Annotated in this window: 48 protein-coding genes and 1 tRNA gene; 28 read left to right on the top strand and 21 right to left on the bottom strand. The window is 72.0% G+C overall.

Translation table 11 applies throughout. The annotated features are described in order from the left end of the window. The first annotated feature begins 362 nt into the window (after positions 1 to 362). Both MSA03_RS12935 and MSA03_RS12930 read left to right on the top strand, forming a co-directional pair. Entirely contained in the window at positions 363 to 4,079 is a 3,717-nt protein-coding gene (locus MSA03_RS12935) for an AAA family ATPase (protein WP_147051313.1), read from the top strand. Continuing rightward, the gene (locus MSA03_RS12930; protein WP_147051312.1) at positions 4,069 to 4,272 is read left to right on the top strand and encodes a hypothetical protein; all 204 of its coding nucleotides are present in this window, start codon (positions 4,069 to 4,071) and stop codon (positions 4,270 to 4,272) included. Before MSA03_RS12935 ends, MSA03_RS12930 begins: the two co-directional genes overlap by 11 nt. 7 nt (positions 4,273 to 4,279) lie before the next feature. Here the strand turns inward: MSA03_RS12930 and mscL are convergent, their stop codons facing one another. The 3 genes from mscL to MSA03_RS12915 are packed head-to-tail and all read right to left on the bottom strand — an operon-like array spanning position 4,280 to position 5,643. Next, a complete protein-coding gene (gene mscL, locus MSA03_RS12925) occupies positions 4,280 to 4,726 on the bottom strand; it encodes a large conductance mechanosensitive channel protein MscL (protein WP_147051311.1) in 447 nt (148 codons plus the stop codon). A 33-nt stretch (positions 4,727 to 4,759) separates the two neighbouring features. Further along, positions 4,760 to 5,041, bottom strand: coding sequence for an FmdB family zinc ribbon protein (locus tag MSA03_RS12920; RefSeq protein WP_147051310.1), 282 nt, complete (start codon positions 5,039 to 5,041; stop codon positions 4,760 to 4,762). A 14-nt stretch (positions 5,042 to 5,055) separates the two neighbouring features. After that, positions 5,056 to 5,643: a 5-formyltetrahydrofolate cyclo-ligase gene (locus MSA03_RS12915; protein WP_147051309.1), complete on the bottom strand. Its 588-nt coding sequence runs from the start codon at positions 5,641 to 5,643 to the stop codon at positions 5,056 to 5,058. Positions 5,644 to 5,725: 82 nt separating this feature from the next. On the opposite strand from MSA03_RS12915, the gene galU reads away from it, so the two are divergent. From galU to MSA03_RS12870, 9 genes are all read left to right on the top strand, one after another. After that, positions 5,726 to 6,604 carry a UTP--glucose-1-phosphate uridylyltransferase GalU gene (galU, locus tag MSA03_RS12910; RefSeq protein ID WP_147051308.1) on the top strand — a complete coding sequence of 293 codons (879 nt, stop codon included), beginning with the start codon at positions 5,726 to 5,728 and terminating at the stop codon, positions 6,602 to 6,604. A 25-nt stretch (positions 6,605 to 6,629) separates the two neighbouring features. Further along, on the top strand, positions 6,630 to 7,262 hold the full coding sequence (locus MSA03_RS12905; RefSeq protein ID WP_147051307.1) for a GNAT family N-acetyltransferase: 633 nt from the start codon (positions 6,630 to 6,632) through the stop codon (positions 7,260 to 7,262). A gap of 85 nt (positions 7,263 to 7,347) precedes the next feature. After that, positions 7,348 to 8,361 carry a large exoprotein gene (locus MSA03_RS12900; protein WP_147051306.1) on the top strand — a complete coding sequence of 338 codons (1,014 nt, stop codon included), beginning with the start codon at positions 7,348 to 7,350 and terminating at the stop codon, positions 8,359 to 8,361. Between the two features lie 66 nt (positions 8,362 to 8,427). Beyond that, positions 8,428 to 8,500 (top strand) — tRNA-Ala (locus MSA03_RS12895). A 191-nt stretch (positions 8,501 to 8,691) separates the two neighbouring features. Then, a complete protein-coding gene (nirB, locus tag MSA03_RS12890; protein ID WP_261798690.1) occupies positions 8,692 to 11,277 on the top strand; it encodes a nitrite reductase large subunit NirB in 2,586 nt (861 codons plus the stop codon). After that, positions 11,274 to 11,630, top strand: coding sequence for a nitrite reductase small subunit NirD (gene nirD, locus MSA03_RS12885; protein ID WP_147051305.1), 357 nt, complete (start codon positions 11,274 to 11,276; stop codon positions 11,628 to 11,630). The genes nirB and nirD overlap by 4 nt, the downstream gene beginning before the upstream one ends. Position 11,631: 1 nt before the next feature. Further along, positions 11,632 to 12,867: a uroporphyrinogen-III C-methyltransferase gene (cobA, locus tag MSA03_RS12880; RefSeq protein WP_147051304.1), complete on the top strand. Its 1,236-nt coding sequence runs from the start codon at positions 11,632 to 11,634 to the stop codon at positions 12,865 to 12,867. Continuing rightward, on the top strand, positions 12,864 to 13,994 hold the full coding sequence (locus MSA03_RS12875; protein ID WP_147051303.1) for a uroporphyrinogen-III synthase: 1,131 nt from the start codon (positions 12,864 to 12,866) through the stop codon (positions 13,992 to 13,994). The genes cobA and MSA03_RS12875 overlap by 4 nt, the downstream gene beginning before the upstream one ends. Beyond that, a complete protein-coding gene (locus MSA03_RS12870) occupies positions 13,991 to 14,686 on the top strand; it encodes a sirohydrochlorin chelatase (protein WP_147051302.1) in 696 nt (231 codons plus the stop codon). The genes MSA03_RS12875 and MSA03_RS12870 overlap by 4 nt, the downstream gene beginning before the upstream one ends. Before the next feature lie 82 nt (positions 14,687 to 14,768). Here MSA03_RS12870 and MSA03_RS12865 read toward each other — a convergent pair whose 3' ends face one another. Further along, complete coding sequence (locus tag MSA03_RS12865; protein ID WP_147051301.1) at positions 14,769 to 15,656, bottom strand: formate/nitrite transporter family protein; 888 nt, start codon at positions 15,654 to 15,656, stop codon at positions 14,769 to 14,771. 478 nt (positions 15,657 to 16,134) lie between these two features. Beyond that, positions 16,135 to 17,211, bottom strand: coding sequence for a Glu/Leu/Phe/Val dehydrogenase family protein (locus MSA03_RS12860; protein WP_147051300.1), 1,077 nt, complete (start codon positions 17,209 to 17,211; stop codon positions 16,135 to 16,137). Positions 17,212 to 17,327: 116 nt separating this feature from the next. On the opposite strand from MSA03_RS12860, the gene MSA03_RS12855 reads away from it, so the two are divergent. After that, a complete protein-coding gene (locus tag MSA03_RS12855) occupies positions 17,328 to 17,807 on the top strand; it encodes a YbaK/EbsC family protein (protein WP_147051299.1) in 480 nt (159 codons plus the stop codon). 6 nt (positions 17,808 to 17,813) lie between these two features. Here MSA03_RS12855 and MSA03_RS12850 read toward each other — a convergent pair whose 3' ends face one another. The 7 genes from MSA03_RS12850 to MSA03_RS12820 form a co-directional block, all read right to left on the bottom strand. Next, positions 17,814 to 18,161 (bottom strand): UBP-type zinc finger domain-containing protein, encoded by a 348-nt coding sequence (locus MSA03_RS12850; RefSeq protein WP_147051298.1) that lies wholly within the window; start codon positions 18,159 to 18,161, stop codon positions 17,814 to 17,816. Between the two features lie 25 nt (positions 18,162 to 18,186). Further along, on the bottom strand, positions 18,187 to 19,818 hold the full coding sequence (locus MSA03_RS12845) for an FAD-dependent oxidoreductase (protein ID WP_147051297.1): 1,632 nt from the start codon (positions 19,816 to 19,818) through the stop codon (positions 18,187 to 18,189). A 10-nt stretch (positions 19,819 to 19,828) separates the two neighbouring features. Beyond that, positions 19,829 to 21,619, bottom strand: coding sequence for a Na+/H+ antiporter NhaA (gene nhaA, locus MSA03_RS12840; protein WP_371863107.1), 1,791 nt, complete (start codon positions 21,617 to 21,619; stop codon positions 19,829 to 19,831). 179 nt (positions 21,620 to 21,798) lie between these two features. Further along, the gene (locus MSA03_RS12835) at positions 21,799 to 23,700 is read right to left on the bottom strand and encodes a glycogen debranching N-terminal domain-containing protein (protein WP_147051295.1); all 1,902 of its coding nucleotides are present in this window, start codon (positions 23,698 to 23,700) and stop codon (positions 21,799 to 21,801) included. Then, positions 23,697 to 24,488: a carbohydrate ABC transporter permease gene (locus MSA03_RS12830; protein ID WP_231478601.1), complete on the bottom strand. Its 792-nt coding sequence runs from the start codon at positions 24,486 to 24,488 to the stop codon at positions 23,697 to 23,699. Before MSA03_RS12830 ends, MSA03_RS12835 begins: the two co-directional genes overlap by 4 nt. Positions 24,489 to 24,604: 116 nt before the next feature. Beyond that, complete coding sequence (locus MSA03_RS12825; RefSeq protein WP_147051293.1) at positions 24,605 to 25,720, bottom strand: carbohydrate ABC transporter permease; 1,116 nt, start codon at positions 25,718 to 25,720, stop codon at positions 24,605 to 24,607. A 5-nt stretch (positions 25,721 to 25,725) separates the two neighbouring features. Next, positions 25,726 to 26,988 carry a sugar ABC transporter substrate-binding protein gene (locus tag MSA03_RS12820; RefSeq protein ID WP_147051292.1) on the bottom strand — a complete coding sequence of 421 codons (1,263 nt, stop codon included), beginning with the start codon at positions 26,986 to 26,988 and terminating at the stop codon, positions 25,726 to 25,728. A gap of 168 nt (positions 26,989 to 27,156) precedes the next feature. Here MSA03_RS12820 and MSA03_RS12815 point away from each other — a divergent pair, with 168 nt between their 5' ends. Beyond that, the gene (locus MSA03_RS12815; RefSeq protein ID WP_147051291.1) at positions 27,157 to 28,182 is read left to right on the top strand and encodes a LacI family DNA-binding transcriptional regulator; all 1,026 of its coding nucleotides are present in this window, start codon (positions 27,157 to 27,159) and stop codon (positions 28,180 to 28,182) included. A 115-nt stretch (positions 28,183 to 28,297) separates the two neighbouring features. Here MSA03_RS12815 and MSA03_RS12810 read toward each other — a convergent pair whose 3' ends face one another. Continuing rightward, complete coding sequence (locus MSA03_RS12810; protein ID WP_244946426.1) at positions 28,298 to 29,041, bottom strand: IclR family transcriptional regulator; 744 nt, start codon at positions 29,039 to 29,041, stop codon at positions 28,298 to 28,300. Between the two features lie 124 nt (positions 29,042 to 29,165). Here MSA03_RS12810 and hutH point away from each other — a divergent pair, with 124 nt between their 5' ends. The 3 genes from hutH to hutI are packed head-to-tail and all read left to right on the top strand — an operon-like array spanning position 29,166 to position 33,618. Next, positions 29,166 to 30,752, top strand: a complete 1,587-nt coding sequence (gene hutH / locus MSA03_RS12805) for a histidine ammonia-lyase (protein ID WP_147051289.1) — start codon at positions 29,166 to 29,168, stop codon at positions 30,750 to 30,752. A 17-nt stretch (positions 30,753 to 30,769) separates the two neighbouring features. Further along, positions 30,770 to 32,428 carry a urocanate hydratase gene (gene hutU, locus MSA03_RS12800; RefSeq protein WP_371863105.1) on the top strand — a complete coding sequence of 553 codons (1,659 nt, stop codon included), beginning with the start codon at positions 30,770 to 30,772 and terminating at the stop codon, positions 32,426 to 32,428. After that, the gene (hutI, locus tag MSA03_RS12795) at positions 32,425 to 33,618 is read left to right on the top strand and encodes an imidazolonepropionase (RefSeq protein WP_147051287.1); all 1,194 of its coding nucleotides are present in this window, start codon (positions 32,425 to 32,427) and stop codon (positions 33,616 to 33,618) included. The genes hutU and hutI overlap by 4 nt, the downstream gene beginning before the upstream one ends. A 23-nt stretch (positions 33,619 to 33,641) precedes the next feature. Here hutI and MSA03_RS12790 read toward each other — a convergent pair whose 3' ends face one another. The 4 genes from MSA03_RS12790 to MSA03_RS12775 are packed head-to-tail and all read right to left on the bottom strand — an operon-like array spanning position 33,642 to position 36,674. Then, positions 33,642 to 34,112, bottom strand: coding sequence for a SixA phosphatase family protein (locus MSA03_RS12790; RefSeq protein ID WP_147051286.1), 471 nt, complete (start codon positions 34,110 to 34,112; stop codon positions 33,642 to 33,644). Continuing rightward, positions 34,109 to 35,026, bottom strand: a complete 918-nt coding sequence (locus tag MSA03_RS12785; RefSeq protein WP_170245506.1) for an agmatinase family protein — start codon at positions 35,024 to 35,026, stop codon at positions 34,109 to 34,111. Before MSA03_RS12785 ends, MSA03_RS12790 begins: the two co-directional genes overlap by 4 nt. Then, the gene (locus MSA03_RS12780) at positions 35,023 to 35,370 is read right to left on the bottom strand and encodes a gamma-glutamylcyclotransferase (RefSeq protein ID WP_147051285.1); all 348 of its coding nucleotides are present in this window, start codon (positions 35,368 to 35,370) and stop codon (positions 35,023 to 35,025) included. Before MSA03_RS12780 ends, MSA03_RS12785 begins: the two co-directional genes overlap by 4 nt. Before the next feature lie 32 nt (positions 35,371 to 35,402). Further along, positions 35,403 to 36,674: a DUF445 domain-containing protein gene (locus MSA03_RS12775; RefSeq protein ID WP_147051284.1), complete on the bottom strand. Its 1,272-nt coding sequence runs from the start codon at positions 36,672 to 36,674 to the stop codon at positions 35,403 to 35,405. Between the two features lie 34 nt (positions 36,675 to 36,708). On the opposite strand from MSA03_RS12775, the gene MSA03_RS12770 reads away from it, so the two are divergent. Beyond that, positions 36,709 to 36,981: a metal-sensitive transcriptional regulator gene (locus MSA03_RS12770; protein WP_028495098.1), complete on the top strand. Its 273-nt coding sequence runs from the start codon at positions 36,709 to 36,711 to the stop codon at positions 36,979 to 36,981. A gap of 1 nt (position 36,982) precedes the next feature. Here the strand turns inward: MSA03_RS12770 and MSA03_RS12765 are convergent, their stop codons facing one another. Beyond that, complete coding sequence (locus tag MSA03_RS12765) at positions 36,983 to 38,161, bottom strand: acyl-CoA dehydrogenase family protein (protein ID WP_147051283.1); 1,179 nt, start codon at positions 38,159 to 38,161, stop codon at positions 36,983 to 36,985. A gap of 54 nt (positions 38,162 to 38,215) precedes the next feature. Between MSA03_RS12765 and MSA03_RS12760 the strand changes: the two genes are divergently transcribed. Continuing rightward, positions 38,216 to 38,620, top strand: coding sequence for a pilus assembly protein CpaE (locus MSA03_RS12760; protein ID WP_147051282.1), 405 nt, complete (start codon positions 38,216 to 38,218; stop codon positions 38,618 to 38,620). A 21-nt stretch (positions 38,621 to 38,641) separates the two neighbouring features. Here MSA03_RS12760 and MSA03_RS12755 read toward each other — a convergent pair whose 3' ends face one another. Beyond that, entirely contained in the window at positions 38,642 to 39,847 is a 1,206-nt protein-coding gene (locus MSA03_RS12755) for an MFS transporter (protein ID WP_147051281.1), read from the bottom strand. A 347-nt stretch (positions 39,848 to 40,194) separates the two neighbouring features. Here MSA03_RS12755 and nrdH point away from each other — a divergent pair, with 347 nt between their 5' ends. Genes nrdH through nrdF form a run of 4 tightly spaced genes read left to right on the top strand, consistent with a single transcriptional unit; the run spans position 40,195 to position 44,005 of the window. After that, positions 40,195 to 40,428 carry a glutaredoxin-like protein NrdH gene (gene nrdH / locus MSA03_RS12750; RefSeq protein WP_028495102.1) on the top strand — a complete coding sequence of 78 codons (234 nt, stop codon included), beginning with the start codon at positions 40,195 to 40,197 and terminating at the stop codon, positions 40,426 to 40,428. A gap of 4 nt (positions 40,429 to 40,432) precedes the next feature. Next, on the top strand, positions 40,433 to 40,870 hold the full coding sequence (gene nrdI / locus MSA03_RS12745; RefSeq protein ID WP_028495103.1) for a class Ib ribonucleoside-diphosphate reductase assembly flavoprotein NrdI: 438 nt from the start codon (positions 40,433 to 40,435) through the stop codon (positions 40,868 to 40,870). Then, on the top strand, positions 40,852 to 43,008 hold the full coding sequence (gene nrdE / locus MSA03_RS12740; RefSeq protein ID WP_147051280.1) for a class 1b ribonucleoside-diphosphate reductase subunit alpha: 2,157 nt from the start codon (positions 40,852 to 40,854) through the stop codon (positions 43,006 to 43,008). The genes nrdI and nrdE overlap by 19 nt, the downstream gene beginning before the upstream one ends. A gap of 19 nt (positions 43,009 to 43,027) precedes the next feature. Continuing rightward, complete coding sequence (nrdF, locus tag MSA03_RS12735; RefSeq protein ID WP_147051279.1) at positions 43,028 to 44,005, top strand: class 1b ribonucleoside-diphosphate reductase subunit beta; 978 nt, start codon at positions 43,028 to 43,030, stop codon at positions 44,003 to 44,005. A 175-nt stretch (positions 44,006 to 44,180) separates the two neighbouring features. On the opposite strand, the gene MSA03_RS12730 is transcribed toward nrdF, so the two are convergent. Beyond that, positions 44,181 to 45,035, bottom strand: coding sequence for an SDR family oxidoreductase (locus MSA03_RS12730; protein WP_147051278.1), 855 nt, complete (start codon positions 45,033 to 45,035; stop codon positions 44,181 to 44,183). A 133-nt stretch (positions 45,036 to 45,168) separates the two neighbouring features. Here MSA03_RS12730 and MSA03_RS12725 point away from each other — a divergent pair, with 133 nt between their 5' ends. The 6 genes from MSA03_RS12725 to MSA03_RS12700 all read left to right on the top strand — a co-directional run bounded on the left by MSA03_RS12725 (position 45,169) and on the right by MSA03_RS12700 (position 49,621). Continuing rightward, positions 45,169 to 45,765, top strand: coding sequence for a TetR family transcriptional regulator (locus MSA03_RS12725; protein ID WP_218028821.1), 597 nt, complete (start codon positions 45,169 to 45,171; stop codon positions 45,763 to 45,765). Further along, the gene (locus MSA03_RS12720; RefSeq protein ID WP_147051277.1) at positions 45,762 to 46,955 is read left to right on the top strand and encodes an NADH:flavin oxidoreductase; all 1,194 of its coding nucleotides are present in this window, start codon (positions 45,762 to 45,764) and stop codon (positions 46,953 to 46,955) included. The genes MSA03_RS12725 and MSA03_RS12720 overlap by 4 nt, the downstream gene beginning before the upstream one ends. A gap of 152 nt (positions 46,956 to 47,107) precedes the next feature. Next, positions 47,108 to 47,518, top strand: coding sequence for a MarR family winged helix-turn-helix transcriptional regulator (locus tag MSA03_RS12715; protein WP_147051276.1), 411 nt, complete (start codon positions 47,108 to 47,110; stop codon positions 47,516 to 47,518). Positions 47,519 to 47,539: 21 nt separating this feature from the next. Then, the gene (locus tag MSA03_RS12710; RefSeq protein WP_147051275.1) at positions 47,540 to 48,007 is read left to right on the top strand and encodes a DUF3817 domain-containing protein; all 468 of its coding nucleotides are present in this window, start codon (positions 47,540 to 47,542) and stop codon (positions 48,005 to 48,007) included. Between the two features lie 67 nt (positions 48,008 to 48,074). After that, the gene (locus tag MSA03_RS12705) at positions 48,075 to 49,088 is read left to right on the top strand and encodes a patatin-like phospholipase family protein (protein ID WP_218028820.1); all 1,014 of its coding nucleotides are present in this window, start codon (positions 48,075 to 48,077) and stop codon (positions 49,086 to 49,088) included. 113 nt (positions 49,089 to 49,201) lie between these two features. Further along, entirely contained in the window at positions 49,202 to 49,621 is a 420-nt protein-coding gene (locus MSA03_RS12700; protein ID WP_147051273.1) for a DoxX family protein, read from the top strand. On the opposite strand, the gene MSA03_RS12695 is transcribed toward MSA03_RS12700, so the two are convergent. Next, positions 49,599 to 49,809: methyltransferase (locus tag MSA03_RS12695; protein WP_147051272.1), on the bottom strand; the 211-nt coding region annotated here is incomplete at its 5' end. The genes MSA03_RS12700 and MSA03_RS12695 overlap by 23 nt on opposite strands.

Genomic DNA, 49,809 nt, shown 5'->3' with positions numbered 1-49,809 from the left:
CCCGCCGTCGCCGCCGCGTCCTCCGCGGGGACGGCGTGCAGGCGGGCGGACAGGCCGCTCAGGACCGCATCGACGGGCGCGTCGAGGATGTCGAGGGTGACGAGGCCCTCATCGGTGACGACGATGAGGGCCTCGCCGATCGGTGTCGGGTGCACCGAGTACGCGGGGGAGGTCATGCCTCCATGATGGCGTTGCGGGGATGCCGTCGACCGCCCGTCGAGGCGGGTCTGTGGATCGCGGGCCTCGGACGGGCGCGGGGGAGGAACCGCTGATCGGACCGGCGCGTCGCGCAGGGGCGGCAATCCCGCGAAACTCGGGGGTGCTGCACGCAACGCGCAGGTACGCCGCCTAAGGTTTCTCGTGTGTGGCGACCAGAGGGCAATGCCGCGGCCGGCGTCAGCGACGCCGAGCGCGAGGTGCCGGTGACCCCATCCGACCTCGAGCTGTCAGAACCGGGAGTCGTCGTGGGGCATGTCGCCGAGCCCGAGCGGCGCCGACTCCGGGAGGAGGCCGCCCAGCTGGGCGGGACCTCCACCCTCCTGCACTACACGGACGCCGGCGACGCGGGCATCGAGATCACCAACGCCCACCCCGGGAGCCTGCCGCAGTTCATCACCGGCCGCTCCACCCTCCTGTCGAACCTCTTCCGCGACGAGGTCGCCCTCCGCACCGCGCGCCTGGCCGCCGAGCGCATCGCCGCGAAGGACGTCGAGCTGCGCACGGCGCGGGGGCTGGACACCGTCCACCTCGCCGTCGGGATGGCATCCTGGCGGATCGGCGGCGTCAACTACACCGCCCCCGTGCTCCTGCGCCCCCTCGCGATCCGCCGGCACCACTCCGACTTCGACCTGAAGCTGCACGGCGCGTTCACGGTGAACCCCGAACTCGTCCACGCCGCCCGCACGCACTTCGGCCTCGACCTCGACGGCCGCGCGCTCGCCGGGCTCGCTCACGATGCGGGCGTCTTCAAGCCGCAGCCGGTCATCGACCACCTCCGCGCCCTCACGGCGCACGTCGACACGTTCACGGTGCAGCCGCGCCTCATCGTGTCCACCTTCGCCGACGTCGCCTCGCACATGGAGCGCGACAGCGGGTACCTCGACCACCCCGTGCTCAACGCGCTCGCCGGCCACGAGGCCGACCGCGAGGACCTCGCGCTCGTCCGCGGCGTGCCGGAGTACGTCAGCGCCGACGACCGGCCACCGGCATCCGATCGTCTTCTCCTCGACGCGGATGCCGAGCAGGAGGCCCTCCTCGCCCGGATCGTCGCCGGGCAGCTGCTCGCCGTGCACACCCTGCCGGGGACCGGCGGCACGCAGACGGTCATCAACGCAGTCGGCGAGCTCGTCCGCGCCGGCAAGCGCGTGCTCGTCGTGAGCGCCCGCCGGTCCACGCTCGAGGGCGTGCGGCACCGGCTCGGCAAGATCGGGCTCCCCGGCCTCGCCGTCTCCCCGAGCCGGCTGCACCGCGACCTCATCCGCGCCATCGCCCGCAACGAGAAGGCCGAGCAGCCCAAGGTCGCCGAGGTCGACGACGCGCTCGTCCGCCTGCGCACCGTGCTCCGCGACTACCGCGGCTCGCTGACCGGACGGCATCCGCAGGTCGGCGTCTCGCCGCTGGAGGCGCTGCGCACCCTCGCGACGATCGCGAAGACCACGCCGCAGCCGAGCGCGCAGACCCGGTTCGACCTGTCGACCCTGCAGACGCTCTCCACCCGCCGCGCGGAGGCCGCGACGGCGCTCGCGACCGCCGCCCGCCTCGGCGAGTTCCGCTTCGGCCCGGACGACTCGCCCTGGTACGGCGTCGCGTTCGCGACCACCGAGCAGGCGCGCTCCGCGCACGCCCTCGCCGGGCGCCTGCACCGTCACGAGGTGCCCGCGATCCTCGAGCGCGGCTACGAGCTCATCGGCCAGACCCGCATGCGTCCGTTCTCGACGGTCGCCGAAATGGGCCAGTACATCCGGCTGCTGCAGGGCATCCGCGCCTCGCTCGACCGGTTCAGCCTCACGGTCTTCGAGCGGCCCCTCGACGAGCTCATCCAGGCGCACGGCCCCCGCCGCGACACGGCCACGATGTCCGCGAGCAACCGCCGCCGCCTCAAGCGCCTCTCCCGGGAGTACGTCCGCCCGGGGATGCACATCACCGACATGCACGAGTCGCTCCTGCGCGTGCAGCAGCAGCGTGCGCAGTGGCAGCGGCTCGTCGAGGCCGGTGTCACGCCGGAGATCCCGCTGGGCCTCGACGACGTCGCGACCGCCTGGCAGCGCGTGGATGCCGACCTCGCCGACCTCGACCGTGCGCTCGGGCGCACGGAGGCCCTCGCGGGCCTCCCGGTCCCGCAGCTCGTGCGGACGCTCGCGGGCCTGGCCGCCGACTCCGACGTCTTCGACAACCTCGTCGAGCGCGCGACGCTCCGCGGAGAGCTCGCCGAGCTCGGCCTCGAGCGGCTGCTCACCGAACTGTCCGTGCGGCACGTGCCGGAGAGCCGAGTGGCGGCGGAGTTCGAATTCGCCTGGTGGCAGTCGGCCCTGGAGGCCATGCTCCGCACCGACCGCGCCCTGCTCGGCGCGAACACGTCCGTCGTCGACCGCCTCGAGCGCGACTTCCGCCTCGTCGACGAGGCGCACGCCGCCTCGGCCGGTCCGCTCCTGGCCGCCGAGCTCGCCACGCGCTGGAAGATCGCGATCGTCGACGAGGCCGCCGAGGCCGCGGCGCTGAAGACCGCCCTCCGCGGCGGGACCGCGACGGCGGCCGAGCTGATCGCGACGGCGCCGACGCTGCTGCGCACCCTCGCCCCGGTCTGGCTCGCCTCGCCCTACGAGGTGCCCGCGATCCCCGACTACCCCGACTTCGACGTCGTGATCATCGCGGATGCCGCGGCGATCTGCCTCGCCGAGGCCGCCCCCGCCGTGCGGCGGGCGCGCCAGGTCGTCGTGTTCGGCGACCCCGTGACCCAGAAGCCGACCCCGTTCCGCGTCGGCGCGGGCCTCGTGGCGCAGGAGGACGAGCCCGAGGTGCCGTTCGACGATACGAGCCTGTTCGAGCGGCTCGCCGACCTCATCCCCACCGCGAAGCTCACCCGCAGCTACCGGGCCGGCGGCGAGGACCTCGCCGAGCTCGTCAACGACGCCTTCTACGACGGCGAGCTGGTCTCCCTGCCCTGGGCCGGGTCGTACCTGGGACGCGGCAGCCTCAGCGTCGACTACATCGAGGGCGGCTCGGGCACCCCCGACCCCGTCACCGGCGCGGTCGAGAGCCCGGACGCGGAGGTCGCGCGCGTCGTGACGCTCGTCGTCGAGCACGCCGTGAACCGTCCCACCGAGTCGCTCATGGTCGTCACGGCCTCGACGCGCCACGTCGAGCGCGTCCGCGCCGCCGTCGCGGCCGCGTTCGCGGGCCGTTCGGACGTCGCCGACTTCGTCGGCCGCGACACCGCCGAGCCGTTCGCCGTCCTGGGCCTCGAGGAGTCGGTCGCGGAGAGCCGCGACCGCGTCATCTTCTCGCTCGGCTTCGGCCTCACCAAGCACGGCCGCGTCCTCAGCGACTTCGGCGACCTGTCCGGCCCGGACGGGGAGCGCCTCCTCACCGTCGGGATGACCCGCGCGCGCCGTTCGATGGTCGTCGTGTCCTCCATCCGTCCCTCCTCGTTCGACGACGGCCGGCTCGAGTACGGCGCCGCGACCCTGATGTCGATCCTCGGCGGCGTCGCGGCCCGTGCCCGCGAGTCGCGCCTGGAGGACCTCGCCGACCCGCTGACCCTCGCGCTCGCGCAGCAGCTGCGGGCCCTCGGCGTGTCGGTCGACGTCGACTACCGCGGCCGCCTGCCGCTCGTCGCGCAGTACGGGGGCAAGGCCGTCGTCGCGGAGAGCGACCCCGAGTCGACGGGGGAGTCGCTCCGCGAGGCCCTGCGCCTGCGCCCGCAGGTGCTGCGCCGCCTCGGCTGGCACTACATCCGCGTGCACGCGTTCGACCTCTACAGCGACCCCGCCGGCGTCGCATCGCGGGTCGCCGCGATCCTCGGGGTGCTGCCGCAGACGCCCACCGCCGAAGCCGAGACGCAGCCGATCGATGTCCCGTGACGAGCGTCAGCGGATCGTGCGGGTCCCCGGGGCTCGTCGCGCGCGCCTGACCCCTGCGCCCGGAACGATCGCGGAGCCGCTCGCCGTCGACGAGGCCGAGACGACGGATGCCCCGGCCGGCGCATCACGCGCGGCCGGGGCATCCGGACCCAATGACGAGCGCCTGCGGAACGACGTCCCGCCGCACTACTGAGGTTCGATCAGGGCAGGCGGGTCGTTCCCGGGGCGGGGGTTCCCGCCGCAGTGCCGTTCTGCTCGAGCAGGTCGCGGATCTGGATGAGCAGCTCCGCCTCGGTGGGCATCGGCTCCGCCTCCTCGACCACGCCGGCCTTCGCGGCCTGACGCTCCTTGAAGCGGTTCATCGGCACGACGAACACGAAGTACACGACGAGCGCGACGGCCAGGAAGCTGATGATCGCGGTGATCAGGTCGCCCAGCGGGAAGGCGACCTCCTGCCCGTAGATGCCGGTGAGCGTCGGACCGATGTTGCCGTTCTCATCGGGCTGGTAGAACAGCGCGACGATCGGATTGATGACGCTCGCCACGATCGCGTTCACGACCGCCGTGAAGGCACCGCCGATGACGACGGCGACGGCGAGGTCGATGACATTGCCGCGCATGATGAAGTCTTTGAAGCCCTTGAGCATGTCAGCTCCTTTCGTCAGCCGACTTCCGCCGGGCTACGATCCCGACGGTGCCGGCGAGGCCTTTGCCTCGGACTTCGATGATGACGCAGAAGACGAGGAGCCGCCAGCGCTTGACCCGCTCGTGCCCGAACCGGTACTCGCGCGGGAATCGGTGCGGTAGAACCCGGAGCCGTTGAACGTCACGCCGATCGAGCCGTACTCCTTGCGCAGGGGCCCGGCGCACACGGGGCACTCGGTGAGGGTGGGTTCGGAGAAGGACTGGGTCGCGTCGAAGCGGTGTCCGCACTCCTTGCAGGCATAGGCGTAGGTGGGCATGGGTCCTCGGGTGATCAGTGGGTGAGCGAGACGGTGCGCGTCGGGGTGACGACGCCGTCGACGGGCTGGTCGTGCAGGTCGCGGGGGACCTCGTCGACGAGTTCGGAGTCGAAGATGACGGCGTAGACGGGCGGGCACTGCTCCATCGAGCCGATGGTCTTGTCGAAGTAGCCGCGTCCCCAGCCCAGGCGCATGCCCGTGCGGTCGACGGCGGCAGCGGGGATGACGAGCAGGTCGACGTCGTTGACGGCGAGCGGGCTCAGCACATCGGCGACGGGCTCCGGCATCCCGAAGATGCCCTCCGTCACGTCGGCATCCGCCTCGGCGACCGCCCAGTCGAGCAGGCCGTCCGCGCGCGTGATCGGCAGCAGCACCCGGATGCCGCGCTGCACGGCATCCCGGATGAACTCGCGCGTGCCGGGCTCGGTCGTCGTCGAGAGAAAGCACGACATGGAGCGCACCCCGAGGTCGTCGACGAGCCGGTCCAGCTGCGCCTTCACGCCCTCCTCGGCGGCATCCAGCGCGGCGGCGGAGCGCTGCTGTCGCCGCTCCCGGAGATCGGCGCGCATCGCTCGCTTCGCGTTGTCGATGCCGTCGGTCATGGGTCCGATTGTAAGCGGCGCCGTGCGCCGGTCGGCGTCACGCATCAGAACGCGGCGGCGCGGCGTGGATAGAGTGAGGGGCATGCCTCACTCGCGCATCAAAGCCGTCATCCCCGCAGCAGGCCTGGGCACCCGGTTCCTGCCGGCCACGAAAGCCATGCCGAAGGAGATGCTGCCGGTCGTGGACAAGCCGGCCATCCAGTACGTCGTGGAAGAGGCGGTGCAGGCCGGGATCGAGGACATCCTGATCATCCTCGGCCGCAACAAGAACAACATCTCCAACCACTTCGACTCGGTGCCGGAGCTGGAATCCCGCCTCACCGACAAGGGCGACCTCGACCGGCTGCGGAAGGTGCAGGAGTCCAGCGACCTCGCCGACATCCACTTCGTGCGCCAGGGCGAGCCCAAGGGGCTCGGTCACGCGGTGCTCCGCGCCCGCGCACACGTCGGCGAATCGACGTTCGCCGTCCTGCTGGGCGATGACCTCATGGACGAGCGCGACCCGCTCCTGACGACGATGATCGCGGAGAACGAGCGCACCGGCCTCACCGTCATCGCACTCATGGAGGTCGACCCCGACCAGATCCACATGTACGGCGCGGCGGCCGTCGAGGCCACCGACGACCCGGATGTCGTGAAGGTCACGGGGCTCGTCGAGAAGCCGAGCAAGGAGGACGCGCCGTCGAACTACGCCGTCATCGGCCGGTACGTCCTGACGCCCGACGTCTTCGACATCCTGGAGCGCACCGAGCCCGGCAAGGGCGGGGAGATCCAGCTCACCGACGCCCTGCAGGAGCTCGCCGTGACGACCGGCGTGCTCGGTGTCATCTTCCGGGGACGTCGCTACGACACCGGCGATAGAGTGGATTACATCAAGGCCATCGTGCAGCTGGCAGCGGACCGGGAGGATCTCGGACCCGACCTGCGCCCGTGGCTGAAGGACTTCGCGTCGCGGCTGTGACGGCGCTTCGCCGAAGGGGACGTGCATGGATCTGACGGTTCCCCGCCGGCACGGGCCGATCTCCATCCGGCTCGTCCGGCAGCGCGACGCGCGGCCCCTGCAGGACGAGCTCCTCGGCAACCGTTCCTGGCTGCGCCCGTGGGAGGCCACGAGCCCCGACGGGCCGGTCTCGTTCGACATGAAGGTCGGCATCCGCCGGCTGCTGCAGCAGTACCGCGACGGCGGCGGCGTGCCGCTCGTCATGGAGTACGACGGCGAGATCGCCGGGCAGCTCAACGTGTGGGGGATCGCGCGCGGCTCGCTCGCGTCGGCGACGATCGGCTACTGGGTCAGCGAGCGCTTCGCCGGCCGCGGCATCACGCCGACGGCCGTCGCCCTCGCGACCGACCTGTGCTTCAGCGAGCTGCGCATCCACCGCATGGAGATCTGCATCCGCCCGGAGAACCAGGCGAGCCTCCGGGTCGTGGAGAAGCTCGGCTTCCGCTACGAGGGGCTGCGCCGGCGCTACATCCACATCGACGGCGACTGGCGCGACCACTACGCCTTCGCCCTCGTCCGCGAAGAGGTGCCCGAGGGCGTGCTCGAGCGCTGGGTGTCCGGGCGGGCGCCGATCGATGCGGCGGCCATCCCGCCGGCCGACCGGCCCAGCGCGAGGTAGCGCCGAACCTTCGAGTTCGACTCGAACTTCAGACACGCGGGCGGGTGCGGGGTTCGCGGGGCCTCGGGGACATACCGTGGACCGCATGGGTGGGCAGGTTCTGGGTGGCGGCGTGGTGGTGCTCGTCGCCGTCGTGCTGTGGATGGTCTATCTGCTGCCGTCCTGGCACTCCCGGCACCAGTACAACGCCGCCGAGCGCAACGCCGTCCGCCTCAACCAGGCGCTGCGCGTGCTCGCCGAGACGAGCCAGACGCCCGACGAGGTCCGGCTGGAACTCAACGCCCGCACCGCCCTCGCCCAGCAGAAGCTCGCGCGTCGCGCGCAGGCCGAGCGGGAGAGCGCCGAGCTCGAGGGCGCCCGCGCCGAGCTGGAGACCGCCCGCGCCGAAGCCGAGGTCGTGCGCGCCGAAGCCGAGATCGCCCGCGCCCAGGCGCGCGCCGAGGCCGAGATCGCGCGCGCCCGCGCGGCCGCCGGGGCCGCCGCGGCGCGCGAGCGCGCCGCCGCCGAGGCCGCGGCCGCCGCATCCGCACCCGCCGTGCGCCGCGCCCGCGCCCGGCGCCGGGCCCGCCTGATCTGCACGCTCGTGGGCATCGCCGCCATCGGTTTCGCCGGATGGGGCGCCGTCATCGTCGTCACCACCGGGTCGCAGCTGCTGCTATGGGCCGGCGCCGCGGTCGCCGTCGCCTGCGGGGGGATGCTGCAGCGGATGTCGACCGTGCAGCGCCGCGCCGCCGGACGCGTCGTGGCCGTCGCCGACGGCGCGCAGCGGTCCGCCGCCGCGGTGCAGGACGTCGCGCTCGGGTCGGAGCGCGAAGCCTGGACGCCCCGCGAACTGCCCCGGCCCCTCACCGCCTCCGCCGGCTCCCGCGCCGCCGCCGTGCTCGATGCCGCCGCCGCCCGCGAAGACCTCCGCCGCGCCGCCCTCGACGAGGCCATGCGCGAGCGCGCCGAGGCGGCCGCCCCGCCGTCGCTCGACGAGGCCCGCCGCACCCGCGCGGCCGCCGCCGAGCCCGACTTCGCGGCCATGGGCCGCGTCGACGACGCCGAGATCGAGGCGCACGTGCGCCGCCTGCTCGAGCGCCGCGCCTCCGGCCAGTAGGCCGCCGCAGACGGCATCCGGCGTGAAGTCGAGGGCTGCAATCGTGATAGTGTTTTCGAGGTTCACGGGCCTGTGGCGCAGTTGGTAGCGCGCTTCGTTCGCAATGAAGAGGTCAGGGGTTCGAATCCCCTCAGGTCCACCGGAGAAAGCCCCCGCTCGTCGGGGGCTTTCGCGTTTCCCGGGCCGGAACTCACATTCGGTCACAGCGGACTGTGAGGAAGACGTTCGACCGGGGTAACCCAATGCGCGCCCCCGCCGAAACACCCTGCTCGTAGCGTCGCCTGCACGACTTCATCGCTCGACCCCGGTCGACGATCGGCAGGAGGCCCCGTGTCAGACATCCTCTCCCCTCTTCGGGAACGCATCGTGGTGGTGGGCGCCGGCATGGTGGCGCACCGCTTCCTTGAGAGCCTCCTCACCCGCACGGACGCCGATCTCGACGTCACCCTCATCGGCGAAGAGGGCCGCCACCCGTATGACCGGGTCGGGCTGACCGGCTTCTTCGGCGGGCGCGGCGACGACGAGCTGACCCTGGACCCCGTCCACATCGACACCGACCCGCGCGTGCGGTTCCTTCCGGGCGACCCGGTGCGGCGCATCGACCGTGCCGAGCGCCAGGTCGTCACCCAGTCCGGCGAGGTCGTCGGGTACGACCGGCTGGTACTTGCGACGGGGTCGTACGCGGCCCGCCTCGCCGTCGACGGGTTCTCCCTTCCCGGGTGCTTCGTCTACCGCACCCTGGGCGACGTCGCGGGGCTGCAGGCGTTCGTCGAGACCCGCTCGCGCGAGCTCGGCCGGCCGCTCACCGGGCACGTCATCGGCGGCGGCCTGCTCGGCCTCGAAGCGGCCGGCGCGCTGCAGCAGCTGGGCGTCGAGGCCACCGTCGTGCAATCCAGCGACCGCCTCATGTCGGCGCAGCTCGACCTGCCGGCCGGCACGGCGCTCGCACGCCTCATCGAAGCCCGCGGCATCCGCGTGCGCACCGGCGCCCTGACGACCCTCCTGACCCCCGACCGCAGCGGCAGCGTCGCGGCGCTGGAGTTCCGCGACGGCAGCCACGCCGCAGCCGACGTCGTCGTCTTCACGGTCGGAGTGCGTCCGCGCGACGAGCTCGCGCGCAGCGCGGGGCTGACCTGCGACCCGCGCGGCGGCGTCGTCATCGACGAGCGCTGCGACACCGACGACCCCGCCGTCATGGCGATCGGCGAGGTCGCGAGCTTCGGCGGCATGGCGGTCGGGCTCGTCGCCCCCGGCTACGCGATGGCCGAGGTCGCGGCCACCCGCATCCTGGGCGGCGAGGCGACCTTCGACGGCTACGACCTGTCGACGAAGCTCAAGCTCACCGGCGTCGACGTCGCGAGCTTCGGCGACGCGTTCGCCGAGACCCCCGGTGCCCTCGACGTCGTCTACGCCGACCCCGCGGCCGGCGTCTACAAGAAGCTCGTCCTCTCCGACGATGCGAAGACCCTGCTGGGCGGCATCCTCGTCGGCGACGCGTCGGCGTACGGGTCTCTCCGGCCGCTGCTCGGCACCGCGCTCGGGGCCGACCCCGCGGCGTTCCTCCTGCCCGAGGGCGGCGTCGAGCTGCCCGGCGGCGACCTGCCCGACGAGGCGATCGTGTGCTCCTGCTCCGCCGTGACCGCGGGACGCATCCGGCATGCCGTGCACGAGGAGGGCTGCACGGATGCCGGCGGCGTCAAGGCGTGCACGAAGGCCGGCGCGACGTGCGGCTCGTGCGTCGTCGCGGTGGGCAAGATCGTCGGGCGCGAGCTCGGCAAGATGGGCAAGACCGTCTCGCACGCGCTCTGCGAGCACTTCGACCTGTCGCGGCGGCAGCTCTTCGACGCCGTCCGCGTCTCGGGTCTCACCACGTTCAGCGCCGTCATCGAGCGGTTCGGCCGCGGGCGCGGGTGCGATGTGTGCAAGCCCGCGCTCGCCAGCATCCTCGCCGTCCTCACCGGCACCCACGTGCTCGACGGGGAGAACGCGACGCTGCAGGACACCAACGATCACGTCATGGCGAACATGCAGAAGGACGGCACCTACTCCGTCGTGCCGCGGATGCCGGGCGGCGAGGTGACCCCCGACGGACTCATCACGATCGGCGAGATCGCCCGCGACTTCGCGCTCTACACGAAGATCACCGGCGGCCAGCGGGTGGACATGTTCGGGGCGAGGCTCGAGCAGCTGCCCGACATCTGGCGACGACTCGTGGATGCCGGCTTCGAGTCGGGCCACGCGTACGGCAAGTCCCTCCGCACCGTGAAGTCGTGCGTCGGCTCGACGTGGTGCCGCTACGGTGTGCTCGACTCGGTCGGGATGGCCGTGCGCCTCGAGCTGCGGTACCGCGGCCTCCGGGCACCGCACAAGCTCAAGCTCGGGGTCTCCGGGTGCGCGCGCGAGTGCGCCGAGGCGCGGTCGAAGGATGTCGGGGTCATCGCGACGGAGAAGGGCTGGAACATGTACGTCGGCGGCAACGGCGGGTACTCGCCGCGGCACGCGGAGCTCCTCGCCGAAGGTCTCGACGACGACGGGCTCATCACGGCCATCGATCGCTACTTCATGTACTACATCCGCACCGCCGACCGCCTGCAGCGCACCGCCCCCTGGATCCAGGAGCTCGAGGGCGGGCTCGACGAGCTGCGCGCCGTGATCTTCGACGACAGTCTCGGCATCTGCGCCGACTTGGATGCCGCGATGGCCGGGCACGTCGAAGGCTACGAGGACGAGTGGGCCGCGACCCTCGCCGATCCGGAGAAGCTCCGGAGGTTCGAGTCGTTCGTCAACGCACCGACGACACCGGACCCCTCTTTGGCGTACGTCGCCGAGCGCGGGCAGGTGCGCCCGGCGACCGAGGACGAGCGGCGGTCCGAGGCCGTGCTCATCGCGAGCACGACCCTGGCGGTCCGGCGATGAGCGCGGTGACGGCCACCCGGACCTGGGTGCGGATCTGCGCGATCGGCGACCTCGAGGTCGAGCGGGGGCGCGCCGCGCTGCACGGGGATGTGCAGGTCGCGCTCTTCCTGCTCCGCGACGGGACGGTGCACGCCGTGTCGAACCGTGACCCCTACAGCTCAGCCCAGGTCATCTCACGCGGTATCGTCGGCACGAAAGGCGACGCGCCCACGGTCGCGTCGCCCATGTACAAGCAGGTCTTCGACCTGCGGACCGGCAGCTGCCTCGAGGCGCACGGCAAGGACCCGCGACCCCTGCAGGTCTGGCCCGTGGCCCGGCGCGGCGATGACATCTACCTGCGGTGGGAGGAGTGAGATGACCACGATGCTCGGAGTCTCCCTCGCCGGCCGCGACGTCCTCATGGTCGGCGGCGGTCCCGTCACGGCCCGCCGTCTGCCGCGCTTCCTCGCCGACGGGGCGCGGGTGCGCATCGTCGCGCCCGAGCTCGCGCCGGAGACGCGCGCTCTCGTCGAGGCGCACGGCCTCGTCTGGTCGGCCCGCCGGTTCCGGCGCGCCGACCTCGCCGGCGCGTGGCTCGTGCACACCGCGACCGGTGATCTGCGGGTCGACGTGGCCGTCGCCGCGGCCGCCGAGCGCCGCCGCGTGCTGTGCGTCAACGCGTCCGACGGCGCGCACGGCAGTGCGCGGCTCACTGCCCAGACCACCTCGGGCGACGTCATCGTCGGCGTCGTCTCCGACGCCGGCGTCGACCCGCGACGCTCCGCCTCGGTCCGCGACGCCATCGCGCTGCTGTTCGCGGGCGGAGCCCTGCCGCTGCGGCGGCGCCGCAGCGGCGCGCCCGGCCGCGTCGACCTCGTCGGCGGCGGCCCCGGCCCCGTCGACCTCCTGACGGTGCGAGCCCGGCGCCTCATCGCCGAGGCCGACGTCATCGTCGCCGACCGCCTCGGTCCCGCCGCCGAGCTGCTCGCCGAGCTCCCGGCGGACGTGCTCCGCATCGACGTCGGCAAGGAGCCGGGCTCGCACCCCGTGCCGCAGGAGGAGATCAACGAGCTCCTCATCGCGCACGCCCGGGCGGGCAAACGCGTCGTCCGGCTCAAGGGCGGCGACCCGTTCGTCTTCGGCCGGGGCGGCGAGGAGGTCCTCGCGTGCGTCGCCGCCGGCATCCCCGTCGACGTCGTCCCCGGCACGAGCAGCGCGATCTCGGTGCCGCAGGCCGCCGGCATCCCGGTCACCCATCGCGGGACCGCGATGGCGTTCCACGTCGTCAACGGCCAGGCCGAGGTCACGCCCGCGACCCTCGCCGCCCTCGCCGACGACGCCGTGACCACCGTCATCCTGATGGGCGTCCGCGCGCTCCCGCGGATCGCGGAGGCCGCGCGGCGAGCGGGCGTCGCGGAGGACCGGCCCGTCGCGATCGTCGAGAACGGGCACACGCCGAGTCAGCGGACGACCCACACGACCCTCGGGCGCGCCGCCGACGAGGCCCGCGCCGTCGGGGTGTGCAACCCCGCCGTGATCGTCGTGGGCGACGTCGCGCGGGCCGGGTTCCTGCTCCCCGCCCCTGCGTGGATCGGAGAAGCCACCCGGTGACCGAACGCGAGCCGCTGTCGGCGGCGCTGCAGGGCTGCACGATCGTCATCGCCGTGGATCGGCGTTCGGGCGAACTCGCTGCCGCTCTGGAGCGACACGGCGCGCAGGTGCGCGCGGCGCCCGCGCTCACGATCGTGCCGCACATCGACGACGCGGCACTCCTCGAACGGACCCGCGAGCTCATCGCCGACCCGCCGGACATCGTGGTCGTGTCGACGGGCATCGGGTTCCGCGGGTGGATCGAGGCGGCCATCGAGGCCGACCTCGTGACCGGCCTGACCGAGGCGCTCGAGGGCGCGCAGATCGTCGCACGCGGACCGAAGGCGCGCGGCGCGATCCAGCAGGCCGGGCTCACGGCGGACTGGGTCGCCGAGTCGGAGACCTCCGCCGAGCTCGGCGAGTATCTCGTCGCGCAGGGCATCGCGGGTCGGCGCATCGCCGTGCAGCACCACGGCTCGGGCGCGGACGGCCTCGACGAGCTCTTCGCCGGCCACGGCGCCGACGTCGTCAGCATGACGGTCTACCGGTGGGGCCCGCCCGCCGACCCGGATGCCGTGCGCCGCTCGGTCGCCCAGACCGCGTCCGGCGAGGTCGACGCGGTCCTGTTCACCTCGGCCCCCGGAGCGTCGCAGTGGCTCGCGGAGGCCGAGCGCGACGGCGCGCTCGACGCCATCGCGCGGCGCTCGCAGACCGGCCGGCTGCTCGTCGCGGCCGTCGGACCGATCACGGCCGGCCCGCTGCAGGATGCCGGGCTGCGCACGACGATCGCCGAGCGCGGCCGCCTCGGCTCGCTCGTCCGCTGCGTCGTCGGATACTTCGGCGGCGGCGGCGCCCCCATCCAGGAGACCGTCGGCGGCCGGCTCGAACTGCGCAGCGGGGGAGCGGTGCTCGACGAGCGCTTCGTGCCGCTGTCGCGGTCGGGCGTCGAGCTGCTCGGGATGCTGTTCGACGCGGCCGGCAGCGTCGTGCCCCGCGAGCGGCTGCAGAGCTCGCTCTCGCGCTCGGCGCCCAGCACGCACGCCGTCGAGATGGCGGTCGCGCGGGTGCGCGAGGCGCTCGGCGCCCCGGACGTCATCAAGACCGTCGTCAAGCGCGGCTACCGCCTCAACGTGCGGGGCGACGGATGACGACGCTCGTGGCCTGTTCGCACGGCACCCGCTCGCCCGTGGGGCGCCAGGTCGTCGCCGCGATCGTCGAGGCCGTCCGCGCCGAGCTGCCCGACGTCGACGTGCGCCCCGCGTTCGTGGACGTCGAGGAGCCGGAGGTCGGCGGCGTCGTCGCCGGCGTCACGGGCCCGCTGGTCGTCGTGCCGCTCCTCCTCTCCCGCGGGTACCACACGGGGGTCGACATCGCGCGGGCCGTGGGTACGCGTGCGGATGCCGTGCAGACGGCGCCGCTCGGCCCGCATCCGCTCATGTCGGAGGTGCTGCTCGCGCGCCTCGCCGAGACCCTCGGACAGGACGGCCTGCGGCCCGGCGACCACCTCGTGCTCGCCGCCGCCGGGTCGTCCGAGGCCGTCGCCGCCGTCGACGTCGAGGCGACCGCCGCCGACCTGCGGCGGCACGTCTCGGTGCCGGTGTCGGTCGGCTTCGCCGCCGGCGCGACGCCCCGGATCGGCGACGCCGTCGCGCAGGCCCGATCGGACGGTGCCGCGCGGGTCGTGTGCCTGAGTTACGTCCTGGCGCCCGGGCACTTCGCGGACGTCGTGCGCGCCGCGGGCGCCGACCTCACGACCGCGCCGCTCGGCGCCGATCCGCGCATCGCGCGCATCGTGGTGGACCGCTTCGCGGCGGCGCTGCGGGAGTTCGGCCGGGTCTGAGACCCGTGCTCGGCAGCGGCACCTCGGCGCACGGGAACGCCCCCGCCGACGAGTCGGCGGGGGCGCGTTTCCGGGGGGGGGGTCAGGGCTGCGAGACGAGCTCCGGGGCCACGGGCGCGACGGCCGGAGCGTCCGCGGCCTTCGGACGCCGGACCCGCACCGTCGGGATCCGCGCCGGGGCCGTGCGCCCGTGCGTGGCGTACATCGTCGCGGCGACGAACGTGATGCCGCCCACGAGGTTGCCGATGACGGTCGGGATCTCGTTCCACAGGAGGTAGTCCCAGAGCGTGAAGTCGGCGCCCAGGAGCAGCCCCGACGGGAACAGGAACATGTTGACGATCGAGTGCTCGAAGCCCATGTAGAAGAAGAGCATGATCGGCAGCCACATGCCGATGACCTTGCCCGCAACGCTGTCGGACATCATCGCGGCCACGACGCCGGTGGACACCATCCAGTTGCAGAGGACGCCGCGGATGAACAGGGTCAGCATGCCGGCCGCGCCGTGGTCGGCGTACCCGATCGTGCGGCCGTGGCCGATGTCGCCGATCGCCTGGCCGACGGGGCTGGGCTCGGTGGAGAAGCCGTAGGTGAAGTAGATCGCCATCAGGATGGCGACGAGGAACGCGCCGCCGAAGTTGCCGAGGAACACGAGGCCCCAGTTGCGGAGCACGCCGCCGATCGTGACGCCGGGGCGCTTGTCCACCCACGCGAGCGGCGCGAGGGTGAAGACGCCGGTCAGCAGATCGAAGCCGAGCAGGTAGAGCAGGACGAATCCGACCGGGAACAGCACGGCCCCGAGCAGCGGCTGGCCGGTCTGCACCGAGACCGTGACCGCGAACGCGGCGGCCAGTGCGAGGATCGCGCCGCCCATGATGGAGCGGATGAGGGTGTCGCGGGTGGACATGAAGATCTTGGACTCGCCGGCATCCACCATGCGGGTCACAAGTTGAGCGGGCTTGACGTAGGACATCTGGGCCTCCAGATCGGTGACGCATCCGAGTGAGTGGGCTTCAGCATCCCTCGCGTGCGTTTCCGGCGGCCGTTCGCGGTGTTGCACCGCGCGAACACTCCGCTCACATCCGACAGGACGCGCCGGTGAGAAGAGCGCGCCCGGCCGCCGCGCAAACCGCAGGACCGAGTGTGACGGACGGGGCGCATGAGCCTCTGGCGTCACAGGGGTCACACCCGGTCCTGCCGTTTGCACCGCGAGGCCGCGGGATGACCGGCCGCGGCTGAATCGGCCTGCGACGTAGCCGAGGGCGCGGGCTGGCGAGGGCGGCGCCGGCCGCCGCGCAAACCGCAGGACCGAGTGTGACGGACGGGGCGCATGAGCCTCTGGCGCCCCAGGTGTCACACTCGGTCCTGCCGCTCGCAGCCCACCGAGTGCCGCAGGTGTGGCGCGCAGGGCGGCGGCCCCCCGACCACCGCCCTGCGCTGTCCCCAGTACGTCAGTGCGCGTGCGCCGGCTCGCGCGTGTCGGTGCCGAGCCGCTGCGCGGCGAGGGACTCCGCGGCCGCGAGCGGCGTGATGCCGCGGGCGTCCGCGTCGTCGAAGATCCGCCGCACCGTGTCGCCGATGCCCGCGACGCGGGCCATGATCTCGTCCCGCGACGCGAGCTGCTTCGCGACGAGGTCGAGGTAGAGCACCCCGCCGGCGTTGACCACGAAGTCGGGTGCGTACAGGATGCCGCGAGCGGCGAGGCGCTCGGCACCGGCGTGCTCGGCGAGCGGGTTGTTCGCCGGACCGCACACGGCCTTCGCGTCGAGGGCGTCGATGACCTCGTCGGTGAGGAGACCGCCGATGCCGGCCGGCACGAAGACGTCGGCCGGGACGAGGTGCTCGGTCCCGGGCTCCGCCCACTGTGCGCCCAGCTCGACGGCGAGGTCGCGCTTGAGCGGGTTCACGTCGGTGACGGTCAGGACGGCGCCCTCCGTCGACAGGCGCACGGCGAGGCGGCTGCCGACCTGGCCGAGCCCGGAGATCGTGATGCGGCGACCCGCCGGATCGGGCGATCCGGTGACGCGCTCGAGGGTGGCGCGCAGCGCTTCGTACACACCGAGGCTCGTAGGGCCGGCGGGCTCGCCGGATCCGCCGACGGCGTCGGGGAGCCCGACGACGTGCTCGGTTCGCTCGCTGACGACGAGCATGTCGTCCGTCGTCGAGCCGACGTCCTCGGCCGTGCGGTACAGGCCCCCGAACGACTCGACGGCGTCGCCGAGGTCGAGGAACGCGGCGCGGCGGCTCGCGGCATCGAGTTCGGTGCCCTCCGGGAGGCAGATGACGGCTTTGCCGCCACCGGCATCCAGCCCCGCGGCCGCGTTCTTCAACGTCATGGCCGCGGACAGGCGGAGGGCGTCGCCGATCGCGTCGCTGTAGTGCGGGTACGTCCACAGGCGGGCCCCGCCGAGCGCGGAGCCGAGGACGGAGGAGTGCAGCGCGACGATGATCACGAGGCCACTGCGTCGGCCCGTGATCACCTCCACGCGCTCGTGGGTGAAATCGGGCAGGGGCAGGGTGTGCGTCATCGCGTTCCTTCTTCGGCGGCCTTGTGGGCGCTGCGCTGCGGAGGCCGCGGCGTTGCGGGCTCCGCATCCATTGTGCCCCAGCGGGGCCATAACGTCACGGGCTCTAGGCTGATCGCATGACCGCCGCGCACCTCCCGACCCGCAGCCGCCTCGTCCACGATTCCCTGCGCGCCGCCGGCATCACCGGTGAGATCGTCGTGCTGCCGGATGCCGCATCCACGGCGCCGCTCGCCGCCGCGGCGCTCGGCGTCGAGGTCGGCGCGATCGCGAACAGCCTCGTGTTCTGGTCGGACGGCGAACCGCTCCTGGTGATGACGAGCGGCGCGCACCGCGTCGACACCCGCGCGCTCGCCGAGCGGCTCGGCCGCGGCTCCATCGCCCGCGCGAGCGTCGAGCAGGTGCGCGAGGCGACCGGGCAGGCGATCGGCGGCGTCGCGCCGACCGGCCACCCGGCGCCGCTCACGACGATCGTCGACGAGGACCTCGCCGGCTACCCGGAGATCTGGGCGGCCGGCGGCACGCCGCACACCGTGTTCCCGCTCACGTTCGACGAACTCGTGCGCCTGACCGGCGGGACCGTCGGCAAGGTGGACTGAGCGGGCTCAGCCGCGCTCGAGGATCGCCCGCCAGTCGTGCGGGACGCGCCCGCGCGGCCCGGGCGACGGCTGCGACTCCGGACGGCTGCGCGGCGGGGCGAGCTCGGGGCCGTCGACGGTCTCCCCGTCGACGTAGTCCCAGAACCAGTCCTCGCCGGGCTCGAAGCTCTGCATGTATCGGTGGCCCGTCGACGCGAAGTGCGCGGTCGCATGGCGGCCGAGCGACATGTCGCAGCATCCGATGTGCCCGCACTGCGCGCAGCGGCGCAGGTGCACCCACCAGCCGTCCTGTTCGTCGCATTCGGCGCACCCCGTCCCGGACGGGGGGACGGCGGTGTCGAAGCCCTCTGTCATGATGTCCTTCCGGGTGGGGCGGGGGTCATACCGAGGCCAGCGCGCGGTGCACGGACGCCACGGCGCTCGAGCCCTCGCCGACCGCCGCGGCCACGCGCTTCATCGAGCCGCGGCGCACGTCGCCGGCGGCGAAGACCCGCGGCGTGGAGGTCTCGAACGGGAACGGCTCGCGGCCGAGGCCCTGCCAGCGCTGCAGCGACTGGACGGCGATGTCGGTGCCGGTGCGGATGAACCCCTCCGCATCGCGGTCGAGGGTCGGCAGCCAGGATGTCGCCGGGTCGGCGCCGATGAAGCAGAACAGGCCCCGCGCGGAGACATCGCCGACGGAGTCGATGCGCACCGTCTCGAGCGACTCGGCGCCGTCGAGTCCCACGACGCTCGCCCCGGTGTGGATGCGGACGCGCGGCTCCTCGCCGAGACGGTCGGCGAGGTAGGACGACATGCGGGTGCGGATGTCGGTGCCGCGCACGACGAGGTCGACGGCGCAGCCGTTCGCGGCGAGGTACAGGGCGGCCTGACCGGCGGAGTTCGCCCCGCCCACGACGACGACCCGCGACCCGGCGACCTGCCGCAGCTCGAGGGGCGTCGCGGCGTAGTAGATGCCGGCGCGCTCGAAGTCCTCCCAGCGCTCCAGGTCGAGGCTGCGGTACGCGGCGCCGGAGGTGATGATGGCGGTCCGGGCGCGGATGAGGCGGCCGTCCGACAGGGTGACATCCAGCTCGCGGCCGACCGGCTCGAGCCCGACGGCCTCGCACGGGGCGTACACGCGGACGCCGAACTTCAGTGCCTGCAGGGTCGCCTGCCCGATGAGGTCGGCTCCGCTCACGCCGAAGGGGAACCCGAGGAAGTTCTCGATGCGCGACGTCGACGCCGCCTGCCCGCCGGGGGCCACGGCATCCAGCAGGACGGTGCTGAGCCCCTCGGACGCGCCGTAGATCGCGGCGGCGAGACCCGCGGGACCCCCGCCGACGACGACGAGGTCGACGACCTCGTCGGCCTGCGCCTGGTAGCTCAGGCCGAGCTGCTCGGCGACGATCCCCGGCGTCGCGTGCGGGATCGGCTCACCCTGGATGAACGCGATCGGCAGGTCGGCGGCCGTGAAGTCGTGGCCGGCGAGCGTGCCGAGCTCGCCCGGCGGCAGGGCGACGGCCGCGTGCACGAGGTCGAGGCGCTCCGCGAAGCGGCGGAGCGCGAGGAACTCGTTCGAGGTCGTCGAGCCCACGAACTTGAGGGTCATCGCCGCGGGCCCGCTGCGCAGCGACTCGCGCCGCGCCCAGAGGGCGTGCAGGATCAGGTCGCACAGCTCGTCGTCCTCGTTCATGACGTCGCGGAGCTGCGTCCGGGACACGCGGATGACGCGGCCCGGCTGCGTCACGCGGGCGGTGAGGAAGGCGCTCTGGCCGTTGAGGAGGCCCAGTTCGCCGGCGAACGTCCGCGGGCCCATCGTCGTGATGACGGCCTCGCCCACCCAGCGCATCGCGTCGCGGACGATCTCCACCTCACCGGACTCGATGAGGATGAGGTCGTAGTCGGACTGGCCGGCTTGGAACACGAGGTCTCCGGGCTGGACGTCCTGCGGGGTGCCGGCGGCGGCCAGCCGCTCCCACTGGGCGTCGGTGAGGGTCGGTGAGATCACCGGGTTCTTCTCAGCTTCCATGGCAGACAGGCTAGTGACCTGTGGACGCGTCGGGGCCGCCCGCGGTGGACTGCAGGGCGCGGATGAGCGACTGCGCGTCGTACGGGCCGGTGTGCCGCCGGCCGTTGACGAAGAAGGTGGGGACGGAGGTGATGCCCATGGCCTCCGCGTCGAACATGTCGTCGCGGACGCGGGAGGCCACCTCGGGGGAGACGAGGTCGCGCTCGAACCGCGCGACGTCCAGGCCGAGGTTCTGCGCGAGCCGGATGATGTCGGTGGGGCGCTGGTTGTCCTGGTCGGCGAACAGGCCCCGTTCGAACTCGAAGAACCGGCCCTGCATGGCGGCGGCTTCCGACGCCTCCGCGCCGGCGAGGGCGTTCGGATGCTGCTGGACGAGCGGGGCGTGCCGCCATACGTACCGCAGCTGATCGCCGAGCTCGTCGTGGACCTCCTGGATCGAACCGGATGCCTTGAGGCAGAAGCCGCACTGGAAGTCGCCGTACTCGACGATCGTGTAGGGCGCGTCGGCGGGGCCGTACATGTGGTCGCGGGCCGGGTCGACGGGACGCACGAGCGTCTGCCCCGTGTTGAGGTCGGGCCGCAGGGCGTCGGAGATGCGGAAGACGATCGTCGCGAGGACGAAGGCGATGACGGACGCGGCGAGGACGCCGACCCGCGCCTCGTTCTGGGCGGCCGGGTCGTCGATCGCGAGGTCGATGATGAACAGCGAGATCGTGAAGCCGATGCCGCAGAGCGCGCCGCCGCCGGCGATCCGGTCGAGCGTCAGCCCCGGCCCGAATTCGCCGACGCGCAGCAGCTTCAGGACGCTCGTGGACCCCAGCACGCCGACGAGCTTGCCGACGACGAGCCCCGCGATGATGCCCCACGTGAGCGCCGACTGCGCGGCGGCGGTGAGGATCTCCGGGCTCAGGACCACGCCCGCGTTCGCGAGCGCGAACAGGGGCAGGATGACGTACGCGACGTACGGCGCGTAGGCGGACTGCAGTCGCTCGTTGATGGAGATGGACTCGCGGAGGCTGTTCGCCGCCGCCCGCGCGTACTCCGAGCTCGGTGACTGGCGGAACGTGCGCGCGAGTTCGAGGGCGTGCTCGACGTCGCGCCGGTCGGGACGGTACACGGGCACCAGCAGGGCGATCGCGACGCCGGCGAGCGTCGGGTGCACGCCGGAGGCCAGGAACGCGAACCACACGATGATCGCGAGGGTCGCGTACACCGGGCCCCGCCCGCCCCGCAGGTACCGCGTCGCGTAGACGCCCGCGAGCCCGAGGGCGGCGACGATGAGCGGGTAGGGAGTGAAGTCCCCCGTGTAGACGAGCGCGATGATGCTGAGCGCCCCGATGTCGTCGACGACGGCGAGGGCGAGGAGGAAGACGCGGAGGCGTCCCGGCACCCGTGGGCCGATGAGCGCGAGGGCGCCGACGAGGAACGCCGTGTCGGTCGAGATCACGACGCCCCACGCGCCGACGTGCCCGGACGGGGCGGCGATGAGGACGAACAGGAGGGCGGGGAGCGCCAGCCCCGCGATCGCGGCGATCACGGGGACCATGGCGCGCGACCAGCTCGTGAGCTCGCCGATCGCGAACTCCCGCCGCACCTCGAGCCCGACGGTGAAGAAGAAGATCGCCATCAGTGCGTCGTTGACGAGGGCGTGCAGGGTGAAGTCGAGCTGGATGTCGCCGACTCCGACGGTCAGGTGCGTCTCCCAGAACGCCGCGTACGACCCGGTCGCCAGGTTCGCCCAGACGATCGCGGCGGCCGTCGCGATGAGGAGGAGGAGCGCGCCGATTCGGTTCTGGCCCATGGCGGAGATGCGGGCGGCGATGGAGGGGCCACGGCTCTCGTGGGTGTGGGTGCCGGACGTCGGCTGTTCGAGGATCGACAGTTCCGTCATACGAGTGGGAACCCTTCGGGAGGCGTCGGGATTCCGCCCAGTTTCCACCCGGGGCGTCCGCGCCCGCAACGATGCGGCCGAGACGCCGGTCAGCCGCGTGCGATCGCGAGGCACGCGACCGCCGCGGCGGCCGACCACGCCTGCGGGCGGCACGCGGCCGGGTAGGGCGCCGGGGCGGGGGTCAGCTCGGCGGAATCCCCGGCGTGCAGCTCCGGCATCCGGTACCCGAACGCGTCGGCGGCGGCGAGGAGACCCTCCACGAGCACGCGGGCGTCGTCGCGGAGCCCGGCCCGCGCCATCCCGCGCGCGACGATCGCGGTGTCGTGCGCCCACACGCTGCCGCCGTGATAGCTCAGCGGCCAGTAGCCGGCGCCCCGCGTCGACATCGTGCGGAGTCCGAAGCCGGAGCTCATCGTCGGACCCGTGAGCAGAGCGGCGACCTCGGCCTCCTGCGCCGGGTCGAGGATGCCGGTGCCCAGCAGATGCCCGATGTTCGAGGTGAGCGTGTCGACGCCCTTGCCGTCCCGGCCCAGCGCGATCGCCGGGTAGGTGCCCTCCTCGGTCGTGACCCAGAAGCGCTCCTGGAAGCGCGTGCGCAGCGCATCCGCCCACTCCCGCACGTCGTCGGCGCCGTCGCGCCCGAACCGCTCGAGCAGGTCGGCGCCCGCGTGCGCGGCCTCGTAGGCGTAGCCCTGCACTTCGCAGAGGGCGATGGGTCCTGCCGCCAGCGCGCCGGTGCGCCACTGGATCGAGTCGCCGGAGTCCTTCCAGCCCTGGTTCGACAGGCCCCGGCCGGTCTCGTCGACGTACTCCAGGAAGCCGTCGTCGCCCGCGCCGGCGCGCATCCACCCGAGCGCCGCTTCGAGCGCGGGCAGCAGCGCGCGGACCTCGTCCTCCGCCATCCCGGCGCCGGCGGCCTCGCCGAGGAGGCAGACCCAGAGCGGCGTCGCGTCGACGGTGCCGTAGTAGCGCGGCGGCAGGATGATCCCCTCGCCGGGCATGCGCAGCTCGCCGGCGCGGAGCTCGTGCAGGATCTTGCCGGGCTCCTCGGCCGTGGCGGGGTCCGTCGCCCGGCCCTGGAGGCGGGCGAGGACCCGCAGGGTGGATGCCGCGATCGCGGCATCCACCGGAAGGAGGAGGCGGGCGGCCCACAGCGCATCGCGGCCGAAGAGGGTGAGGAACCAGGGCGTGCCGGCGGCGAGGAACTCGTCGTCGGGGTGACCGGGAAGCGTGAGGCGGAGGGCGTCGAGGTCGGACAGGGCGCGGCGCACCCACCGGGCCAGGCGCGGGTCGGTTCCGGGGTCGGGCGGCCGCGCCGCCCAGGGTGCGGGGGCGGCGGCGGCGCGGACGACGAGGGACGGGTCGGCCACGACCGCGGACCAGGCGACCTCGACCTCGCCGCGCGGGGGGCAGGTCAGCATCCAGTCGATCGTGACCTCGGCGTCGGCGGCGACACGGGCGCCGGACGCTGCGATGCGCATGCGGGCGCCGCCCGCGTCGATGTCCACCGCGTCCGGCGCGTCCCCGCCGCGCGTCGCCGTCCACGTCGCGGTCGGCGTCGCGCCGGCCTTCACCTCCTGCAGCGGCGCGAAGTCCGGGGTGAGGCGCAGCCGGAGGCGCAGCGCGAGCGGCTCGGCCAGGTGCGAGCGCACGGTGAGGCGTTCGTCGAGGCGCCCGTCGGCGACCGTCCGCACGCGCTGCAGGCGCACCTTGGGGTCGGGCCAGTCGTCGTCGACGGCGCGGAGGACGGCGTCGAAGGCGACCTCGGATGCCGTCCGCTCCGCGAGCGCGATCCACTCCGGCGCCGTCTCGGTCTCGTCCTCCGCGCCCCCGTAGGTCAGCGCGGTCGCCCGGAGGAACCGGGTGTCGCCGTGGTAGAGGCCGTCGATCGCGTGCCTGCCGAGCTCGCCGTCCCGCCCCGACCACACCTGCGTCGGGGCGCGGAGGGCGACGATGCCGTCGGAGAGGAACGGCTGGAGCCCCCCGGTCATCCCTTGACCGCCCCCTCCGACGTGTTCATGATGCGCTTCTGGAAGATGAAGAACATCACCGCCACGGGGATCGTCATGAGCGCGGCCGCCGCGAGTTTCAGGGGATACTGCGTCCCCGAGCTGAGCTGGCCGGAGGCGAGGCTCGCGACACCCTTCGTGAGGGTCGTGAGCTCCGGCGACTGCGTCGAGACGATGAAGTGGTTCAGCTCGTTCCACGAGCCCTGGAACGACAGGATGATGATCGTGATGAGCGCGGGCCGCGCCATCGGGAGCACGACCGACCAGAAGACGCGGAAGGCGCCGGCGCCGTCGATGCGCGCCTGCTCCTCGACGGACACGGGGATCGACTCGAAGAAGTTCTTCATGATGAACACCCCCGCCGCGTCCACGAGCAGCGGGAGGATCATGCCGGCGTACGAGTCGTAGAGCCCGATCTGCTTGAGGACGAGGAAGCGCGGGATGAGCAGCACCACCGCGGGGACGGCCATGACGCTCACCACCATCGCGAACACGGCGGCGCGGCCGCGGAACGTGAGGCGCGCCAGCGCGTACCCCGCGAGGGAGACGAAGAACACCCGGCCGAGGGTCACCAGCACGGTCACGATCGCCGAATTGAGGAACCAGAGCGGGAAGTCGCTGTTGACGAAGAGCCGCTCGTACGCCGCCACCGTGAAGGTCTGCGGGAGGAGGGAGATCGGGTTGGACGCGGCCTCCTGCTCGCTCTTGAACGACGTCGCCACCTGCACGAGGAACGGGTAGATGTAGACGAGCGCGAGAGCCGCGAGCATGACGTACAGCAGCACCTGCGCGACGACGGTGTTCCGGGTGAACCGCCGCCTGCGGCCCCGAGGGGCGGGTGCGGCCGGGGCGGGCGGCGCCGCGGCGGGCGCCTGTGCGGTGTCGGTCACGACCGGACCCCCTTCGCCTGGTAGACGGCCGCGCGGCGCCGGGAGACCGGCCGCTCGCGCAGCGCCCAGCGCTGGAACAGCGTGAACACGATGATGATGAGGAACAGGATGAAGGCGATGGCCGCGCCGATTCCCCAGTCCTGGTTCTGGAACGCCGACGTGAAGGACAGGTACGCCGGGGTCACCGTCGTCTTGGCTGGGCCGCCGGAGGTGCCGGTGTAGATCTGGTCGAAGACCTGCCAGCATCCGATGAGCCCCAGCGTCACGACGGTGAACAGCGTCGGCCGCAGCTGGGGGAGGGTGATCCGCCAGAATCGCTGCCAGCCGCTCGCGCCGTCCATCATCCCGGCCTCGGTGAGCTCGTAGCCGACGTTCTGCAGCGCCGCGATGAACAGCAGCATGAACGTGCCGCTGGTCGTGAAGACGGCCATGAAGATGAGCGCCGTCATGGCGACCGACGGGCCGGCGAACCAGTCCCACCAGGACAGGCCGAGGAAATCGTTCTGCGTCAGCACGTCCGGTCCGCTCGTCACGCCCAGGCCGCTGAGCCCGACGTGCACGATGCCCTTCGGCTCGTTGAACCAGTTCGGGCCGTCGCCCCCGAGCCGCGCGATGACGGCGTTGATGGGGCCGGTGGTGCTGAACAGGAACAGCCACAGGACCGTGATCGCGACGGAGCTCGTGACGGAGGGGAAGTAGAACGCGGTGCGGAAGAACCCGCGGCTGCGGAGGATCCGGCGGCTCACGAGTACGGCGAGGAAGAGCGAGAGGGCGGTCTGCAGCGGCACGACGAGCACGACGTACCACGCGTTGTTGCGCAGGGCGATGCCGAAGTCGCGGGTGCGCAGACCCCCGTCGGTCGTGATGGCGGCGTAGTTGTCGAGGCCGACGAAGCTGACCTCCGGCGACAGCGGGCTCCCGCGACCGGACCAGTCCGAGACGGAGACCCACAGCGCCATGATCACGGGGAAGAACAGGAACACCCCGAGGATGACGACGACCGGGGCCACGAAGAGCCACCCGGCCGCGCCCTCCCCGCGGCGGATGCCGCCGAAGCGGGACCTGCCGCGGGGAGGTGCCGGCACGGCGGCCGGCGTCATGGTGGTGGTCATCGTCGTCAGCCGACGATGGCCTCGAGGTTGGACTGCACCGAGCCGAGGATCTCCGCCGGGTCGCCGTCCTTCAACGTGCCCAGCTGGGCGTTGAAATCGGCGATGACGTCGGAGATGCCGTCGTTGGTCGGCACGCCCTGCGCGTAGTCGGCGCCGTCGAGGAACGCGACGAGATCGGGGTTGTCGCTGCGCCACTGATCGGCCGCCGACTGCACGGACGGCATCGGGCCGAACGCCTCCGAGAACGCGAGCTGCTGCTCCGCCGTCGTCAGATACTCGATGAGGTCGAGCGCCGCCTCCTGGTTCGGGCTGTCCGCCGCCATGCCCCAGCAGTTCGTGAACTGCAGAGTGCCCTGGCCGGCCGGGCCCGCGGGGAGCTCGACGACGAGGGCGTCGACGTCGGGGTAGTCACCCAGCGCGCCGGTGATCCAGTTGCCCTCGATCGTCATGGCCCCGAGCTGCTTGCCGAACGCCTCGCCGCCCCATCCGGCGCCGACATCCGCTGCGTACGCGAAGGTGCCGTCGGTGAGGTGCTCCTTGACGTAGGCGAGGGCCTCCTCGTTCTCTGCGCTGGCGGCGGTGGCCTCGGTGCCGTCCTCGGAGATGAGCCGCCCCCCGGCCTGCGCCATGAAGACGCCGACGCGGGCGTACTCACCGGAGAAGACGAGGCCGGTCGTGCCGTCCGTCGTCAGGGCCTTCGCCGCGGCGGCCAGGGAGTCCCAGTCCGTCGGCACGTCGGCATCCGTGAGTCCCGCCTTCTCCCACAGCCCCTTGTTGATGATGAGCTGGAGGGTCGAGAAGTCCTTCGGTGCGCACGCGAACTCGCCGTCGTAGGTGAAGTTCTCCACGAGGGACGGGTAGAAGTCGTCCTTGTTCTCCAGCATGTCGCCGTAGGGGAGGACCGAGCCGTTGCCGGCGTAGCCCGCGAGGAACTCCGTGCCGAGGTAGAACACATCCGGCGGGGAGCCGCCGGCGAAGCCCTGCGAGAGCTCCTGGGTGAGGTCCGACGCCGCCGTGACGGTCGCGTCGACGCCGGAGTCCGCCGACCATGCCGCGACGGCATCCTTCACGGCCGTCGTCTCGGCGTCGCCGCTGGACCCGATGAGGATCGAGAGGGGATCGTCGGAGGACGTGAGCCCTCCGCCGTCGCCGCTCGGTCCGGCATCCGGTTCGTCGAAGCCGGATCCGCCGCAGCCGGTGAGGGTGAGTGCCGCGACGAGGGTGATCCCCCCGGCGGCGAGCAGCGTCCGTGCTGTGTGTCGCTTCATCGCATCTCCTTTGATCGCTGACCGCTCCTGAGCGTCGGCGCCCGGTGCTCGCCGATCGTCTCTTCGATCGTTCCCACGCCACCGCGTCATCGCGGGTTTGAACGATCAAACTATGGAATGATGCCCAAAGTAAGTCGGCCTCTCGGCGCTGTCAAGGGTGGTGCGCACATGGCGAACGAACGCTCGGTCACGATCGAGGACGTCGCGCGTGCCGCGAGCGTGTCGCGGCAGACGGTGAGCAATGTGCTGAACAGCCCGGCGATCGTGCGCCCCGACACGCGGGACCGCGTCCGCGCCGCCATCGCGCGGCTCGGCTATGCGCCGCACGCGTCGGCGCGGCGGCTGCGGACGCGGCGCAGCTCGACCATCGGCATCCATCTGGACCCGTACGCCGGCGGCATCTCCGGCGCCGTGCTGGACCGCTTCGTGCACGCGCTGACCGAGCGGGCGGGGGAGCGCGGTCTCCGGGTGCTCGTGTACGCCGCCGCCTCGCCGGAGGAGGAGATCCAGCGGATGACGGACCTCGCCGACGGTGGGGAGGTCGACGGCATCGTCATCACGGGCACGACGTACGGCGACCCCCGCATCGCGTGGCTCACCGCCCGCGGCCTGCCGTTCGTGTCGTTCGGACGCCCGTGGGGCGACGACGACATCGACGACCCGCTGCACCTCTGGGTCGACGTGGACGGCGCCGCCGGCACGCGCGAGGCGACCGAGCATGCGCGGGCCGCCGCGGGACCGCGGGTCGCGTTCCTGGGCTGGCCGGCGGGGTCGGGCACCGGGGATGACCGGGAGCTGGGCTGGCGCGAGGCGATGCGGGCGGCCGGGGTCTCCGAGGCCGACCTCGGGGAGCTGCGTCTCACGGTCGCGGAGAGCGTCGCGGACGCGCGGGTCGCGACGACGGCGCTGCTGCAGCGGGATGCCGTGGACGCGATCGTCTGCGTCAGCGACTCGCTGGCGGTCGGGGCGCACGTCGCCGCGGTCGGCGCCCAGCGGCCCGACCTGCTCGTCGTCGGGTTCGACAACACCCCGGCGGCCGAGGCGCTGGGACTGTCGAGCATCGAGCAGCTGCCGGAGCAGGTGGCCGCGGGCACCCTCGACCTCCTGACGGTCGGGGGCTCGCTCATCGGCAACCGGGCCCTCGAGGCCGGGCAGGCGCACGTCCTGGTGCGGCCGCGACTCGTCGTGCGCTGAGGGGTTTGTACTCAACGGCGGAGATCGTGCTGCGGATGCCGGGATTCCGGTGCCGTTCGGTGGGATGGGGCACGGAATCCGCCGTTGGGTGGCGGTGCGGTGCGCCGAGCACGGGTCAGCGGCCGCTGATGCGGCGCTCCAGCGCGCGGGCGGCGTCGCCCGCGAGGCCCGCGAGCTCCGCCGCATCGCGGTCGGCGTCGCCGGGCCACGTGACGGCGATCGCAGCCGCGGGCCATCCGGTGTGGTCGCGCACGGCGACGCCGACGGAGCGGAGACCGAGCGTGACCTCGCCGTCCTCCTCCGCGACGCCGCGTGCCCGCACGGCGCGCAGGAGCTCCCGCAGCTCCCGCGGCCGCCGCGGGCCGCGGCCCGTGCGGTCGGCGAAGGCCGCGGCATCCGGGTACAGCGCCCGCACCTGGCCGGCCGGCAGCAGCGCGAGCATCGCCCGGCCCGTCGCCGTCAGGTGCGCGGGGAGCCGGACGCCCACATCCGTCACGAGCGCCGGGCGGCGCGGCGCCCGCTCCTCCACGATGTAGAGCACGTCGCGCCCCGTCATGACGGCGAGGTGCGCGCTCTCGCCGGCGCGGTCGGCGAGGCCCGCGACGAGCGGGCGCCCGAGACGGGCGAGCGGATCCTGCCGCGCGTACCCGCCCGCGAGCTCGAACGCCGCCGTGCCCAGACCCCAGCGCCGCTCCGCCTCGAGGTGCACGACGTAGCCGTGCCCGGCCATCGCGTGCAGCAGGTGGTAGACGCTCGAGCGGGGGATGCTGAGCGCGGTCGCAACGGTCTGCGCCGCGACCGGGCCGCGCTGACGGGCCAGGAACGTGAGCACCCGCAGCGTCTGGTCGGCCGCGGGCACCTTCGGCTTGGCCGCCGGCGATGTATCTGGGATCGACGTGTCTGGGATCGCTGTGTCTGGGATCACAGACACAGGATGCCACGCCGCCCTGGCGCGGCGTGTGCCGCGGCGGTGGAATCGGACCATGACCGCCGCATCCGCCTCGGAGACCGCGACCCGACGCGACGTGCGCGTCGGGTCGGGCACGCCGCTCACGCCGGCCGACGTCGTCGCGGTCGCCCGCGACGACGCCCGGGTCACGGTGGACGACGCGGCCCTCGCGCGGGTCGCCGCCACGCGCGCCCTCGTTGAGCGCCTCGCCGACGACCCCGAGCCGCACTACGGCATCTCGACGGGCTTCGGCGCGCTCGCGACGACCTTCATCGCGCCGGAGCGGCGCCGGCAGCTGCAGGCGAGCCTCATCCGCTCGCACGCGGCCGGCACGGGTGCCGAGGTCGAGCGGGAGGTCGTCCGGGCGCTGCAGCTCCTGCGCCTGCAGACCCTCGCGTCCGGCCGCACGGGCGTCCGCCCGATCGTCGTCCGGACGTACGCGGCGATGCTCGACGCCGGCATCACCCCGATCGTCCGGGAGTACGGGTCGCTCGGCTGCTCCGGCGACCTCGCGCCCCTCGCGCACGTCGCCCTGGCCGCGATGGGGGAGGGTGAGGTCCGTGACGCCTCCGGCACGGCGAGGACCGCCGGCGACGCGCTCGCCGCCGCCGGCATCGCGCCGCTCGTGCTGGAGGAGAAGGAGGGCCTCGCGCTCATCAACGGTACCGACGGGATGCTGGGGATGCTGCTCCTCGCCGTGCACGACCTCGACATGCTGCTCGTCACCGCCGACCTCGCCGCGGCCCTGTCGATCGAGAGCCAGCTGGGCACCGACGCCGTCTTCGCCGCCGACCTCATGGCGCTGCGCCCGCAGGTCGGGCAGGCCGCGTCCGCGGCGAACCTGCGCGCCTTCCTCGCCGGGTCGCCGATCGTCGCGAGCCACCGCGACCCCGCCGTCTGCACCCGCGTGCAGGACGCGTACTCCCTCCGCTGCACGCCGCAGGTGCACGGCGCCGCGCGGGACACGGTCGAGCACGCGCGGACGATCGCCGCGCGGGAACTGGCGTCCACCGTCGACAATCCGGTGCTCACCGACGATGGCCGCGTGGAGTCCAACGGCAACTTCCACGGCGCCCCGATCGGGTACGTGCTCGACTTCCTCGCGATCGCGGTCGCCGACGTCGCGTCGATCTCGGAGCGGCGCACCGACCGGGCCCTGGACCGCACCCGCAGCCACGGCCTGCCGCCGTTCCTCGCCGACGAGGCGGGCGTCGACTCCGGGCTCATGATCGCGCAGTATGCCGCCGCGGGCATCGTCTCGGAGCTCAAGCGGCTCGCCGTCCCGGCATCCGTCGATTCGATCCCATCCTCCGCGATGCAGGAGGACCACGTCTCGATGGGATGGGCCGCGGCGCGGAAGCTCCGCCGCGCCGTCGACGGGCTCGCGCGCGTCCTCGCGATCGAGATCGTGACGGGATGCCGCGCCCTCGACCTGCGTGCACCGCTCCGGCCGGGCGCCGTGACCGGCGCCGTGCGCGCCCTCGTCCGCACCGTCGTGGACGGTCCCGGCCCGGACCGGTTCGTTTCGCCGGAGATCGAGGCCGTGACCGAGCTCGTGCTCTCCGGCCGGATCGCGCGCGCGGCCGCCGACGCGGCTCAGGCGGAGCCCACCGCACGATGACGACACAGGGGGATGCCATGACCGCAGGCCACGAGCGGGGGCCGGTGCGCGCCGCGCGCGGCGCCGAGCGCACCGCGAAGAGCTGGGGTGCCGAAGCCGCCAAGCGCATGCTCATGAACAACCTCGACCCCGAGGTCGCCGAGCATCCGGAGGACCTCGTCGTCTACGGCGGCACCGGCAAGGCGGCGCGGTCGTGGGAGGCGTACGACGCGATCGTCCGCACCCTGGACGAGCTCGAGCCGGATGAGACCCTGCTGGTCCAGTCCGGCAAGCCCGTCGGCGTCTTCCGCACGCACGAGTGGGCGCCCCGCGTGCTCATCGCCAACGCGAACCTCGTCGGCGACTGGGCCACGTGGCCGGAGTTCCGGCGCCTGGAGGCGCTCGGCCTCACGATGTACGGGCAGATGACGGCGGGCTCGTGGATCTATATCGGCACGCAGGGCATCCTGCAGGGCACGTACGAGACGTTCGCGGCCGTCGCCCGCTCGCTCGGCCGGGAGTCGCTCGCCGGCACCCTGACCCTGACCGGCGGCGCCGGCGGGATGGGCGGTGCGCAGCCTCTGGCCGTCACGATGAACGAGGGCGCCGTGCTCATCGTCGACGTCGACGCGTCGCGCCTGCAGCGCCGCGTCGCGCACGGCTACCTCGACGAGGTCGCTCCTGACCTCGACACCGCGGTCGCCCGCGCCGTCGCGGCGAAGGAATCCGGCGCGGCCCGTTCGATCGGCGTCGTCGGCAACGCGGCGCTCGTCTTCCCGGAGCTGCTGCTGCGCGGCACGCCCGTCGACATCGTCACCGACCAGACGAGCGCGCACGACCCGCTCGCCTACCTCCCGGTGGGCATTCCGTTCGAGGAATGGAAGGCCGAGGCGGCGCGTGACCCGGAGGGATTCACCGCGCGCGCCCGCGGATCGATGGCGAAGCACGTCGCCGCGATGGTCGGCTTCCAGGACGCCGGCGCCGCCGTCTTCGACTACGGCAACTCCATCCGCGCGGAGGCGCAGCTCGGCGGGTTCGACCGCGCCTTCGCGTTCCCCGGGTTCGTGCCGGCGTACATCCGTCCGCAGTTCGCCGAAGGCCGGGGGCCCTTCCGCTGGGTCGCGCTCTCCGGCGACCCCGAGGACATCCGCAAGACCGACGAGGCCATCAAGGCGCTCTTCCCCGACAACGCCGGTCTCGTCCGCTGGCTCGACAAGGCTGCCGAGAAGGTGCACTTCGAGGGGCTCCCGGCGCGCATCTGCTGGCTCGGCTACCAGGAGCGCCACCTCGCGGGCCTGAAGTTCAACGAGATGGTCGCCGCCGGCGAGCTGGCGGGCCCCATCGTGATCGGCCGTGACCACCTGGACGCCGGGTCGGTGGCGAGCCCCTACCGGGAGACCGAGGCGATGGCGGACGGGTCGGACGCCATCGCCGACTGGCCGCTGCTGAACGCGCTCCTGAACACGGCATCCGGCGCGTCGTGGGTCTCGATCCACCACGGCGGCGGCGTCGGGATCGGCCGCTCGATCCACGCGGGGCAGGTCACCGTCGCCGACGGCACGCCGCTCGCGGCCGAGAAGCTCGCGAGACTGCTGACCAACGACCCCGGGACGGGTGTCATGCGGCACGTGGATGCCGGCTACGAGCGGGCCCGGGAGGTCGCCCGGGAGCGCGGTCTGATCGTGCCGATGCCATGACCGCCGCGCTGCTGCTGACCGGCATCGCCGAGCTGACGACGAACACGCCTGCACCCGGCGACCCGACCGGGACGATCACCGACGCGGCGCTGCTCCTCGTCGACGGCGTCGTCGCCTGGGCGGGACCGGAGGGGGACGCGGATGCCGCCGTCGCGGCGCGTGCGGCGTTCGCCGACACCACCGTCCACGACGTCGGCGGCCGGGCGGTGATCCCCGGATTCGTCGACGCGCACACGCACCTCGTGTTCGGCGGCGACCGGGCCGACGAATTCGAAGCCCGGATGAGCGGGACGCCGTATACGGCCGGCGGCATCCGGCGCACCGTCGCGGCGACCCGCGCCGCGACGGAGGACGAGCTGCGCGCGCGCCTGGCCGGGTTCGTCGCCGAACTGCACCGGCAGGGCACGACGACGTTCGAGGTGAAGACCGGCTACGACCTCACGGTGGACGGCGAGGCGCGGCTCGCGCGGCTCGCGGCCGAGGTCACCGGCGAGGTCACCTTCCTCGGCGCGCACGTCGTGCCGGCCGAGTTCACGGGCGACCGCGAGGCGTACCTCGATCTCGTGTGCGGGCCGATGCTCGACGCCGTCCGGCCGCATGCGCGGTGGATCGACGTGTTCTGCGAAGAGGGCGCGTTCACCCCCGAGGAGACCCGCCGCATCCTTCGCGCCGGCACCGCCGCGGGCCTGCCCGCACGGCTGCACGGCAACCAGCTCGGCTACGGCGCCGGTGTCCGGCTCGCCGTCGAAGCCGGCGCGGCGTCCGTGGATCACTGCACGTACCTCTCCGACGACGACGTCGCGGCCCTCGCGGGGTCGGAGGTCGTGGCGACCCTGCTGCCGGGCGTCGAATTCTCCACGCGGCACCCGTACCCCGATGCGCGCCGGCTCCTCGACGCCGGGGTGACGGTCGCGCTCGCGAGCGACTGCAACCCCGGCACGAGCTTCACGAGCTCGATGCCGCTCATGATCGCCCTCGCGGTGCGCGAGATGGGGATGACGCCGGCCGAGGCCGTGCACGCGGCGACCGCCGGCGGTGCGCGGGCGCTGCGCCGCAGCGACGTCGGGCACCTGGGCGCCGGCGCGCGCGCCGACCTCGTCGTCCTCGACGCGCCGACGCGCGTGCACCTGGCCTATCGGCCGGGCGTCCCGCTCGTGCGGGAGGTCTATGTCGCCGGCGCGCCGGTCTGACCAGGACTCCCGGCGCGGCGGTCTCAGCGCGGGCTGTCGAACTCCCACGCGTCCGGATCCGTCGCCGTCACGACATCCCAGTCGTCCGTCTCCCACGTGAACACCGCGACGGCGCACGTCGGCATGTGACCGATGCCGCCGCCGGAGAGCCGCTCGGCGAGCACCGTCATCCCGGGATCGTGCGCGACGACCATGACAGCGTTCGCCTGCTCGGCGGCCGCCGTCTGCAGCAGCACCGACGCAGGGGCGCCGTACAGCCCTGGATCGGTGCGCAGCGGTGCGCCGAGCTGCGCCGCGAAGACCTGCGCCGTCGTGTGGGCGCGCAGCGCTGTGGACGCGAGGATCGTGTCGAGACGGATGCCGGTGGCCGCGAGGCGCCGGGCCATGCGCGGCGCGTCCGCCCGGCCGCGGTCGTTGAGCGGCCGGTCGTGGTCGTCGAGGTCGGGTCGGCCCCAATCGCTCTTGGCATGCCGCACGAGCACGAGTGTCGTCACGGTCGTGTCTTCCCTTCACGTGAGGCCGCGCCCTCGCGCAGTGCGAGGCCGGCCAGCAGTTCCAGCACGCAGAGCGCCGCGAGGCGCACCGTGCGGCCGTCCGGAGCGTCGGCGGTGGCGTCCACCTCGACGATGTCGGCGCTGCCGACGCGCGGGTCGCGCGCCGCGGCGCGGACGAGCGCGCGCAGCTCGGCGGCCTGCAGCCCGCCGGGCACCGATGCGGGGCAGCCGGGGGCGACGGCGCGGTCGCACACGTCGAGGTCGACGTCGAGGTGCACCGCACCGTCGGGGCCGGCGATCTCCAGCGCCTCGGCCATGACCTCCGCCGCCTGCCGCCGGCGCACATCCTCGAGGGGGATGACGGTGATCCCCAGCTCGGCGGCGCGGCGGGCGTAGGCGGCGGAGTTCGCGAAGTCGGCGATGCCGATCTGCACGATGCGGCGCGGGTCGAGCCCGTCCTCGACGAGCCGCCGCACGGGGGAGCCGTTGGAGACGCCGTCGCGCAGGTCGAAGTGCGCGTCGAGGGTGATGAGCCCCGTCGCGGCGGCGCCCTGGGCGGCCGCGTACGTGACGGAGTTGTCGCCCCCGAGGGCGATGACGAGGTCCGCCGCCGCGCGCAGCGCGCGCACGCGGGATCGCACCGCCGCCTCGCCCTCCGGGCCGTCCGGCTCGGCGACGTCGCCGGCATCCGCGATGCGCAGCGCCTCGCCGAGGTCGATCGGGGGCGGCCCGAGCAGCGTGGGGCTGTATCGCCGCAGCGCGTCGCGCACCGCCGCGGGCGTCGCGTGCGCGCCGGTGGGGCTCAGCGACGTGCGGAAGGCCGGCAGCCCGACCAGGACGGCATCCACGCGCCCGTCGGGCGCGGGCCAGCCGCCGGCCCGCGGCCAGAGCGGATCCACGGAGAGGGTGCTCATGCGATCAGGTACACCCAGGCCTCGCGGCCGCTCCCGAGCGTCACCCGGGCACGGCGGAACATCGCCATCTGGAACTCGTCGGCGGCCTCGAGCTCGGTGACGGTGAGCCGCAGCACCGCTCCGACGATCTTGTCCCGCGGATTGCCGGTGCGACGCAGCTGCGGGTGCACGATGCGGCCGGTCCGGTCGCTGAACCGGATGTCGTCGATCTCGACGTAGTCGGCGGTGTATCCGGGAAGGGTGTCGGGCTCGGCGGGCAGCACGCGGCCGAACATGTCCTGCTGCAGCTGCGGATCGCGCATGTCCGCGTAGCTGAACAGCAGCTCTTCCGGTTCGGCGGCCATGCCCTCAGGCTAGTCCGCGGGGCCGCGCATCCCTACCCGAACAGGGCGTGCGCGAGCGCGAAGATCGCGAGCCCGGCGAGCGCGCCGACGAAGGTGCCGTTGAGGCGGATGTACTGCAGGTCGCGGCCGACCATGAGCTCGATCTTCTCGGTGGTCTCCGCGGGATCCCACTTCTCGACGGTGTCCGTGATGATCGAGGCGATGTCGTGGCGGTAGCGGTCGACGAGGAACACCGCGGCATCCGTGACCCGGTCATCGACCCGTCGCTGCAGAGCCGGATCGGTCGCCAGGCGCGCCCCGATCTCGGCGAGCGCGGCGGCCACGCGGCGCCGCAGGGGGCTGGCGGGATCGTCGAGTGACCGGAGCAGCCCCGTCTTCGCGGTGTGCCAGGCCTCCGCCGCGAGGGCGCGGACCCGGGGGCTGTCGAAGACGGCGCTCTTGGCATCCTCGAGACGACCGATCGTCTCCGGGTCGTGCTGCAGGTTGTCGGCGAGGCGGGTGAGGTAGCCGTCGACGGCCTTGCGGGCCGGATGCTGCGGGTCGCGGCCGATGGCCGCCGCGAACTTCACGGCCTCGTGGTAGACGGTGTCGTCGACGAGCCGCATCGCCACCGAGGGCACCCAGGAGGGGAGCCGGCGGGAGACGAGCCCGCTGAAGGAGTCGCGGTTGTGCTCGAGCCACGTGGAGATGCTGTCGATGCCGAGGTCCACGGCCCCGCGGTGCGCATCCGCCTCGACGACGCGGGCGAGCCAGCCGCCGACCGTCGGGCCCCACTCCGGGCTCAGCAGGTGCTCCCGCGCGAGGTCGCTGATGAGGTCCTGCACCTCGTCGTCGCTCAGGGCCTGCAGGATGCCGGCGGCCATCGTCGACGCCTCCGCCGCGACGGTCTCGGCGTGCTCGGGCTCGCTCAGCCACTCGCCGGCCTTGGCCGCGATGTTGGTCGACTCCAGCTTGGAGCGGACGACGCCGCCCTCGAGGAAGTTGGTCTCGACGAATTCGCCGAGGGTGCGGCCGATCTCGTCCTTGCGGCGCGGGATGATCGCGGTGTGCGGGATGGGGATCCCGAGCGGATGCCGGAACAGCGCCGTCACGGCGAACCAGTCCGCCAGCGCGCCGACCATGCCGCCCTCCGCGGCGGCGCGGACGTAGGCCAGCCACGGGTACTGCTCCTCGAGCGCGAACGCCGCGACGAAGATGACCGCCATGAGGACGAGTGCGCCAAGGGCCACGCCCTTCATGAAGCGCAGACCCCGGAGACGCTCCTGGTCCGCGGGGCTCAGGAGGTCGATCGAGGTGCGTGCCATGCCGTCATCCTCGCACGCGGCGTATCCTGGCCGCGTGATCGACGACATCAAGAAGCGCGCCATGCACCGCACCAGCATCCTGGAGGGGCAGCTGCGGGGGCTCGCGAAGATGATCGAGAACGAGGACTACTGCATGGACATCATCGCCCAGTCGCGGGCCGCGCAGCGGGCGCTCGCGTCGCTGGACAAGATGCTCCTGGAGAACCACCTGCGCACGCACGTGACGCACATGTTCGAGGAGGGCGGCCCGCAGCGCGACCAGGCCGTCGCGGAGCTGCTGAAGGCCTACGACCTCGAGGGTCGCTGACTCAGGAGTCGACCGGCCCCAGCCACGCGGCCGCGACGGTGCTGTGCGCGGACTCCGGGTCGGAGGGGTGGAACAGGCCCGCCAGGACGTCGCGGTAGAGGCGCCCCAGCTCGCTCCCGCTGAAGTAGGACGAGCCGCCGGCGACCAGCACCGCCTCGTCGACGACCCGCTTGGCGGTCGTCACGGCGCGGTGCTTGATGCCGCTCAGGAGCGCGAACCACTGCGCGCCGTGGTCGGCGAGGGCGTCGACGTCGCGGCTCAGCGACGCCAGCTGCGGGGGGAGGGCGTCGTACGCGAGCGCCATCTCGGCGATCCGCCAGCGGATGTCGGGGTCCTGGCTGTACGTCGCCCCCGTCTTCTTCGACGTGCGCTTCTTCGCCGTCGCCACGGCGACCTCGATCGCGCGCCGCGCGATGCCGGTGTAGACCGAGGCCAGCAGCAGCTCGAAGACGCTGAAGATGCCGAACACGATCGGGTCGGGGTTCGGACCCGGTGCCACACGGCGGACGACGCGGTCGGCGGGCGCGACGACCCCGTGCAGCTCGGTGGTCCGGGACTGCGTCCCGCGCATGCCGACGGTGTCCCAGTCGTCGCGGGTGACGACGGCGTCGCTGCGCGGCACGAACGCGTAGACCATCTGCGGGCCGTCGGGGGAGGTCGTGTCGAGGCCGTGCAGGCCCAGCTGCGTCCACACCGGGGCGAGCGAGGTGAAGATCTTGGTGCCCGTGAAGGCGTAGGAGCCGTCCGGCTGCGGGGCGGCATCCGTGTCGCTGCCGAAGAGCACGAGGTCGTTTCCGGCCTCGCTGATCCCGAAGGCGAAGACCTCCCCGGCCGCGGCGCCCTCCTGCACGAACCGCAGCGTCTCGATGCCGCGGTCGGCGAGGACCTTCGCGACGCCCGTCCACACGAGGTGCATGTTGATGGCGAGGGCGGTCGCCGGCGCCGCGCCGGCGAGCCGCTGCTGCAGCACCGACGCCTCCGCGAGACCCAGGCCCGCGCCGCCGAGGGCCTGCGGGACGAGGATCGCGAGGTAGCCGGCATCCTTCAGCTCGGCGAGGTCCTCGTCGGGGAACACGTTGTCGCGGTCCACGCGGGCCGCGCGTTCGCGGAAGCGCTCGAGCAGGTCGTCGGGGAGGAAGGTCGCGGCGGCGAAGGCGGGAGCGGATGCGGATGCGGTCACCCGAACATTGTCCTCCCGCGCCGGGGTGCCGGCGCCGTGGGGGAGGATGGTCGCATGATCTCGACGGACCTGGCCGTGTCGCTGCGCGAAGCGGGCCTCGTCTGGCGGCCGGCCTCGGGCGACCGGTTCCAGCTCGACGAGCCGGAGTTCGAGGCGGACGTCTTCACCGTCAGCGAGATGACGATCGAGCCGCGGAACTACTCCACCGGCATGATCCTCGCCTTCAACGGCACGACCGAGTGGGCGCTGGATTCCGTCGCCCTCGAGGACGCCCTGTGGCTGCCGCGCGAGGACCAGCTGCGAGAGCTCCTCGGCGGGGCGTTCCGGGCGTTGCGGCGCCTGGCCGACACGCACCGCGTCGAGGTGCAGATCGCGGGGCAGCGGCACGAGTTCGACCACCCGCAGCCCGAGGACGCGTACGCGCTCGCGCTGCTGGCCGTCCTGCGCCGCATCTCCTGAACCGGGGCGGCGGCCGGCCGGTCAGGTGATGACGGGGACGGGCTCGGTGTCGGGGATGGGGCTCGCGTCGCGGTTCCGCAGGTCGGGGAAGCCGCGGACGCACGTGACCGCGACGACCACGCCGACGACCGCCAGGGCGGCGCCGGCCCAGTACGCCCCGACGGGGCCGACCCCGTCGATGAGGAACCCGGCGGCCGCCGAGCCCAGTGCGGCGCCGATGAGCTGGCCCGTGCCGATCCAGCCGTAGGCCTCGGCGGTCTCGCTGAACTTCACGCTCGCCGAGGTCATCGCGAACATGACGGCGAGGGCCGGGGCGATGCCGATCCCGGCGACGAACAGCGACGCACCGAGCCACCACGCCGAGAGGGAGAAGAACGTGAGCGTCAGGCCCACCGTCACGACGATGAGCCGCCGCGCCATCGCCCAGCGGCCGATCGGGATGTGCCCGAAGCTCAGGCCGCCGACGAGGCTGCCGACCGAGAACACGGCCAGGACGAGGCCGGCCTCGAGGCCACCGTGGCCGAAGGTCGCGACGACGCCCGCCTCCACCGCCGAGCACGCCCCGATGAGGAGGAAGCCGATCACCGTGGCCAGCAGCACGGTGGGCTTGCCGAGCACCTTGCCGAAGGCGCGACGGCTGCGCGGGATGCGGACGCGGCCCACCTCGGGGGAGAGGATGAACCACGCGCCGCCGAGGACGAGGATCGCGACGATGAGGAGGAGTCCCGGGACGGTGCCCGCCTGCGTCGCCACGAGCGTGATGACGACGGGCGCGAGGATCCAGATGATCTCCTGCAGGCTCGCATCCAGGGAGAACAGCGGCGTCAGCTGGCGCGACGTGACGAGCTTCGGGTAGATGGTGCGGACGGCGGACTGCACGGGCGGGGTCGACAGCCCCGCGAGGAACCCGAACAGCATGAAGCCGATCAGCTCGAGCGGGACGAGGGCCATCACGAGCCCGGCGGCCGCGCACACGGCGGTCGTGAGCGTCAGGACGCGGCGGATCCCCCAGATCCCCATCCACCGGCTCGTGACCGGTCCTGCGATCGCCTGTCCGATCGATGTGGCGGCCAGGACCAGGCCGGCGGCGCCGTACGACCCCGTGATCTGCTCCACATGCAGCAGGATCGCGAGGCTCGTCATCCCGTTCGGGAAGCGGGCGGTCAGCTGGGCGGCGATGATGCGCGCGACCCCGGGGGTGCGCAGAAGATCCCGGTAGCCGGCCACCCCTCCACGCTACCGCCGCCGCGACACGCCGACGACACGCCGGAACCCGATTTCCACAGGCTGGGGATGTCGGAGGCGCGGTCTACCGTGCGATCTGTGGATGGATCCTGGCGGACGCCGCGAAAGGGCCGGATTCCAGGACTTTTCCAGGTTCGAAAACAACCGGCATCCTGTGGATGAATCGGTGGACAACATGTGTTGTACCTGTAGAGAGCGGTGGAAAATCACACGGATGTAACTACTAGCCCTTGTGGTGCTATCGAATGTCGGCACCCATATGTAGTATTGGACTCCCGGCGGCGCACTGCCGGGCATACACAGATCTTGAGGGGAGAAGACAGGTCACCATGGCGATCACGGTCTACACCAAGCCGTCCTGCGTTCAGTGCAACGCGACCTACCGCGCGCTGGACTCGAAGGGCATCGATTACGAGGTCCTCGACCTGTCCGAGGACCCCGCGGCTCTCGAGCACGTCAAGTCGCTCGGATACCTCCAGGCGCCCGTCGTCGTCACCGACGAGGGCCACTGGTCGGGCTTCCGTCCCGACAAGATCGACGAGCTCGCCTCCCGTCTGGCGTGACACCGTGAGCGCGGCCGTCGCGACCGAGGCGCCGCTGCTCGTCTACTTCTCGAGCGTCTCCGGCAACACGGCGCGATTCATCGAGAAACTCGGGATGCCGGCCGTCCGGATCCCGCTGCACCCCACCGACCCGCCTCTCGTGGTGGACGAGCCGTTCGTGCTCGTCACCCCCACGTACGGCGGCGGGCAGGGGCGCGGCGAGGAGAAGGGCGCCGTTCCCAAGCAGGTCATCCGGTTCCTCAACGACGAGCGAAACCGAAACCTCATCCGCGGAGTCATCTCCGCGGGCAACACCAACTTCGGCGCGGCGTACTGCCTCGCCGGTGAAGTGATCAGCCGCAAGTGCACCGTGCCGCACCTGTACCGGCTCGAATTGTTCGGCACGCCTGAAGACGTCGACCGCGTGAGCGACGGATTGGAACGATGGTGGAAGCTGCATTGACCGAGAAGACCTTCAAGACCGACACCCGGTTCGAAGGCCTGGACTATCACGCCCTCAACGCGATGCTCAACCTGTACGGCGAGGACGGGAAGATCCAGTTCGACGCCGACAAGCGCGCCGCCCGGGAGTACTTCCTGCAGCACGTCAACCAGAACACGGTGTTCTTCCACTCGCTCCAGGAGCGCCTGGACTACCTCGTGGAGAAGGAGTACTACGAGGGCGCCGTGCTCGAGAAGTACCCGTTCGAGTTCATCCAGAAGCTCAACGACCGCGCGTACGCCGCGAAGTTCCGCTTCGAGACGTTCCTCGGCGCGTTCAAGTACTACACGAGCTACACGCTGAAGACCTTCGACGGCAAGCGCTACCTCGAGCGCTTCGAGGACCGCGTCGTCATGACCGCCCTCGGCCTCGCCGACGGCGACCAGCAGCTCGCCGAGAAGCTCGTCGACGAGATCATCTCCGGCCGCTTCCAGCCGGCCACGCCGACGTTCCTCAACACCGGCAAGGCCCAGCGCGGCGAGCTCGTCTCCTGCTTCCTGCTGCGCATCGAGGACAACATGGAGTCGATCGCCCGCGGCATCAACTCCGCCCTGCAGCTGTCCAAGCGCGGCGGCGGCGTCGCGCTCCTGCTCTCCAACATCCGCGAGTCGGGCGCCCCGATCAAGCAGATCGAGAACCAGTCCAGCGGCATCATCCCCGTCATGAAGCTGCTCGAAGACAGCTTCAGCTACGCCAACCAGCTCGGCGCGCGTCAGGGCGCCGGTGCGGTGTACCTCTCCGCGCACCACCCCGACATCATGCGGTTCCTCGACACGAAGCGGGAGAACGCGGACGAGAAGATCCGCATCAAGACGCTCTCGCTCGGTGTCGTCATCCCCGACATCACCTTCGAGCTCGCCCGCAACGACGAGGACATGTACCTCTTCTCGCCGTACGACGTCGAGAAGGTCTACGGCGTCCCGTTCGGCGACATCTCGGTGACCGAGAAGTACCGCGAGATGGTCGATGACGCGCGGATCAAGAAGACCAAGATCAACGCGCGCGAGTTCTTCCAGACCCTCGCGGAGATCCAGTTCGAGTCGGGCTACCCGTACATCATGTTCGAGGACACGGTGAACAAGGCCAACCCGATCAAGGGCCGGATCAACATGTCCAACCTGTGCTCGGAGATCCTGCAGGTCAACACCCCCACGACCTACAACGAGGACCTCTCCTACGCCGAGATCGGCAAAGACATCTCCTGCAACCTCGGGTCGATGAACATCGCCCTGGCGATGGACGGCAAGGACCTCGCCGGCACCGTGGAGACCAGCATCCGCGCCCTCACCGCCGTCAGCGACCAGAGCCACATCCGCTCCGTCCGTTCGATCGAGGACGGCAACGACCGCTCGCACGCGATCGGCCTGGGGCAGATGAACCTGCACGGCTACCTCGCCCGCGAGCACGTGCACTACGGCTCGGAAGAGGGCATCGACTTCACGAACATCTACTTCTACACCGTGGTGTTCCACGCCCTGCGCGCCTCCAACCAGCTCGCGATCGAGCGCGGCACCGCGTTCGACGGGTTCGCCGACTCCACGTACGCGTCGGGGGAGTTCTTCGACAAGTACACCGAGCAGGCCTGGGTCCCGCAGACCGAGAAGGTCAAGGAGCTCTTCGCCGGCATCCACATCCCCACGCAGGACGACTGGCGCGAGCTGAAGGCCTCCGTCCAGGCGCACGGCATCTACAACCAGAACCTGCAGGCCGTTCCCCCGACCGGCTCGATCTCGTACATCAACAACTCGACGAGCTCGATCCACCCGATCGCGTCGAAGATCGAGATCCGCAAGGAAGGCAAGATCGGCCGCGTCTACTACCCGGCGCCGTTCATGACGAACGAGAACCTGGAGTACTACCAGGACGCGTACGAGGTCGGCTACGAGAAGGTCATCGACACGTACGCCGCCGCGACGCAGCACGTCGATCAGGGTCTGTCGCTGACGCTGTTCTTCAAGGACACCGCCACCACGCGCGACATCAACAAGGCCCAGATCTACGCCTGGCGCAAGGGCATCAAGACGATCTACTACATCCGCCTGCGGCAGATGGCGCTGGAGGGCACGCAGCTCGACCAGTGCGTCTCCTGCATGCTCTGACCCCGAGAAAGCCACGGACATGACTCCCGAACCGCTGAAGCTCCTGACCTCGGTCCAGGCGATCAACTGGAACCGCATCGAGGACGACAAGGACCTCGAAGTCTGGAACCGCCTCGTCAACAACTTCTGGCTCCCCGAGAAGGTGCCGCTCTCCAACGACGTCCAGTCGTGGGCGACGCTGACCCCCGAGGAGCAGACCACGACGATGCGCGTGTTCACCGGCCTGACGCTCCTGGACACGATCCAGGGCACCGTCGGCGCCGTCTCGCTCATCCCGGATGCGATCACCCCGCACGAGGAGGCCGTCTACACGAACATCGCGTTCATGGAGTCGGTGCACGCCAAGAGCTACTCGTCGATCTTCTCGACGCTGTGCTCGACGCCGGAGATCGACGACGCGTTCCGCTGGTCGGTGGAGAACCCGAACCTGCAGAAGAAGGCTCGGATCGTCATGGACTACTACCGGGGCGACGAGCCGCTCAAGCGCAAGGTCGCCTCGACCCTGCTGGAGTCGTTCCTCTTCTACTCCGGGTTCTACCTGCCGCTGCACTGGTCGTCCAAGGCCAAGCTGACGAACACGGCCGACATCATCCGCCTCATCATCCGTGACGAGGCCGTGCACGGCTACTACATCGGCTACAAGTTCCAGAAGGGTCTCGAAAAGCTCACCGCCGCGGAACGCGACGACCTCAAGGACTACACGTTCTCGCTGCTGTACGAGCTCTACGACAACGAGGTGCAGTACACGCAGGACCTGTACGACGGCATCGGCCTGACCGAGGACGTCAAGAAGTTCCTGCACTACAACGCCAACAAGGCGCTCATGAACCTCGGCTACGAGGCGATGTTCCCCTCGACGGTGACGAACGTGAACCCGGCGATCCTGTCGGCGCTCTCGCCCAACGCGGACGAGAACCACGACTTCTTCAGCGGGTCGGGCTCCTCGTATGTCATCGGCAAGGCCGTCGCGACCGAGGACGACGACTGGGACTTCTAGGAGTTCCCGAACACACTTCGCCCGTGATGGGCGGCTGAAAGGCCCGGGCCCGCAGGATTCTGCGGGTCCGGGCCTCTTTCGTGTGCCTTCGGCTGGTTATCGGGGGCACCGGCGACGGCGCGCACACGGTGACCATGGCAACCGGCCGTATCCGCCGCGCGCCCAACGCAGCAGGTCACGCGCGAGCAGCGAACTCCTTCATCCGCGCGAGGTACCCGCGTATGCGGACGGCGGGGACAGCGCGCGGCCAGTCGTCGGCGCGGAACCATGCATCGGACCCGCCGTCGACGAAGACGACGCTGCCGCACAGGAAGTCCGCCGCGTCCGACAGCATGAACACCACCCACTCGGCCAGCTGCGAGGGCACGCCGAACCCGCCGATCGGCACGGGGAACGAGCGGATGGCCTTCGCCTCATCGGGCGTGGCGAGCTGCCTCTCGAGGAGGGGAGTGAGGATGGCGCCGGGAGCGATGGCGTTCAGTCGGATGCCGGCACCGGCCCAGCGCGCGGTCACGGCCTGACGGCGCACCCAGCGGCTGACGGCGATCTTGGATGCGCCGTACGCCATCGCGGGGGCGTTCTTGCCGAACAGTCTGGTCGCCTTCACCGCCTTGCCGCTGTCCCCTGCCAGCATCGCGCGTATCGCCCGGCCGGGGACCGCGGGCATCGTCGTGGTGGAGTTCGACGAGAACACCACGACCTTGGCGCGCTCGGCACTCGCCAGCGCATCGTGCCATCCCTCGAGCAGGTCGACGACGCCGAAGTAGTTGACCTCGACGATGAGTGCGGGCCGATCCGCGCCGGGTGCCGGACCCAGCCCTGCGGCGAGCACCGCGCCGTCCAGCGTGCCCCCCGATGCGGCGAGCACGCCGTCGATCGCGGCCCTGCGCCCCGTCGCGGTGGAGAGGTCTGCCACGACGTCCGCCGACCTGAGGTCCACGCCGATCACGGTGTTCCCCGCGGAGCGCAGCTTCTCAACGACCGCGGCACCCATGCCCGACGCTGATCCAGTGACCACGTACACGCCCATCTCGGCGCCTCCTCGTCCTGCCGGGTCGCTCTTGACTCGGTTATTGACACTATATGACAAAAATGATCGACTAGGCAGTATGCCCAGGGATGCCGTTCGTGACAGCGGCACGCGGAGCCGTGGCCGGCCGAGCGTGATCGATGCGGATCGCATCGCGGAGACCGCGATCGCCCTGTGGCGCGAGCGCGGGTTCCGCACGACCGGATGGAAGGACATCGCGGAGGCCACGGGGGTGAGCGTGCGCACGCTGATCCGGCATTTCGGCAGCCGCGCCGAGATCCCGTGGACGGGAGTCGAGGCCGCAGCTGCACGACTGGAGGCGAGCCTGGAGACCGTGACTTCCGACATCCCGACCGGTGAGGCGCTGCGCCGGGCGATCGTGTCCTCGGTCACGCACTCCGAGCAGATCTACCGCGCTGCGCCGGGCTGGCTGGAGGTCGTGGCGAGCGAGCCCGAGCTCATGGTGGTCGCGCCGCGCGCCTATGCGCCGTGGGCCGGCGCGATTGCGAGATTCATCGCGCTCCGAAACCCGTCGGCGCCGGCAGCGATCAGCCATGCCCTCGCCGCCGCCTACCAGGCCGCAGCCTTCGCAGCTCTCGCTGACTGGGCCTCGGCGGGGGCGGTCGGCGCACCCGATCTTGCCGTCGACCGAACGCTCCGATGGCTTGACGTGCACGGCTCGGTCACCGACGACGGGAGCACACCGAGAATCCAGGAGGAACCGGAATGACCAGTCACACACCCGACCCGCTCGCCCTCGCCCGCTTGGGGCCCGTGACCCTGCGCAACCGCGTCATCAAGTCGGCGACGTTCGAGGGTGTCACCCCCGACGCCCTCGTGAGCGATCGCTTGATCGACTTTCACGTCCGTGTCGGCGAGGGTGGCGCCGGCATGACGACAGTGGCGTATCTGGCCGTCGCCCCCGAAGGGCGTACGGAGCGTGGCCAGGTGTACTGGCGGCCCGAGGCCCTGCCGGGGCTGCGGCGGCTGACGGATGCCGTGCACGCGACGGGTGCCAAGGTCTCCGCGCAGATCGGCCATGCCGGCCCGGTCGCCAATTCACGGTCGACCGGCCTCCCGTCCTTGGCGCCGTCGATGCGGCCCAATGCGCTCGCCATGGGAGTCGACCGCAAAGCGAGCGTCGACGACATCCGTCGCATCGTCCGGCAGCACGCGGAAGCGACGCGCTACGCGATCGATGTCGGCTTCGACGCCGTCGAGGTGCACGTGGGGCACAACTACCTCGCGAGCTCCTTCCTGAGTCCCAACATCAACCGTCGCAAGGACGAATGGGGCGGGTCGCTCCAGAACCGCGCCCGCTTTCCCCGCATGATCCTCGAAGCGGTCCGCGAGGCTGCCGACGGCCAGATCGCCGTGCTGGCCAAGACGAACATGGCGGACGGCGTCGCCGGCGGGCTGTGGCTGGACGAATCGCTCGCCTTCGCCCGGATGGTGGAAGCGGACGGCCATCTGGATGCTCTCGAGCTGACCGGCGGCTCATCGCTTCTCAATCCGATGTACCTCTTCCGCGGCGACATCCCCCTGGCAGAGATGGCCGCTACCCAGAAGCCGATCATCCGGCTCGGGATGAAGATGTTCGGCTGGGCGGTCTTCCAGAAGTACCCGTACGAGCCGATGTACTTCCTCGACTACGCCCGCCAATTCCGCGAGGCGCTGTCGATGCCGCTTGTCCTGCTGGGCGGCATCACCGATCTCGTCGCGATGCAGGCGGCGATGCGCGACGGGTTCGAGTACGTCGCGATGGCGCGCGCGCTGCTGCGCGAGCCCGACCTCATCAATCGCATCGGCCGCGACGCGGCGGCGCGCTCTGCCTGTATCCACTGCAATCTCTGCGCCGAGAGCATCTTCACGGGGACGCGCTGCCCGCTGGCGGCGGGTGCCGAGAGGGTCTCCCGCTAGGCGAACGGTCGCCGGAGCCCCGGTGGTGAGCACCTCCGCTACCGCGCTCGTGACGCAACGACGGGAGCGTCGGCCGACGAGAGGTCGGTCCAGGCGTTTGTCACGCCGCAACGCATCCGCCACGAGCGCGGGCGCATCGTTACCATAAGGTCATGACCGACGAGAGTCCCCGCTTCAGCCCCGTGATCGCCCTGATCGCGGTGTCGGCGATGTGGGAGGGCCAGCTCGCCTCCGCTCTCCGTGACCTCGGCATCTCGACACGCAAGTTCGGGCTGCTCGGTCACATCGGCGCGGAGCCCGGGATCTCCTTCTCCGAACTCGCCCGCCGCTCGCACATCACGGTCCAGTCCGCCCATACCGCCGTCCGCACGCTCGTGGACGAGGGGCTCGTCGCCGATGCCATGGCGCACGCCGGCGCAGCATCCGATCTCACCGTCACGGAGAAGGGCGCACGCGTCCTGCAGGAGGCGCGCGCCCGCCTGGCGGCCCTCGATGGCGCCCTTGCGCAGAACCTGCCGGGGGTGGCGACGTCGCTCGACGGCATCCGGGCCGGGATGGTGTGATCCTTCACCTAGGCTGAAGGGGTGTTCCACACTCCCGCCCGGCTGTTCCGTGTCCTCGCGATCGCCGAGATGGTGTCGTGGACGATCCTCATCACCGGTCTGATCCTGCGCGCCACCCTCGGGTGGGCGCTCGCGGTGACGATCGGCGGCGGTATCCACGGGTTCGTCTTCCTGTCCTACGGTGCGACGGCGATCCTCGTGGCGCTGAACAACCGGTGGCGGCTCGGCGTCGGCATCCTCGCCGTCGGCTCCGCCGTCATCCCATACGCGACGGTGCCGGTCGAGCGCTGGCTGCACCGCCGCGGGATGCTGGAAGGCGCCTGGCGGATCGAGGAGGCGAGCGACCCCGCGGACCGGCGCTGGTACGACGGGCCGATGCGGTGGTTCCTGCGCCGGCCGTGGGTGCTGGCAGTGCTCCTCGTCGCGGCCATCGTGGTGGTCTACGTCGTGCTCGTCCTGATCGGACCCCCGGTGCCGCACAGCGACTGACGTGCGCGCGGCCGTGCGTGCGCCGCAGCCCCGGTGGGGGCACGCGGTGTTCCCTACGATGGGGGTCGTGAGTACGGAACGCAGGAAGGTGGCGATCGCGCTCGGCGGCGGGGGAGCCCGGGGCTATGCGCACATCGGTGTCCTGGAGGAGCTGACGGCCCGGGACTACGACGTCGTCCAGATCTCCGGCACGTCCATGGGCGCGGTCATCGGCGCCCTGTTCGCCTCCGGCCACCTGCCGGAGTACAGCGAATGGGTGCGGGGCCTGCGCCGGCGCAGCGACGTGGTCAAGCTGGTCGATCCCAACTTCTCCGGGTCGAGCGCGATCAGGTTGGGGCGGGTCCTCGCGCGGGTCAGCGAGATCATCGGGGTGCGGCGGATCGAGGACCTGCCGATCGCCTTCACCGCCGTCGCCACCGATCTGTGGGCCCGCCGCGAGGTGTGGTTCGACTCCGGCCCGATCGACACGGCGCTCCGCGCGTCGATCGCCATCCCCGGCATGCTGCCGCCGATCGCGCTCAACGGCCGCCTGCTCGTGGACGGCGGCGTCGCCAACCAGGTGCCGGTGAGCGTGCTCGCCTCCTCCGGCGCGGACCTGACCGTCGCCGTCACCCTCGACGGGCACGGAACCGTCACCCAGCGCGGCAAGGGCCTCCCGGTCCACACCTCCTCCGACGAGGAGGAGGACGCCGCGGTCTGGTCGGACCGGCTCCGCACGCGGATGGGCAAGCTGATGGAGGCGGAGCCCATGCGTTCCATCGCCGCACGCATGGCCGCACGCCCCCAGCAGCAGCGCACCGAGAGTTCCGGCACCTCGGTGGCCGAGCTGTTCGAGGAGCTGCCGACCGGGCTGCGCGCATCCGACGTGGCCACCCAGTCGCTGGATGTGCTGCGGTCGATCGTGCAGCGCTACCAGCTGGCCGCCTTCCCGACGGATGCGCTCGTCGTCGTCCCGAACGACTCCGTTGGCACGATGGACTTCCACCTCGCGGAGGAGCAGATCGAACTCGGCCGCCGGCTGGCTGCCGAGACCTTCGACCGCGCCGGCATGCTCACCGGGCTCGGCGACGTCGAAGCCTGACGGCGGATTTCGTGGGCCGGCGGCGGCTCCGGATGCCGTGATCCACGGCATCCCGTCACGATCTCCGCCGTTGCGCCGGCCCACCGGTCCTGCGCGCCGACTAGCGTGTGAGGATGATCCGCGCCGTCGCCCGCTGGCTGCTCGCCGCCCTCCTCGTCGCGGCGGGTGTCGGGCATCTCACGACCCTGCGCCGCGGGTTCCGCATCGCCGTGCCGGACTGGGCGACCGCGCTCCTCCGCACGGACAAGGACACGATCGTCGTCGTCTCCGGTGTCGTGGAGATCATGCTGGGGCTCGCGTTCGTGCTGCTGCCTCGCGAGCGCACGCGGGTCGGCCTCGCGGTCGCCGCCTTCTTCGTCGCGGTGTTCCCCGGAAACGTGCACCAGTGGCGGACGGGCGCGTCCGCGCCCGGTCTCGACACCGAGCGCCGACGCCTTGTGCGCCTCTTCCTGCAGCCGGTCCTCGTCGCGTGGGCGGTGTGGGCAGGGCAGCCGGGGACGGCGGGGACGCTCAGCGGCGCGTCGACACGGTGACCGTGAACTTCGGGTCGCGCGCGACCTGCCGCGTCGGCCCGACGATCCGCTCCAGGACGGGGCGGTACCGCAGCGGTGAGTTCCAGACGCACCACAGCTGACCGCCGGGGCGGAGCACGCGGGCCGCGTCGGCGAAAAGCCGCGGCGCGAGCCGGTCGGTGACGGCGGAGCCGCTGTGGAACGGCGGG

The sequence above is a fragment of the Microbacterium saccharophilum genome (assembly GCF_007992455.1).
Taxonomy (GTDB): Bacteria; Actinomycetota; Actinomycetes; order Actinomycetales; family Microbacteriaceae; genus Microbacterium; species Microbacterium saccharophilum.
Note: the sequence above shows the minus strand (reverse complement) of the source record. Positions and strands in the feature narration are given on the sequence as shown.

Coding starts and splice junctions, on each gene's coding strand:
- MSA03_RS12835 (WP_147051295.1), bottom strand. CDS start 23,700: ATGACCGGGGGGCTCCAGCCGTTCCTCTCCGACGGCATCGTCGCCCTC.
- hutI (WP_147051287.1), top strand. CDS start 32,425: ATGACCGCCGCGCTGCTGCTGACCGGCATCGCCGAGCTGACGACGAAC.
- MSA03_RS12780 (WP_147051285.1), bottom strand. CDS start 35,370: ATGGCCGCCGAACCGGAAGAGCTGCTGTTCAGCTACGCGGACATGCGC.
- MSA03_RS12920 (WP_147051310.1), bottom strand. CDS start 5,041: ATGCCCACCTACGCCTATGCCTGCAAGGAGTGCGGACACCGCTTCGAC.
- MSA03_RS12855 (WP_147051299.1), top strand. CDS start 17,328: ATGACCGCCGCGCACCTCCCGACCCGCAGCCGCCTCGTCCACGATTCC.
- MSA03_RS12870 (WP_147051302.1), top strand. CDS start 13,991: ATGACGACGCTCGTGGCCTGTTCGCACGGCACCCGCTCGCCCGTGGGG.
- MSA03_RS12915 (WP_147051309.1), bottom strand. CDS start 5,643: ATGACCGACGGCATCGACAACGCGAAGCGAGCGATGCGCGCCGATCTC.
- MSA03_RS12785 (WP_170245506.1), bottom strand. CDS start 35,026: ATGAGCACCCTCTCCGTGGATCCGCTCTGGCCGCGGGCCGGCGGCTGG.
- MSA03_RS12820 (WP_147051292.1), bottom strand. CDS start 26,988: ATGAAGCGACACACAGCACGGACGCTGCTCGCCGCCGGGGGGATCACC.
- nrdF (WP_147051279.1), top strand. CDS start 43,028: ATGACTCCCGAACCGCTGAAGCTCCTGACCTCGGTCCAGGCGATCAAC.
- MSA03_RS12845 (WP_147051297.1), bottom strand. CDS start 19,818: ATGGAAGCTGAGAAGAACCCGGTGATCTCACCGACCCTCACCGACGCC.
- nrdE (WP_147051280.1), top strand. CDS start 40,852: ATGGTGGAAGCTGCATTGACCGAGAAGACCTTCAAGACCGACACCCGG.
- MSA03_RS12930 (WP_147051312.1), top strand. CDS start 4,069: ATGTCCCGTGACGAGCGTCAGCGGATCGTGCGGGTCCCCGGGGCTCGT.
- MSA03_RS12730 (WP_147051278.1), bottom strand. CDS start 45,035: ATGGGCGTGTACGTGGTCACTGGATCAGCGTCGGGCATGGGTGCCGCG.
- hutU (WP_371863105.1), top strand. CDS start 30,770: ATGACCGCAGGCCACGAGCGGGGGCCGGTGCGCGCCGCGCGCGGCGCC.
- MSA03_RS12700 (WP_147051273.1), top strand. CDS start 49,202: ATGATCCGCGCCGTCGCCCGCTGGCTGCTCGCCGCCCTCCTCGTCGCG.
- mscL (WP_147051311.1), bottom strand. CDS start 4,726: ATGCTCAAGGGCTTCAAAGACTTCATCATGCGCGGCAATGTCATCGAC.
- MSA03_RS12905 (WP_147051307.1), top strand. CDS start 6,630: ATGGATCTGACGGTTCCCCGCCGGCACGGGCCGATCTCCATCCGGCTC.
- cobA (WP_147051304.1), top strand. CDS start 11,632: ATGACCACGATGCTCGGAGTCTCCCTCGCCGGCCGCGACGTCCTCATG.
- nirD (WP_147051305.1), top strand. CDS start 11,274: ATGAGCGCGGTGACGGCCACCCGGACCTGGGTGCGGATCTGCGCGATC.
- MSA03_RS12865 (WP_147051301.1), bottom strand. CDS start 15,656: ATGTCCTACGTCAAGCCCGCTCAACTTGTGACCCGCATGGTGGATGCC.
- nhaA (WP_371863107.1), bottom strand. CDS start 21,619: ATGGGCCAGAACCGAATCGGCGCGCTCCTCCTCCTCATCGCGACGGCC.
- MSA03_RS12815 (WP_147051291.1), top strand. CDS start 27,157: ATGGCGAACGAACGCTCGGTCACGATCGAGGACGTCGCGCGTGCCGCG.
- MSA03_RS12720 (WP_147051277.1), top strand. CDS start 45,762: ATGACCAGTCACACACCCGACCCGCTCGCCCTCGCCCGCTTGGGGCCC.
- MSA03_RS12825 (WP_147051293.1), bottom strand. CDS start 25,720: ATGACCACCACCATGACGCCGGCCGCCGTGCCGGCACCTCCCCGCGGC.
- galU (WP_147051308.1), top strand. CDS start 5,726: ATGCCTCACTCGCGCATCAAAGCCGTCATCCCCGCAGCAGGCCTGGGC.
- MSA03_RS12760 (WP_147051282.1), top strand. CDS start 38,216: ATGATCTCGACGGACCTGGCCGTGTCGCTGCGCGAAGCGGGCCTCGTC.
- MSA03_RS12900 (WP_147051306.1), top strand. CDS start 7,348: ATGGGTGGGCAGGTTCTGGGTGGCGGCGTGGTGGTGCTCGTCGCCGTC.
- MSA03_RS12830 (WP_231478601.1), bottom strand. CDS start 24,488: ATGCTCGCGGCTCTCGCGCTCGTCTACATCTACCCGTTCCTCGTGCAG.
- MSA03_RS12860 (WP_147051300.1), bottom strand. CDS start 17,211: ATGACGCACACCCTGCCCCTGCCCGATTTCACCCACGAGCGCGTGGAG.
- MSA03_RS12715 (WP_147051276.1), top strand. CDS start 47,108: ATGACCGACGAGAGTCCCCGCTTCAGCCCCGTGATCGCCCTGATCGCG.
- hutH (WP_147051289.1), top strand. CDS start 29,166: ATGACCGCCGCATCCGCCTCGGAGACCGCGACCCGACGCGACGTGCGC.
- MSA03_RS12850 (WP_147051298.1), bottom strand. CDS start 18,161: ATGACAGAGGGCTTCGACACCGCCGTCCCCCCGTCCGGGACGGGGTGC.
- MSA03_RS12775 (WP_147051284.1), bottom strand. CDS start 36,674: ATGGCACGCACCTCGATCGACCTCCTGAGCCCCGCGGACCAGGAGCGT.
- nrdH (WP_028495102.1), top strand. CDS start 40,195: ATGGCGATCACGGTCTACACCAAGCCGTCCTGCGTTCAGTGCAACGCG.